Here is a 57,671-nt window from a genome sequence, read left to right as displayed (position 1 = left end):
CACATCAAATGTTACTTGCTGTTCTTGAGAACGGTTACATTGCTAAGCGACGAGGAGATATAGCAAACAGCGAGGATGACTTCAATTCCGCGCTAACAAGAGGTGTAGGTATAGATTTAAATGGACATCTAAGAGAAAATAAAGAACTTTTCAAACAGACTTTTATTGAGCTTAGGTTAGCTGCACTTCTTCACGATATTGGGCATGGCCCATTATCACATTTATTCGATGCATTTGCACCGAATGTGGATGAATTTTTACGAATAATCTCTTCTGATGAAAATGTAGGCGGAGATGATATCTTTATTTCAAGTATTAAACAACTATTAAGAGATTATGAGCTTAAGCAGATTAAAAAGGAGAAAACAGATGTTAGAATTGAACATGAGCACGTATCTTGCTATTTTATATATAAGATTTTGCATAAAATTGGGTGCTCACAAGAATCCATTTATAATATTCTAACCATCCTGAAACCAGAATTAGCTTTAGGAAAGTTAATGGTTCCAATATTTAACCAAGAGTATGATATTCTTCAATTACTTAATGATATAGTTGCTAGTGCACCGATTGATTGCGATAGGATGGACTACCTTAAGCGCGATAGCTATTTCGCAGGAGTTCCATATGGTAACTACTCTGAAGCTAGAGTTCTTAAATCAATGTTAGCGTATGCTATTAATGATAAAAAGATAAGATTAGGGTTAAAGCAGAGTGGATTACATGCTGTTGAAAATTTCCTTCAAGCTAGATACGAGATGTATGTCCAAGTATATGGTCATAAGACCAATGAAGCTTGTAGGGCAATGTTAAATTACGTTACTGAAGAAAAAGGATTGAATTTTACAAGTTGGTCAGAGAAGCAATTGACGGCAAAGGATTTTGAAGAGTTATATGTTTCCTTAAGTGATGAACAGTTTATTAATCATCTCCTTAAAAAACTTGGAAAGGAGAGAAAAAAAACACTTGAAGATATAAGAAAAAGAAATCTGTGGAAAAGAGTTTATGAAGTAGAGGAGTTTATCGATGAAAAAGATAAGGTTACCACGTTAAGTGCTAAATTTTCCGAAGGCTTCGAACAAATCATAAAAGAATTTGGTGAATCTCAGTTAATGAAATTCAGTGACGAACGGTTTCCTTTAAAAGATATGGGTCAAGGAGCACAACTTTTAGAGAAATCAAGTTTAGGTTATTATGTTGTATCACCTCAAAAAATAAGGACTAGCTCACAGATAATTCAGTCTTTGAATAATGGGTTGCGTATCTTAAGGGTGTATAGTTTGAACCAGGAACGTATAAGTGAATTTAAAAAATTTGCTTCTGAACATATCCTGCCCCAGCTTACCCAAATCTCTAACAAACAGAATATGGAAAATGAATAATACTATGTTAACATGAATTTGAACGATGAACTCACTATTGAGGGTTCATCGTTTTAAAATGTTAAAGGAGCTGACATATTATGAATTCTACTGAGAAAGAACTTAAACTCCTACTTGAAAATGATTCCTACATGAAGATTCTAAAATGCTCAGATAATAATGTACCTGTTAATCAGGTTAATTACTATTTTGATACGTACGACTTTACTCTTGATAAAAGTGGGTATAACACTTAGAGTTCGAAAAGAAGATAGTAATTGGTTGCTTTGCCTAAAAATGAAACTCAAAGATAAGAATCAGTTCCTATCTTCGATAGAGATTGAGAAGCAAATTACTGCATATGAATTTGAGTGCTTTAAATCGAACCCTTCCAAGCTAGTTGAAAAAATTTCTTATGACAAAGTAGATCTTGGGGACATTGTTGATTCTTCTAAACTAACTTTGCTCGGATATATCGAGAATGAACGTCAAAAAATTAATTTAGTAGATAATTTTTTGTTTGAGCTAGATCATTCATTATTCCCAGGTGGACACGAATTCTTCGAACTTGAAGTTGAAGGAGTCAGAAATGATGGAGAGTGTAATTATATTATGAATGCTCTTACAGAAATGGGCATTCAGTTTAATTTAAATAAAAAAAGTAAGTATAAAAGATTTGTAGAATGTATTAGTGTTGTCTAACTTTTTATTTTCTGTCTGCTTTCGTACTTATAGAACTTGGAAAACAGCAGTAAGTATAAATTCTTGGTCGTTGAAGCGCTCAGTAATGTAGGCAGTGGAAATAAAAAAGCTCTCACACCGGCCATATACTTATTGTTGGTACCCTTTAAATTCTGATTTATTGAGAATGTTATTGGTAATTCCATTATTTACCTAAATAGAATTTATGAACAAATAATAAATAATGAGCAGTAATTATTATGCAAAATGAAATTTTAATTATAAAAATATATGAAAGTGATATGACATTAAAACGAGGTGGGGATGCAAATGGGAGAAAAAACAGTAGTTTTAGTTTCTACAGGGCTTTTAAAAGCAAAGAAAGAAAATAACCCATTTAACCGAATGAATCGGTATCTCAATTATGGTTTGTTAGGGTTGGCGACAGTTCTTAAAAATAGAGGATATACTGTAAAAATGTTTCAAGGCGAATATAGAAAACCTCATGAATTAATAAAGATAATCAAAGATTCGGATATAGATTTAAATCAGTTAAAATACCCCATTTTATTATCTATTCCTAGTTACTACTCTTTACCATGGGCTAAGGAGTTCTGTGGGTTGGTTAAAAATGAATACGAGCTGAAAATAGTCGGTGGTGGAAGATGGGTTATAGGGGACTCGGATGAATGGATTAAAAGCAAAATACCAGAAGTCGATTTATGGATAACTGGGCTAGGAGATGAAGTAATTGAACAAGCCTTATATCCAGGAAAATGGAAATCAATAGAAGTAATGGTAGATAAGGTAGAGTGTTTTTACGAGTTGGACTATACACTACTTTATGATTTTAAAGAATACCAGCCATCTATCGAAGTTTCAAGGGGATGCGGGAGAGGATGTTCATTTTGCATGGAGAAAAATGTTCCTATCACGCAACTTAAAGAACCAACAAAATTAATAAGTGAAATAAAGCGTGCCATTGATATGTATCAATGCGATGACATTAACTTTTATTTTGAAGCATCACTGTTCCTCCCAGGTTTATCATGGGCAAGAAAATTTAAAGAGTTATACATAAAAGAAAATTTGGCAATTAAGTGGCGCTGTGAAAGCCGTGTGGATGCGTTAACTCCAGAGATAATTCATGAGTTAGCACAAGCGGGTTTGAAAGTAGTCGACCTTGGTTTGGAGTCTGCCAGCATTAGACAATTAAAAGCGATGAACAAAACTAAGAAGCCTGAATCGTATCTTGAAAAAGCCCAGTTATTAATAAAAGCATGTCATAAAGAAGGTATCAATGTAAAAGTAAATGTATTATTGTACGCAGGAGAAAATCTCGAGACTATCGCAGAAACTAAGAAGTGGCTGCTGTCGAATAAAGAATTTATTAAAGGGGTATCCGTTAATCCGGTTGTAGTTTATGGTCCTTATTGTAATTATGATTACTTTAATTCTTTAGGCGCAACCGTAATAGACACTTCCGACGCACTTGGGTATTCATACATGCACCTTAGTGATGAAATTGATTATGAACAATCGCTCCAATTAGGTAACGATCTTTCCCGTTCTGTTATGAGTGAGGATGATTACTTTACATTGAAGAAATTCTCTTACTTTCCGAGAAGCTATCAATATGAAGATTTTATTAGGGATATTAAAGAAGCAAATGAAGAATCATTGCCGTTTGTAACTGTGAAGGAAGCTAACCAAGGATGACTATCGGGGTTGCTATTTTTGGTGAGATAGGAGCAGGAAAAGATACATTTGCTGAGTGTCTAAAAAAATTTAGGCATGCTATGTCGGGATATAATGAGAGTTGCAAAGGTTAACCCGAAATGGGACGATAATGAAAGAACTTTAGGACAACAGGTAGCAGACAAACTACGCAGCATTGACCCAAATATCATGAATGATTATGTTTTTTCAAAAGTAGTTGAAGAAATGGACCTTGAATTTTCAAAGATGGATTCAAAATAAATACTTATATGTTTAAACGAATTGAGGACTTTTCCTATTATCGTGGGAGGAAGGACTCATGAGGATTTAAAGTATTGGAAAAACAAGGGGTTCACGATTCTGGGCATAACTGCGTATGATGAATTGAGGAAAGTGAGAGTCATCTCTAGGAATGGTGAAGTAAACCAAAGTAGTAACTATCAACACTCAACTGAGAAAGAAGCAAAAGAAATTGTTTCTAGTAAATGTGATTATTGTGTAACAAATAATGGGAGTATAGAAGATTTGTTGAATGAATCGGAATTCATATATTTAAAAATAATAAATTGATCAAAGAAACTCTATTCGGAGACCTGAATATGCTCAATATACTAAACCGTAGAGCAGAGAGAATGAACGAGCAGATATCGTAATTATAGTATGTATAAAAGCGCTAATTAAGTCATAAATCAAGAAGATGCCAAGAAGAAATCACAAGCAGGATCATGATCGCCAGTCAAAATATATAAGATAGGGTCAATTGATAGTGACCCTATCTTTGTTTCTATGAGGGGTTCACACAAGCTTTATTGTCTTGCTCCTACTTCAATTCATACTAATCTCTTCCACTCCCTTAGTTGTGATACAATAATAGATAACTAAATTGCAAAGGATGAAATACCCATGCCAGTTTACAATAAACTTGTTCGTGATCTTATTCCTCAGGTGATCCAATCGACGGGTAAGGAATGCCGCACACGAATTTTGGATGAGGAAGAATATATTAAAGAGCTGGTTAAAAAGCTTAAAGAAGAGTCAGAGGAGTACTTCGCAGCTCAAGGTCCAACAGAATCATTAGAAGAGCTTGCGGATATCCTTGAGATCATCCGGGCGTTGGCCGCCGTTCATGGGGCAACATGGGAACAACTCGATGCATTGAGACAGAAGAAGGCGGAATCACGTGGGGGTTTTCAGGAGCGGGTGTATCTAATCGATGTCGACGACAACGCTTAATGTCAAACTTATTACAGAAAATTTAGCTGACGAGTTAATCAACGGGATGCAGAATGCATCTGGTATTTATATTATGACTTCTTTTATCATGCAGTCGGGAGTGCGCTTGTTGGCACCCCATCTGAAAGGCGCGATAGAGCGAGGAGCTGAAGTTAAGGTTCTTGCCGGTGATTATCTTTTTGTCACGCAGCCGGAAGGCCTGCAGGCTTTGCTCGATATTGATGCGCGGCTGGAAGCGCGGTTATGGCGAAGTATGGGAACGTCCTTCCATCCTAAAGCCTATCTGTTTGACTATGAAAATGGTGAAGGGCTGCTTATTGTTGGTTCCTCCAACTTCTCCATGTCTGCTATGAGAATGGGAGTGGAATGGAACTTAGCGATGAATGCAAAAGCCGAGCCGTATACCTTTCAAGTCGCTTTGGACAAATTTATGCAGAATTTTTACCACGACTCTACTTTATCGTTGAATGAGCATACCATTGCTATCTATGAAGAGGAGTATCGTACTTGTCATCGTAAAAATCCAGAGCTAATTCGCATGATTACAGAGATGGAAGAGGATGAATACCGCACCGAAAGTGCAGGGGAATCTGAAGAAGAATCGGTATCTGTTATCGAGCAAACGCCTATCCATCCTAGATTTGCTCAAATTGAAGCACTGGATGCATTAGAGAAGACGTTAGAAGAAGAATATGATAAAGCCATGGTTGTCATGGCTACGGGGCTTGGGAAGACCTATCTTGCCGGCTTTTTTGCGCAGCGTTTTAAACGTGTGCTATTTGTAGCACATCGTGAAGAAATTCTCACACAAGCGAAGCGATCTTTTCAGCGCATCATGTCGGATAGAACCTTTGGTATCTATAACGGGGCTAAGAAAGAGGGAGATGCAGACTGTGTCTTTGCTTCAATATACACACTTGGGATGAAGAAGCACCGTGAATCCTTCTTGCAGGACCAGTTTGATCTTATCGTGGTAGACGAATTCCATCATGCTGCCGCGGTATCGTATCAAGCGGTGATCCAATATTTTAAACCGAAGTTTTTACTTGGCATCACGGCAACACCAGATCGGATGGACGGCAAGGATGTCTATGCTCTTTGTGAAGGTAATGTCGCTTACCAGATTCATTTTATTGAGGCCATCCGACGTGGCTGGTTGTCCCCATTCCAATATTTTGGTGTTTATGACGATACTGATTATTCATCTATTAGATGGCTTGGAACGCACTACGATGATGAACAGTTGACTGCTGCACAGTTAAAACAAGCACTGGCTGACAAGATCTTCGATGCTTGGGCTAAGCATAAACAAACAAGAACCATCGGATTTTGCTCATCCATTCGGCAGGCGGATTTCTTGGCAGGCTATTTTCAAGAAAGGGGAACATCGGCAGTCAGTCTTCACTCTGGGACAGTGGGAATTACAAGAGAAGAGGCGATTAAAGGTCTAGACAGAGGAACCTTGGAAGTCATATTTACAGTCGATTTATTTAATGAGGGTGTAGATATTCCAAGTGTAGATACTTTGCTATTTGTTCGGCCAACGGAATCATTAACGGTGTTCACGCAGCAGGTTGGGCGAGGATTGCGATTGTCAGAGCTGAAGTCTCATTGTACGATTATCGACTTAATTGGAAATTACCGCAATGCAGACGTAAAGCTTCGATTATTCGCAAATGATGAGGAAGCTAGGGGAATGGCAAAGAATTCAGTCGTTCCATTTGTACCGGACGGATGCGAACTTCATCTGGAGACGGAAGTTATTAATCTGCTCCAAGAATTAAGCCGTAAGAAGCTACCGCATCGCGAACGATTGCACCGATCTTTCCTTGATCTAAAGAATGAGCTCGGACGGATTCCTACCTATCTAGAACTTCACCTTTATGGCACATCCAACAGCTGGGAATATCGGGGTGAATTCGGGTCTTACGTTGGCTTTCTTCACTGGGCCGAATGCTTAACCAAGGAAGAAGAGGAAGTATATTATAAGTACGAGGCTTGGGTTCGTGATGTTGAAAAGACAGTCATGACAAAGAGTTATAAGATGATTGTTCTCCTTTATATGTTAGAACGTGGTACGGAACATTGGGTGGAGTCTGTTACATCTAAAGAGATAGCACCGTTCTTCCACAGTTACCTTATGGGTAAGGAATACCGAAGACGAATCGATTTCTCTGATAAGGACTCGACACGGCTGTGGGAATATAATGAGGCCGGAGTCAGCCAGCTTATTGAACGTATGCCAATGACGAAGTGGGGTTCAGCAAAAGGGAGTATGACTCGTTTTGAGGATGGGGTGTTTAGTCTGAGGTTTACCCCCGCCCCTGAGCATTGTTCTATCCTGTACCGCTGGATTAAAGAAATTTGCCTTTATAGGCTGCATTATCATTTTGAACGTAAAGAGAAAAGGCAGAAACCCCTTCAGTAATGAGGGGGTCTTCATGCATAAAACCGTTTATTTAGGTGACTCCAAGGCAGATGAGGTGCTATATGAAGCAGGGACTGTATGAGCAAATTATCAACAATCTTACAAGGAGACAATTGTCAGATTTGGATCCTTCTCTATATGACATTGGTATTGAACAGCTCGACCCAGAGGAAGCGCGAAAACAACTATCCAATTATTTAGCTGCAGTGACGCGAAGAGCTTTGAAAATGATACGTGAACAAAATAGTGATGATGAAGATGCGCTTTTATTGCAGGTGCGGACTTGTAATGATATTATTTCCACTTTGCGCAACACACTAGGGGACGAGGAATTAAGGGAATGGCAGCTTGATGAACGAGGTGAGGTATTAACCTACGTGTATTCCAAGCTGAACAACATTCGTAGTATTAAGGATTCCAAGGTAAATAGGCCTACAACTCCATTGTCCCAAAGCACATTATTTACGGGGGCTCATTCGGAGCCCAATATGATGAGTGAACTAAAAACGGAAATCGTAACTTCAGATCAGGTTGATTTATTGGTTTCTTTTATCAAATGGAGCGGACTGCGTTGCCTTATGGAGCAGTTAGAGGAGTTTACATCAAATGGGGGCCGTTTACGGGTCATCACAACGACCTATATGGAAGCAACTGATTATAAGGCCGTCATAGAATTAAGCAAGCTGCCTAACACGGAAATCAAAATCTCTTATGACACAGATCGAACAAGGCTACATGCAAAGGCATATCTATTCAAAAGAGACACAGGTTTTACTACATCTTATGTGGGTTCATCAAACCTATCAAATCCTGCTCTCACGAGCGGCTTGGAGTGGAATGTAAAGGTTACGGAGAAGGATTCCTACGATGTCCTTAAGAAGATAGAGGCGACATTCGAGAGCTACTGGAACGACCGTGAATTTAAGACCTTTTCTAGCTTAGACCAGGAGCATCAAATGCTTCTCAAGCAAGCACTCGGCAAAAAGAAGGAACAGGAAGGGAATCTACTAACCTTCCAATTTAATATTACCCCTTATGATTACCAAAAAGAGATTCTTGAAAAGCTTGAGGCTCAGCGAGTCATTTACGGAAGAATGAGGAATCTGTTGGTCGCTGCTACTGGTGTGGGGAAAACGGTTATTTCCGCTTTTGACTATAAGCGATTTGCCAGTCGTAATCAGAGAGCAAGACTACTCTTCGTTGCTCATCGCGAGGAAATCCTAAAGCAAAGTCTGGACACATTTCGGTTTATTCTGAAAGATCTTAATTTCGGAGAGCTCCATGTTGGAAGTAATCAAGCCGATTCTATTGATCATCTGTTTATCAGTATTCAAAGCTTTAACACACTGAAGCTCGCTGAAAAAACAACGGCAGATTTTTACGATTATATCATCGTCGATGAATTTCACCATGCCGCGGCGCCTTCTTATCAGAAGCTTTTGTCATTTTATCAACCTCAAATTTTATTAGGATTGACGGCTACCCCTGAGCGGATGGATGGAAAAGATGTGTTGCATTACTTTCATGACACCATTGCGGCTGAAATTCGGCTAACGGATGCTATTGATCGTAAACTGCTTTGTCCTTTTCATTATTTCGGTGTGACGGATAGCGTGGATTTAACTCAGGTCAGGTGGTCTAGACGCGGATACGATCTGAATGAGCTTGAGAACTTATACACCCATAATAAAATTAGAGCTAATCAAATTCTTAATAGCTTAAAGAAATATGTAACAGATTTAAATGATGTCAAAGCACTTGGATTTTGCGTGAGTGTAGAGCATGCGCTCTATATGGCTAAGGTTTTCAATGAGTCGGGGATTGCCGCTATTGCGTTGCACGGAGAGTCTAGTGATGAGGAGCGTAATTCTGCTAAAGGGAGATTAGTTTCGGGTGACGTCAAGGTGATCTTCGTTGTTGATTTGTACAATGAAGGGGTAGACATACCGGAGATCAACACGATCTTATTCTTGCGTCCTACAGAGAGCTTGACCGTTTTTTTACAGCAGCTTGGTCGTGGGCTTCGCTTGGCAGATGGAAAAGAATGCTTAACGGTTCTTGATTTTATTGGACAGGCTCATAAAGAATATAGCTTCCAAGAGAAGTTTAGAGCTATATTAGGCAAAACAAAGCATTCCGTTCAGCATTACGTCGAGCATGGGTTTTCGAGCCTACCACGTGGAAGCTTCATTCAGCTTGAGAAACAGGCTAAAGAATACATCCTTAGAAATCTGAAGCAAACAACAATTAATCGGAAGAGCCTGGTTAATAAGCTAAAATATTTTGAAGAAGATACTGGATTAAGCTTAACACTAGAAAATTTCATTCGGTACCATGGCATGAGTCTTTATGAATTCTACGGTGGGCGTAATGGAAATCGAACATTCCGCGGGTTGATGGCTGAAGCGGGTTTAATCGAGCCATTTGAATTTGAGAATAGGGAGTACCTGACAAAACGTATTCCGGCTTTATTAAACATGAACTCCCGGAGACTTTTAAGCTTTTTAATCCAGTATCTTGAGCAAGGAAAGCCCGTACAAACAGAAGAAGAACGTCTGATGCTGAATATGTTTTACTATACCTTCTACCGGTCAGAGCCCCAAAAGCAAGGGTATCAGGACATTCACCATGCTGTTCAATCTATTATTTCCTGCAACAAGTTTAAAGAAGAGATCATTGAAATACTAAAATATAATTATGCTCATATTAACTTTGTCGATAAAAGGAATGAGTTCCCATACGCATGTCCCCTTGATTTACACTGTACATATTCAACGGACCAAGTCTTGGCGGCCTTCGGCTTTTGGAATGAAGAAAAGGCTCCAGCTTTTCGTGAAGGCGTAAAGTATTTCGAGGATAAGGGGACGGATATTTTCTTTATTACACTTAATAAGTCCGACAAAGATTTTTCTCCGTCAACTTTGTATGAAGATTACGCCATTAATGAACGTCTCTTTCATTGGCAAACGCAGAGTCGGATTTCGGAAGAAACGAACACTGCCAAACGCTACATCCAACATAAGCAGATGGGAAATAGAATTGTATTATTTGTCCGTGAATATAAAGAGGAGAATAACTTCACTTCGCCTTTTGTCTTCTTAGGAGAAGCCGAGTATGTAAGGCACGAAGGGAATAAACCCATGAGTTTCGTTTGGAGATTGAAGGAAGAGATGCCTCCGGAATTAGTGCCAGTGGCAAATAAAGCAATTGGATAGGGGATATGAAGGCGATGATTGAGGTGGCTGCGGATTATAATTGAAAACGAACATAGCCAGATTCTAATAGCTAGACGTAAGAAAGGTAAAGGAGCTGCGTAAGGTCGAGGTCGGTAGAGTCAAGAAGAGCAAAAAGGGTACTGCGGATACATAGCTCGGATATAAAATAAATATTGAAGCGATTATTCATAAATTTTTCATCGAACTTATAAACAGCAATAGGAAATCCCTGTGAAGATATTGATAAACGAAGATTTCGGAACATTTCTATGAGAAATATATTAATGAAATTTATGAGAAATCAACAAAAGGTAAATGATTTCTGGAGTTTATATTTACTGAGGTGTCTCAAACATTAATTTGGGACACCTTTTTTCAAGGTGTTACTATTTAAACTATATTATGACAAAAATTCACTGACATTCTTCATTAAAATTGTGAATCTAGAATAAGAACATATATTTGCTGACAGATTATGACACTAAAATAATGTAACTTAAATATTACTACAGTAATAAGGAATGGTGATTTAATGGACCATGTGGAAACAGTTAAGCGTCCAGATATGCTCTTTCACTTGATTACAGGAATTGAGAAATGGCAAAGTGACTATGGATTAATTCCAGACGAGCTGTACATGGGAATGCTTATGTTTATCCATTTGTCTGCTGAGGGAAACTTAGATCCCCCAGTAGATCTTCATCATCTGTTACGTATATTGCACAAACCCTCACGTGAATGGGGAATCCCAGGCCTCGAGAATGACTACCCAGAAAATGCCCCTTTACTAGAAGAAGCTATCGGTTTAGTCGCCGATGCGGACGAATTTATGAATCGCTTTATTTCTCCACAGGATGCAGAGCAGCAGAATATGTACGAGATCTTGAAGTATTGCAGAGAGGATGGCAGGCAGCTGCAAGCTGAATATACTGCTATTCGTACATTTCTATCTGACACACAGCACGCCGTAATTGCTGCTCGGGAATTAAATAATTTCGTTGAAAATTTTCAGGATTCTGAACTAATTAAGTTAATCAGATGTTGTTATCAAGAGGTCACGCAGGAGCTACCTAACTTCCGGAAATGTCCACATTGCGGCTGGACAATGGAACACAAACAAGATCGCTGGCGTTGTAATAAGGAAAATATTTGCCGACATTTTGCTGATATGGAGATGTTCGAATCTTTTGACTTTGGTAAACAACGGGTTTTTCGTCTGATTCCTGGAATTCAACGTTTTGTTTTGCTACCAGGAATCTCAGAGCTCCGTATAGCTCATCGTTTGCGGAAGAAGGGATACACGGTTGAAATGTATCCGCGTGTGGATACTGTTGATCTCTCTGTTAGTAAAGAAGACAAAGAATTTTTCTTAGATGTGAAGGATTTTAAAGATCCGCGCATACTGGCCAACTTTTTCAACGGACAAGCTACCTCATATCTTGAAAAGTATAAGGAGCAGTGCGTCATAGTTATTCCCCAATATCGGAATGTATTGTTCCGTGAGTATAAAAAAAGAGCACAAATGTATTTAAACGAGAAAGCTCGAGACTATATTCGAATAGTGATGGAGAACGAAGTAGATCAAGTATTGCAGGAGGTGTTCATGTGAGGCAGACGTATTGGGAGCTATCTGAGGACATTGTTCAAGAGTTTAACTCGTTACAGCTTAGTAAACATGACATCACTTTACTCATTAGCATGGAGCTCTTAATCACAGGATGCCTGTTGATTAATCCAAAATTAAAAGTAAACCAGGCATGGTCGCTTTTAGTAGGGTATAACGATCCATTTATCCCAGATCTAACACAGATGCACATTATTATCCGAATGCGTATTTTGCTGCAGGAGTATCGTCACAAAAAGGTTTTGAACCGAAGGATAAGCCAATATTCTGAGTTACACCGTGATTATCGAATATATGAGATCACAGAAGAAGGAACAGCTAAACAAATCTCTCCAAAGTTCAGGACGGATCGTTTGAAGATTTATCATCGAATTTTACAGCAGCATATCCCTAGAAAGCAGAACACAAAAACTTTTGCGAGTGCTGGTCATTTTAGCTACGCACGTAGAATTCGTGGTGGTGACCCCATTATTTCTAGAGGAATTATACCTGAAGTATTAATGGAGGATAGTCCCCCACCTTTCCCAACTCATAGATTAAAAACAACTCGTTCACTCCCATTACCTTACGATGGATCTAAAATTGGTGAGGAGATGGACAGTTGTTGGAACGAAGGGATGATGTGGAAGAATCGAGCGAATACAGTCATATTAGAATCTGTGAAAGGTGAGAAAGCAGAACTTGTATACAAAGGAAACATTCATATTGGCGGAGGATTAGGCGCAGGAAAATCTACATTCATGATGTTGGAAACTTTCCGTTTAGTTAAGAAAACAGATGCAAAGGTTGGATTTATCGAAGGTAGCGTAGCTCAGGTGCTCGAACGGGTTAATGAGTTACGGCGTCTAGGTATACATGCAGTCCCAGTTATCGGTAGGATGAATAGAAATAAGCATCTACAAGACTATCTTGTTGCCAATAAGAATTACATTCAGAACATTAGTGAGTGGCAAGATGATCGGCATGAATCATTAAGTCATGTATCTGAGGTGTGTCTAATAAAAGCTTTAGCTGAGGATTATGAGCGTAATAAACCGTATCCGTGTTTGCAGTTAAAACAAGATAGTGCGGTTATTTGCCCGCTTGCCCATAAGTGTGGGGTATATCGCAATTATTCGGATTTACAACATGCTGAAGTGTGGGTGACTACAGCTTCCAGTGTGTTGAAGACACGTATTCCAGAAATGATTGATCCGTATTCGAGGACCATTTTTGAAGCGATGTATGATTTGCTCGATGTTATTTTTGTAGACGAGGCGGATCAGGTGCAAAAGCAGTTCGATGAAGCTTTTTTAACAGAGTACAATGTGTTTGGTTCGACTAAGGATATTTTTGAAAAGTTAAGGTTCGATTCGTACCAGCTTACCAGCGGCGAATATGGACAATATGCTGGAGACCCTGCCATCCTTGAGTGGAACGACCGATTGCGTATGCTGGAACATATGGTATGGCGCATATATGCGAAGCTGAATGATTCCGCAATATTAAGAAATAACATACGTAGTAATCTCGTTCGGGTAACGGGGCTTACTGGGACACTGAGTGAAAAATTGTCCAGTTCTCAGAAGGAACAAAAACAGATTTTTAATTGGTTGATGGAATATGCTAATGATCCGTATAAGGATAAGCGGTTATCGGGTATAGCCAATGAGCTTATAGACACAGAAAGCACAGAGCGGAAACTGGAGTGGATTAAAAAAATTATTTCTAAAGTTAAGGGACAAGTAAAACAAGGGGTGAACAATCAGCTTCTATTTGCTCAGTTAGAGTTCTTCATATATCTGTGTCGGGTGGAAGAGAATATCAAGTATATTTTAACGGCCTTCCCTATGATACAAGTCAAATTAGGTTTATCGATTGATTTTTCACCACTCTTTACTATGCAGAAAGATTACGCAGCTTTTATGAAGGAAGCTATGCCAGGGATCACGCTGGGTTATAAGTATGATCTGCCTGATGGTGAAAAGTCAGGCAAGTTCAAGCTAATTGAATATACAGCGATTGGAAGGTTACTTTTGAAAGAATGGCATCAATTGTATCAAGCGAGTGATGATAAATGTGGGCCAGCGGTTGTCTTTTTATCGGGGACAAGCCATGCACCTAATTCAGCTCATTATGATCTGGAGACTTCTTCAGAATGGTTGCTGAGAGCAGGAAGACAACATTCCCGCATCCAGCTTTATTATAAGCCGATTCTTAATATGACAAGTGGGGAGTTTTATGAAGTTTCGGGTGTGGGCGCATATGAACAAAAGAGTGCGAATTTATCGGGCATCGTCAGACAATTAATATCAGATGTGAATTATGAACTTAGATATTGGAAGCAGCTAGGCAAACCACGTCGAGTGTTGTTGGTTGTCAATTCTTATGAAGATGTTGAAACGATACGACAAGTATTCTCAGATAACCCGGCTTGGAAAGATCGATATAAAGCGCTTGGTAGAGATTCAAAATTGAATGAAGATGAACTTTCGAGAAGTCTGATTGAATCTTTTTACCAACAGTCGGCAGAGGTGCTTATTGTTCCTTTGTTGTCGGTAGGAAGGGGATACAATATCCTTGATGAGGAAGGTGGGGCTTTGTTTGGTAGTGTGCATTTTTTGGTGAGACCTTATCCGAAGCCTAATGATTTGCATTATTTGGTTCAGATCTTGCATGCGCACCTTCCTCAATACATGAAGAAGATTCAAAAGAGAGGTTTATACTACGACAGTGCTATTAATAAATTGCGCCAGATGAGTAGCGGCAAGCTAGAGAACATGTACCAGAACCCTGATTATTGGTCTTTGCTTTCAGATGCTGAGCGAGAAATGATGGGCTGGTACACCTTCGTACCTGTTTGGCAAATGATTGGTCGCTTATTGCGGGGGGGCAGAGATGCTCGAGTCTTTTTCTGTGACGCTAAGTTTAATGCTAAGCCGAGAAATAAGCCTGAGGGTCTCTCTATGCTTGAAGTATGGAAGAATATCATGTATAAGAACAGAAATGATGTCTTATTTCAAAGTTTGTACGGACCGTTTATGGATGCTATTCAAAAAATGGATATGTGGGAGGGCGGGATTGAGGATGACTAAGATGATGCAGCTGTTTGAATTGGAAGTCAAAAAGGAAGTCTTTTGTGATGAGGTTGTTCATTTGATGTATATGCCTGAATGCTGGCGCAACTATTTGAAGGGTTCTAGTTATTCGGAGCCGAGCTCGTCAATGAAAGATGCTGATAGAAATGATTTTAAACTCGCTTTTCAAGTTAATCCCTTAGGTAAAAAACTGCAAAGTATTTTTCCAGAGATTATAAATGTGGCATTAAATTATAAATTCCTGGAGTCTGACTTGCCATGGATAGTAGCAACTGAGAAAATATCAGAATCTCTTATTAAAAGATTATCTTTAGATTGGTTAGCTTCAATTATGAAATGTACTATCGCTGAGTTACCTGAAGACCTGAAGAGAGTTGAATTACGTTGGACTACAGCCCGTTTTGGAGAAATACCTGTAGATCCATCAGAAAAGATTATTAATAAGTATCAATGGATACCGGCGCTTGCCGCTATTAAATTCTGTGCTGAACCTCGAACAGTAGATTTGGGAAAGGGGATCACGAAGGAGTTTAAGTTTTACCATACTATTTTTAATGGTAAACATGAGTGTGTCACCGAGCCATATATTAAATCTAATAAGCACGATCCATTTTCTTATGTCCTTAGACTTAGTCTGCAAAATCGAGGTGGAGACTCAGAGAGAATGTTGCTGTCTGTGTCTGTAGGCAGAAGGCGATATGTAAAGGACCCTAAAATATTGAAGAATAAGAAGACTAAGGAGCTTTCTTGTTATTTAAAAGTTAATCACTCTTGTTCGACACTGGTCTCTATTCGAAACCCAGAGTTCGATCAGCATGTAAAATCTTTTGCACAGCTTCAGTTTGAACGATATGTCGATAAGAATAAGGGGACTTTCACACGTTGGAAGACTGCACTAGATAATCTATACTGGGACGTATTGTACGGGGAATGTTTTGAAGCTGATATGTTATTGACCGAGCCTACTGCTTATTTGGAAGGAAAAGGAGAAATTACGGCATGGGTTGTTAATCATAACTCATTTAACAATTCAGGTAACTTGGTCAAAGCTGGACTAGGTTTATCTGAAAAACGAGGATTGTTTCTTGCTATTGCAGAAGTATTATCTGCTTATGATATGAAACCGCTTCAGCCTATTATGGGAATGTCTCGAATAAATATGAACAATCAGCGCTTACCAGTAATTTCACGAGTGGAACAAAACATTACTATTGAAGTATACAGCAGTGAAGAGATGTTTACAGCAATGAAGCAAGTCTATACGTCACCTCTAAAATTTATAGATGCAGTACCCAAAGATAAACCAGGTGTTTGGATTTTTAAAGATCAAATTTCAGATCATGTTTACCTGCTTAATAGCGACAAAAAAGTTACGATCGAATTTCTTCATCGGGATCCGTCTGAGGTTGTAAAAGAGCTAGAGGTAGGAAGCTACACAGTTGATATTGCCTACAACAAGCTAGTAGAAGAAATAAAAAAGAGATTGGGCCCATATACAAAACATAATTCCAAAAAGACACTCGCGCTAATTGAAATTAACGGCAAAGATGATTGGCGTGAGGGGGCTGATCCTAAAGCAGCAATTAGAGATGCAATGAAGCAGTCCGGACGATTATCGCAATTTATCGAGCCACTGACCAGCAGTAGGGATTCCCGAGATAGCGCTGTTAAAGACGATGAGGACACTATAAGCCAAGCGGACAAGGGACGTATGGTTAACGCACTCCTGGACTTATTGAACGATGCTGGTTTTCTAAGCCATAATGTTAGTAAACTTAACGAAAATAAAACAATTCTGTCTTTCCACGTGCTCAAAGCAGATAGGGATTACTTACCTGTCGTATCTAAAATGGATGGAATAGAGGTTGCAATCAAAATGCTGGGGGTGGATACTTGGATACCGCTAGCAGAGGCACCTTTCCATCTGGATCGTGCAAAGATGCTTAAAAAGCCCAAAGAAAATAAAAATAATAGCAGTGCCGTTTTTAAAAGGTTTGTCACACAAGTGATTGAAAATGAATTGGATCGTGATGATAGGCCGATTGTAGTCATGATGAATGCGAAGTTAAGAAATGGATGGATGGGTGTTCTTAAAAATCCTAATATACAATATGACACTGTTCCCTATCTAAATGAACGTTTGGCGAATGAATCTCGAATCAAGTTTATTCGGATTAATACGACGACGACTCAAGATGTACCTCAATATCGTATTTTTGATCCAGAAAATGAAGATACACCTAAAAAGGCAAGTGGAATATTTAAAGATCCGTTGGGGATCTATTATGGAGTAGGCGGAAGACCGAATGCTTGGCAAGGTTCCCTTGTAACGGATATAAAGTTTACTAGTCCGTCCAAACTTTTACTTCAACAACGAGCAGTTGAATGTATTCCAATAGGGCCGCTGGACGAGAGTGAACGTGATGAACTGGTTTATTTGGTCGATCAACTACGAAGAGTGGGATTGACTTTTGACACCCATACCATTGATCCTTACCCAATTAAGATATTGCATATTTTGTCCAAGTATCTTACAGGGAATGAAGAATATTTTGACGATGGGTTTGATGACGAGGTAGAAGTCGAAGAGGAAGCTGGTGAACACCTCGTTAGTATAAATTATGCATATTAATAAAATGCTCCTCAGATTTGAGAGGGCATTTTATTTTTTTGTAAGATTTAAATGTCGAATAATGCAGATATATCCATAATTTAGTGCTATTATAGAACCAATTGGAAAGCGCTATAGGTCTTGAGGACTGAGTAACCAAAGTTATAGGAGGCAGTGGAAGTGGAGAGCAGAATATCATGTGAATGGTTGTACAGCGAAACCATTAACTATGCCATGCAGCAGAATCAAGTTCCTGTTATCAAGAGTATTGTTTTGACGAATACAACTGATAAAGATATGAATGGCATCACGTTGAAGTTCGAATCTGAGCCCCAATTTGCTTACGAATGGAATAAAAAGTTAGATGTTCTTCCAGCAGGGCAATCAATTGATATTGGTACGGTTGATCTGCAAATGTCGACTTCATTCCTGGGAGAGTTGTCGGAACGCTTAATAGGTTCATTAACGTTGACTGTATGGGAAAATGACACGGAGTTACTACAGCAGCGCGGCTCTATTTCTGTGCTTGCTTATGATGAATGGAGTGGGCTGGCTATATTGCCTGAAATGACAGCTGCTTTTGTCACTCCTAATCATCGCCATGTGACTGAGGTTATACGAGAAGCAGGTGCAATTTTGGAGCAATGGTCCGGTTCTCCTTCTTTTACAGCTTATCAAAGTAAAGACCCGAATCGGGTACGCGTACAAGCTGCTGCAATTTACTCAGCGCTGCACAATCGGGAGATATCTTACTGCGTTGCTCCTCCTAGCTTTGAGCAAATTGGACAGCGCGTCCGTCTTCCAGAGTCCATTTTCACACATAGATTAGGCAATTGCCTGGATCTATCCATGCTATATGCTGCTTGCTTGGAAGCCGCGGGGCTGCATCCTCTGATTATATTTACGGAAGGACACGCATTTGCTGGAGTGTGGCTTGTAGAAGAGACATTTTCGGAAACGGTTCAAGACGATATTTCGGTGTTAACCAAGAGACTCGCTGCAGGAATTAATGAGATCTGTGTTGTGGAATCTACGGCTTTTGTAAAGGGAGATTCGATAACATTTGATCAAGCAGCGATGTTAGCTGAGGAATATCTACGGGATTCCGATCTGTTCGATTGCTTGATAGACATTCGCAGAGCTCGTGCAGCAGCGATCCGGCCGTTACCACTTCGCAGCAAGACAACAAATGGATGGGTGATTGAGGAAATTCATGAAACTAAGGAGAATCGGAATGCTGCTCCGGAACCACTTGAAGTACTTGAGAGGCCACTAGAGGTTGAATCGTTAAAGCCTGCAACAAGACAGCAGCAATGGGAACGAAAACTGCTTGATTTGACGCTGCGAAATTCGCTCCTTAACTTTCGATTAACCAAATCTAGCATTCCGGTCATTTCTGCGCAGTTAGGTGATCTGGAAGATGCACTAGCTGATGGTGATGAATTTCAACTGTTGGCAAGACCTAGTGACTGGGAGGATAATGGTCGAAATCCTGATCTATATCAAAGTGTTAATGTAAACCATCCTCTCGTTAAACTATTACAGGAAGAATTTGTTCGGAGAAGGCTAAGAGCTGATCTGAATGCTCAAGATTTAGAGAAAAGAATGGTGCATATCTATCGCTCAGCCCGGACGGCATTGGAAGAGAACGGTGCTAACACTCTCTTTCTTGCTTTGGGTCTTTTGAAATGGTATGAATCACCAGTGAGTGAGCTGCCACGATATGCACCGATTGTGCTAATTCCAGTGGACATTTTACGTAAATCTTCTCGTCAGGGATATGTCATTCGGGCAAGAGATGAAGAACCGCAGATCAATATTACGCTGTTCGAGATGTTGAGACAAGATTTCGGTATCGGAATTGACGGTCTGGACCCACTTCCGAGGGATGAGAAAGGCATTGCCTTAAAACAAATTTTTAATGTCATTAGACATGCATTGATACAAGTTTCTCGATGGGATATCGAGGAAACTGCTTATCTGGGGCTTTTCTCTTTTGGGCAGTTTGTGATGTGGAATGACATACGCACGAGAGCGGATAAATTGGCAGAGAATCAGGTGGTAGCAAGTCTTATGCAGGGACAACTTCTACTCCAGGAATCTGTTGAATCTTCAACCAAGTCACTTGATGAAGAGCATCCGGCTCATTGTCTAATTCCGATCAGTGCAGATTCATCACAACTGTCGGCCATCCATGCTGCGATTAAAGGGCAAAGCTTTGTACTGCATGGCCCTCCAGGAACAGGCAAGTCCCAAACGATTACGAATATGATTGCTAGTGCTCTGGCTAATGGGAAGAAAGTATTGTTCGTGGCAGAGAAGATGGCCGCACTATCCGTTGTACAGCGAAGATTAGAACAGATCGGTTTAGGCCCCTTTTGCCTGGAATTGCACTCGAACAAAAGCACCAAACGAGCGGTTCTTGATCAATTAAATCATGCGATTGAAGTGCAGCGAGTTCAGACCAACGAGTCGTGGGAAAGACAAGCAGATCGACTGCATCAGTTAAGATCGGCGTTAAATGATTATGTAGAGGCGCTGCATCGCAAGCATACTTTTGGTTTCAATTTATTTGAGGTGATATCGGATTACGAAGCTGCTGGACAAGCACCAGATGTTGTTCATTTCGACGATGCGGCGATTGAAGGACTGGACCCAGATGCTGTGATCAAATGGAATGATACTGTCGCTGAATTAATCGCTGCTGGGGCTAACTGTGGGAATCTGGTTTCCCACCCTTGGATGGACTCCAAGCTTTTATCCTATACACAAGACTTAAAGGCAAAAGCAGAAGTATTGTTAAAGAGTTACATTTCAGAACTGGAGAGACGTAAGACAGCGATGGATAAAGCGGTGAAGCAGTTCAAGCTCGGAGCTGTTCCGCTTACACTAGACAAAGTGACTATACTTGTACAGTTATGTGAGCTGGCTAACTGTGTTCCGGATATAAAGCCCGCTCTCATGCAAGCGGCTAATATTGCGGAATCGATTGAAAAGTTAAAGGCTACAGCACTTCAGGGCAAATGTCGAGATCAGGCTAGAGCTAAGGTTACTGAGTTTTTCACTGCGGAGGCCCTTCGTCTAGATGCTCAAATGACGTTGTCTGCTTGGGACAGCCTGGAGTTAAAATGGTTCCTTCCAAAATGGACTGGGCAGAACCGTATCTTTAATCTGTTGAAGAAAATGGCTGTTCCCGATCAAGTGATCGCGAAAGAAGAGGTTCGAACTCATTTAATGAATATCATTTCACTGCAGGAAGAGGAACAGAAACTGATTCAGGCAAAGGAAGAAGCCGCTCCTTTCGTTGGTTCCACACTGATCTGGGGTGACGAGGGCGATTGGGACGAAATAATAAATGCTTGTGAATGGCTGAATACATTGCACACGGTGTTAACGGCTTGGTTTACTAGTACTTCGGATGCTCATCATGCTAGAACACAGATTGCGGAATTTTTAGTTGATCTTCGCAAGAATGCTGGTTTGCGCACAGATTTACAAGCTTTACTCGCCAGTCATGATCAAGTTCAGCATCAAGAGAAGGAACTGCGGGATCTACTGCAGTTCGACTTTGAGCGCATCGCATACCAGTCTCAAGGTGCGGATTGGCATGTCTATCTGCTGAAAAAAGCAAATGGGTGGGTATCTCACCTGGATCTAATGAGAGATTGGAGCACGTGGCAGAGAGTACGACTGCAAGCGGAAGAGCAAGGGCTTCTTCCACTCATCATTCCATATGAAGAAGGAAGTCTATCGAATGATCAGTTGAAGGACGCTTTTAAGCGCGGACTCTATAAAAAAATGGCGAATTATATCATAGCACGTGATGAACGATTGATGTCATTCTCCGGTAGTGTGTTTGAAGAGACACTTCTTCGTTTCAAGGAAGCTGACGAAGAATATATGAGATTAACTCAACAAGAAATCGTGGCCAGACTTTCAGCGAGAGTACCTCAAATGACCCAGGAGGCATCGCAAAGCTCAGAGGCTGGAATTCTCCAACGAGCGATCCGTAGTGGAGGAAGAAATATGTCGATTCGGAAACTGTTTGAACAGCTTCCGAATTTGCTTCCACGGTTAGTGCCTTGTATGCTGATGAGTCCGATTTCAGTTGCACAGTATCTAGATCCAGAACGATCCCCATTCGACATTGTTATTTTTGACGAAGCTTCTCAGGTTCCTACTGCGCAAGCGGTCGGGGCACTAGCTAGAGGAAGTCAGTCAATTATCGTGGGAGATCCAAAGCAGTTGCCTCCAACAAGCTTTTTCTCTAAAAACCGTCAGGAAACGGAGGAAGAAGAGCCAGCTTTACAGGATATGGAGAGTATACTGGATGATTGCTTGGCACTTGGAATGCCAGGGCGGCATCTTACCTGGCATTATCGTAGTCGGCATGAAAGTCTCATAGCTTTCAGTAACGCTCATTACTACGAAAATAAGTTGATGACTTTCCCTTCGCCTGATGAACCTGTTTCAAGTGTAAGATGGTGTCCTGTAGAGGGCTTTTATGATCGGGGACGAACAAAACAGAACAGAGCTGAAGGAGAGGCAGTCGTTGCTGAGATCATCCGTCGTATTAAAGATCCAGTCTTGCGTCAGCAGAGTATGGGCGTTGTCACGTTTAGCTCTATTCAACAAACCTTGATTGAAGATCTGCTAGAAGAAGTGCTGAAACAAGAACCGGAAGTGGAAATGCTTATAATGAATTTACCGGAACCTCTATTCATCAAAAATTTGGAGAATGTACAAGGGGACGAACGGGACGTCATTTTGTTCTCAGTGGGGTATGGACCTGATGCAACTGGCAAGGTAAGTCTTAATTTTGGTCCATTAAACCGTCAGGGAGGCTGGAGAAGGTTAAATGTAGCTGTATCAAGAGCTAGATATGAAATGTTAGTGTTCTCGACACTTCACGCCCATCATCTGAATGCGAGCAGAATCAGCAGCGAGGGTGTACTTGGGTTAAAAGCATTCCTTGAATATGCAGAAAAAGGAAAAAGGATCTTGCCTGCAGGCGATGTGTCATCTCAGGTGTTATTAGCTTCACACATTCATCGAAGTTTGGCAGCTGAACTAAATATTCGTGGGTACCATGCTGATCTAAATGTCGGCTCATCAGGTTACCGTATTGATGTAGGTGTATTGGACCCTGAATCTGATCAGTATGTATTAGGGATTCTCCTCGACGGACTGATGTATCAACAAGCTGAGTCGGCCCGTGATCGGAATATCTTGCGGGAAGAAGTCCTTAAGCAGCTGGGCTGGAATCTAATGAGAGTGTGGAGTCCAGATTGGTGGGATAATAGAGAGGGAGTAATGAACCGCATTGTGGAGGCTATTGAACGAGGAAGAGAGGTCAAAAAGCTAAGGGATCAATCCCAAGCTGAAGTTGCGGTGGCTCGAGAACAAACGACAATTAAACGTACACAGATTTCGACGGTAAGGTCAGAGCACCATGTTCAACCAATTCAGGTTGAAACATCGAATGAGAGACAGACTTATCATATTTGTGTGCTGGATTCTGTTCCTTTAGGTGCCGATTTCTTTCACTCTTCAGAATCTACGGGGTTAATTGTAGGGCAGATCCGAAAGGTCATTCAAGAAGAAGGGCCAATCAGCCGCAGTTTACTCGCGAAGCGTATTTTACAGGCATGGGGTATTACTCGACTTGGGGCTCGCTTGGACCAGCGGTTTACGGAATTACTAATGAAGATACAACCTGAGCATACGGAAGCGGAAGGTATGCAATTTTTCTGGCCAGAAGGTGTGAAACCATCCGAGTACAGCATTTACAGGATCCCTGCTGATGAAACTCAAAGGCGAATGGGTGAGGATTTGCCGCCAGAAGAAGTTGGGGTTGTAGTGAAATCTATTCTGTCTTCGCAGATAAGTCTTCCCTATGATGAGTTAATGAAACAAGTTGCTAAAACGTTAGGATATTCAAGATTAGGTAGTGCACTTGAAAAAGCGACTAGATTAGGGGTGCTTAAAGCTATTGAATTAGGCTATGTTTATGAAGATGAGAACCAGCGTGTGGTTATCCTATAAGACATTACTAAGGTATGGAGTAACAATTCGATCCACAGCCCAGAGACTACTACCTTTGGGCTGTTTTTCTATCCTTGCATAGGATAATTACAATCACCCAAAAAGGAGACTAATGACATGTCAATTCCGTCTGCTTCTAAACCTATTCTATGGTGGTGTGCCGTGGTGACTGTCATTCTCCTCTTTTGTTTTTTCATGTATCGGACAGGGGCCGCTATGTATCACAATCATCAACTCCGAAAAGAGTTCTCAGCTGCCACCAATGCTAGTCCTTATCAGCAGGCTGTTCCGATGGAGCAGATGGACTTCGCAGCCTATATGTCCTATTTCCCCGATATCTTTACGTTACCTGATTATCCATTGACGAGTCGTATAGAGACTCCTGTCTCGTTAAAATATTACGCTGAAATTCCAAGAAGCGGGGAAGCGGCTGCGCTGGAGATCGCCAAGGGAACGACCATCATCGCTATCCCAGAACAGACAACAGGCTCTCCTTTCTACGAGGTGGGATACGGCTATACCAGCTATCCTAGCTATGAGCAGGGCTGGCGTTACGTTCGCCCGTTTAGGCTGGCAGAGGATTCTGATCTGGAAAGCAATCAGAACTATTATTATGTAGATATAAATAGCTTGGAGGCTGTGCTGGACAAAGTTATAAAGGTCAATCCGCCTGTTCGTGCTGAGATACGACAGCAAGGGTGGAGCTTAAGCAAAGGAAAGCGCTTCATCGCGAGATCAGTTGATCATGCGTTATATCGGCATGGAGCCTACCTTTCGCCCGACCTATATTATAGAGTCATGGATCGCTGGAATGCCATATTGCTTGGTGCAATCGGGATGATGCTGGCGGCTATCCTGCTAAGCAGAGGGGCTTGGCTGCCTAGCAATCGGTAATAGACGTATATAGCGATGAGGGACAGCAAGTACATGTTTACTGAACAGGATCAGGATGAATGTTATGTTTATTTCCCTGTCAAGAAGATCAATAAAAAGCATGAAAGGTAGCGGCGAGCGCCTCTCTGGCTTAACAGGGGAGCGGTCGCTTTGCGTTTTCTAGAATCTTCCGAATAAATTCATAAAGAAGCACAAGAGCAGACATAGTAAGGGGAAAGGAAACTTGGAATGGCAATTTTTTTCAGAAATTAGCAATAAATGTTTTATTGCTTCATAATTCAAATATTTTTCACTAAACTATATATTTTTTAATGAAATTCTAGTATGATTTTTAGTGGATTCCGAATGATATTGTTTTCTGAAACATTTTCGTTCGGTTTTACAACACTTTATACTGATGCACAGAATACATTTACAACAAATGAAGTGTGATGTATGGAATGGAGACAAGATGAAGAAAAACATTTATTTTAACCATGATGGCGGCGTTGACGATCTGATTTCTTTGTTTTTGTTGCTGCAAATGGACAATGTGGAGTTGACCGGTGTATCCGTCATTCCAGCAGATTGCTACTTGGAGCCGGCTGTGTTCGCAAGCCGCAAGATCATGGATCGCTTTGGCAAAGGCGGGCTCAATGTAGCCGAGTCTAATTCTCGCGGGAAGAATCCATTCCCGAAGGACTGGCGCATGCATGCGTTCTACGTGGATGCCCTGCCGCTTCTTAATGAGTCCGGCAAAGTCGTTACACCCGTGGCAGACAAGCCTGCTCACCTTCATATTATTGACACGCTGCGCGCGACAGAAGGCAAGACGACGCTTCTGTTCACAGGTCCGCTGACTGACCTTGCTCGCGCTTTAGATATCGATCCTGCGATCGAAGAGAAAGTCGAACGCCTCGTCTGGATGGGCGGTACATTCCGCGAAGCGGGCAATGTGCACGAGCCTGAGCATGACGGCACGGCAGAATGGAACGTATTCTGGGACCCTGATGCGGCTGCTCGCGTCTGGGAGAGCGGAATCGAGATTGATCTGGTTGCACTCGAGAGCACGAACCAAGTACCGCTTACGCTCGATGTTCGTGAACGCTGGGCGAAGGAGCGCAAGCATATCGGCGTTGATTTTCTGGGTCAATGCTATGCAATGGTGCCGCCTCTCGTTCATTTTTCGACCAACTCGACCTACTATTTGTGGGATGTATTGACGACGGCCTTTGTTGGCAAGAGTGATCTTGTGAAGGTACAAACGGTCAACAGCATTGTCATTACAGAGGGGGCAAGCCAAGGCCGTACGGTGGAGACAGAGGAAGGACGTCCTGTTCATGTCGTATATGATGTGGATCGTGATGCCTTCTTTGATTACATGACCGAATTGGCGAAAAAAGCATCAGAGAAGAGGGAATCATAATGTCAGAGAAAAAACGAGTCATTATTGATACCGATACCGCTGGCGACGATACGATTGCGATTTTGACTGCCCTTCACTATTTCCAAGTGGAAGGCATTATGATTACGGGCGGCAATGTCCAGTTCGATCAGCAGGTGGAGAATGCACTCTATACCGTTCAAGCCGCAGGACATAGCGGCAAGGTTCCGGTGTACAAGGGCTATGAGGGACCGCTGATGGGACTGGGCCAGAAGGAACATTGCACTGTAGAGGATGTGCATGGCAAGGATGGCATGGGCGATTCCTTTTTCGAAAAAGCGACTCAGTCTCCGGAAAGCGGTCATGCGATCGACTTCCTAATCGAGATGGTTCATCAGAATCCTGGCGAGATTCATCTGTTAGCGATAGCACCCTTAACCAATATCGCGATGGCGATTAAGAAGGACCCGACGATTGCTCCGAAGATCCCGCACCTATATATTATGGGCGGCACGAACAATGCCTTGGGCAATATCACGCCGAGTGCGGAGTACAACTTCTACGTGGACCCGGAAGCGGCGAAGATCGTGCTTCATTCCGGCATTCCGATCACGATGGTCGGCTGGGAAATGTGCACGCAATATTCCATCATGGACGATCAAGACCATGAAGAGATCGAGGCGCTCGGAACGAAGGGCGCACAGTTCTTCAAGGACGTGAACAAGGTCGTCATGCGCTTCAACAAGACGGTTCATCGCTTGAACGGCACCACGCATCCGGATACGCTGCTTGCTGCTGTAGCGGCAGATGAGCGCATCATGACGAAGTCGAATCTGTATCATGTGGACGTGGAGACGGTTGGTGAGCTGACAAGAGGCTACAGCCTAGTGGACATCAATCATCGCTTGGAGCGTACACGCAATGTTCGCGTCTGTGAAGCGATCGATCGTGATGCCTTTAAAAAGATGCTGTTCGACGTATTGAAAGCTATTAACTAACGAAGCATTAGCCGTGTTCGGATAGAGTGCAGAAGGCTGAGCTTCGATCCGGCCCTTTCGCTGCTTACAAACTTGGTCATTGACATGATGAAGAAAGGATCTGTTTATGCAATATATTTGGGGGATTCTAGGGATTTTAGGTATTTTGCTGATCGCATTTGTGTGCTCGAGCAATCGGAAGGCTATTAATCCGAGAACGGTCATTGGCGCGTTTGCGATTCAATTTATTTTTGCATTAATCGTATTGAAGTGGGATTTCGGCAAGAAGCTGCTGAATTACGTAGCGACTGGAGTTCAAAGTGTGATTGACTCCACGAATGCAGGCGTTCAGTTCTTGTTCGGCGGCATTCTCGGTGCGGAGAATGCAGGCTTCACGTTCGCTTTGCAGGTGCTGCCGATCATTATCTTCTTCTGTTCCTTGATTGCAGTGCTGTACTATCTTGGCATTATGCAGTGGGCGACTAAGATCATCGGCGGATTCCTGTCCAAGGTGCTCAAGACGAGCGAGACGGAATCAATGTCTGCGGCTGCGAATATTTTCTTAGGCCCAACTGAAGCGCCGCTTGTCGTTAAGCCTTACATTGAGAAGATGACGCGTTCAGAGCTGTTCGCGGTTATGGTAGGCGGACTGGCGTGCGTCTCGGGCTCTGTGCTTGGCGGATATGCGATGCTCGGTGTACCGATTGAATATTTGCTGGCGGCTGCCTTCATGGGTGCTCCTGCTGGCTTGCTCATGGCGAAGATCATGATGCCTGAAACGAATCATCAGCTTCAGGTGGAGCGTATCACCATGGTCAAGGATACGGAGTCCAAAAATGTTATCGATGCCGCAGCACGCGGTGCATCGGACGGCCTTAAGATCGCGGCTGGCGTAGGTGCGATGCTGCTCGCGTTTATCTCGCTTATTTTCCTCGTGAACATGATTATCGGCTGGATTGGCGGCTGGTTTGGCTTGGAGGCATTGACGCTGGAGCAGATTCTAGGCTACCTGTTCGCACCGATTGCCTTCTTGATCGGGGTTCCATGGAATGAAGCGCTGCAGGCAGGTTCCTTTATCGGTCAAAAATTCGTGCTCAACGAGTTCGTAGCTTATACATCGTTTGCCCCTGAGATTGCAAGCTTGTCTCCAAAAAGCGTAGTCGTCATCAGCTTCGCGCTGTGCGGCTTTGCCAATCTGGCAGCTATTGCGCTTCTTATCGGGGGCTTGGGTGGCATTGCCCCTTCCCGCAGACAGGATCTCGCGGAGCTGGGCTTCCGCGCTGTCATTGCTGCAACACTGGCGAACCTTCTGAGCGCGGCAATTGCGGGCATGCTTGTATAAACAAAATAGGAGGGGGGAGACACTGCTCTTCATTTACTCATCACCCTCTTATAATAGATAAAAAGCGAGAGCGGAGGAGCTGCACGGTGGTCTTCCGCTCTCGCTTATTTGTATAGGCATCGACAGCGAACGGCGTTTGGAATGAAAAAGCTAATGGTTCTTATTGCCGAAGTACTCCTGATACTGGCTTGGTGTGATCTGGGCATACTTCTTGAAGATGCTGATGAAATATTTGTAATCGCTAAAGCCAATGTCCTGTGCGATGGTGTAGACCTTGTTGTCGCCTGTTTTCAACAGTTCGATCGACATTTGGATGCGATAGCGATTCAAAAACTCGTTGAACGTATAGCTCGTCTCTGCCTTGAATTTCTGATTCAAGTAATACGCACTCAAGTCAAGCTGCTCCACGAGATCGTGGATGCTGATCTTTTTCGGATAGTTCTCCTGCACAAAGGCAATCATTTGTGAGACATACCGCGATGTCTTCGTTTCTTTCTCCATGAATTTGCTGCTCAGGATCTCTTCTGTTTCCTGCGGATGGTTGGAAATGACCTCGTATTTCCGCTGCAGATCAACCTTCGTCTTGGCGGATTCCAAAGCAGCGATCAGTTGATCATCCTCAAGCGGCTTCACTAAAAATTCGGTCACGCCCAATTGCAGCGCCTGCTTGGCAAGATGGAATTCATTATAGCCAGAGATGATAATGCTGCTGAACGTATGCTTCTGCAAGCTCTCGCGAATCATGGAGATGCCATCCATAATCGGCATATTGATGTCCGTGATGACGATATCCGGCTTCAGCGCGCATATTTTCTCATAGCCGTCCTGTCCATTCAGCGCTTCTTCCATGACGATGCAGTCGTATTGCAGCCAATCAATGCTGAAGCGGATGCCTCTGCGAATCATCTCTTCATCCTCGACCAATAGAACTTTAAACATCAGGCTCACTCCATTTCATAAGGAATTGTCAGTGTTATACAGGTGCCCTTTCCTGGTGTGCTTTCGATATGAATGCCGGCTGTTTCCCCGTAGAGGAGCAATAAACGTCGATGAACATTATATAGTCCGATGTGTGGCGTCGTGTTATTTTGACTTTGCAGGGTATGGTTTAACTGTTGCAGCGTCTCCTCATCCATACCAGGTCCGTTGTCACGCACCTCCAGCAGCAGATTTCCGTCAGAAGGATGGATTTGGATATCGATCAGCACATGGCTTTGATGCTGATAGCCATATTTGATAGCGTTTTCTATGATGGGCTGCAGGACAAGCTTAGGAACATATACATGATTGGTCTCCTCCGCTATCGTTAAGCGATATTCAAGCCGCTCATTAAACCGAATCTGCTGCAGCTTCAAATAATCTTTGACATAATTCATATCGTCCTTCAATTGAACGCTCCGATCGTTGCCGATGCTGTAGCGCAGCAGTCTCGAGAGCAGCATAACGATGTCCTGCGCTTGATTGGCGTCAATCTTAATGGCATAACGCAGCGTTTCCAGTACATTGAAGATGAAATGCGGGTGAAATTGCGATTGCAGCTGCTTGACTTCGATGATGGTTCGAAGCTCGGACAGCTCTTTGTTTTTGTTCATTAATTCCTTCAAGCGATCTAGCATTACATTGTACTCATCGCCAAGAATCTCGAATTCATCATTGGTCTGGATGTCGACATATCCGTTGAAATTACCTTCGCGCAGCTGGGCTAAGGCTAGAATTAATTTATCGATCGATTCGGAATTGCGGGCAGACATCTTGTTGGACAGAAAATGAATGATGATCCACAGCAGCAGGCTGACTGCAAGAATGAAGACAGATACCGTGTAATAGGTGTATTTCTCAGACTTGTAGGAATTAAGCGTAATTACTTGTATAGGCGTGTCCGGTATGCGTTTGGAGTACATGTAGTACGTACCGCCGTTCAATAAAGCCTGTCCTTGAGCATTAAGCTCGGGGCTGAATTTGTTCAGCGAGCCCTTGGTGACATTGCTGGTGGTGGCAATAATCGAATGATGCTCATCGGTAATCATCGCAATCTCATTGTTTTGTTTGAAAATGAGCTTCTGCATATCAGATTCATATAGCTGATAGACGATATAGCCAAGTGTCTGCTTGTCCTTGATGATGGCTTTACCGAACGTATAGCTTGTATCGCGATCATGCGAGTAGCGGAAGCTGTTCATCTCGGTTAATGTATCGCCTGCTTTTTGACTAATCCGGTTAATGAGATTGCCGAAGGCAAAGCTGGCATATAGCGCATCCGGCGAATCGGAGCTGGCACGAAAAATGCCGTTCGTATCCACGATGTGGAAGATGCTCTTCACCTTCTGACGATTATTGAATTCATAGAATTCGGCGTATACTTTATCGCTGCCAAGATGCGTGGTCATATAGTTGATCACGGCAGGCGAGTTGGCCATGCGATTCATTTCCTCATCGTACTGTCGATACACCTCAGCCATGGACTTGTTGATGGAATCCGCAGCTTCTATCGTCTTTTGCGTCAAATTCATTCGGCCATTAATAATGGTGAAAATGAAAAACAATACGATTACAATGGAAAATGGAATGACAGCATAGAGTTGAAATAAACGACGAGTAGTCTCTTTGAAGTTGCGAATTTGTTTTTGTTCCATAGGTCCCCCCTACGCCTTGTAAGCCCTTTCAATGTTTATTATAAGGTTTTGCTTTCGAGAGCAGGGCATCCAAATGCAACCAAGCCGGCCCTCCTGGAGAAGGTGCCGACTTGATAGGGATTGAGTAATCAGAACGCTTGCCGAACGGGAAGCAGGCGTGCTTCATGATAGAATGCAAGCTTCGAGCCTTGCTGCTCCTTTATCTCTTCGAGATCTACAAGCGACCTCTTATAGGGAGACTTCTTTTTGTCCTGAAAGCTTCAGGAAGACGAGCAGTGAGATAACTGTAATGACCGTAAGAATCGTGGAGAGTGCAGCAGCAACGCCATAGTTTCCACGAATGACCTCGGTATAAATGGCTACCGTCACAGTTTTCGTCTTGCCAGTATATAAGATGATGGAGGTGCTTAATTCCGTGATGATCGTTATCCAGCTTAGAATGGCACCAGATACGACACCTGCTAGCATCATCGGAAGTGTGATCTTGAAGAACGTCTTCATCTGGGAAGCGCCTAAGCTGATCGCGGCTTCTTCAATCCCTCCGTTAATCTGATGCAGAATGGCTGCACTGGAACGGATCGTATATGGCAGGCGCCGGATAACGAACGAGATGATCATAATAATGGCTGTTCCGCTTAGAATGAGCGGCTTATTATTGAACGTAATCAACAATGCGATACCTAGGATCGAGCCGGGAACAATGTAAGGGAACATCGTGAAAATATCAAGCGTATTCGTTAGGGCATTCTTTCTGCGAACGGTTACGTACGCGATCAGAATCGCAAGCAAGATAATGATGACGAGTGACACAATAGCCAGGATGAACGTGTTCGTAATGACGCTGCCGATACTATTGAAGGCGCTTTGATAGCTTTGCAGCGAGAAGCCTTCAACGAAGATACGACCGTTTGATTTCTTGAATGACGTGTAGATTACGTATAGCTGCGGCAGCAGCGCAATGAATGTATACAGATAAATGATGGCGTGTGCCGCGATGTTAGCTGCGCCTTTTTTCTTCTTAGCCTCAATCGGGTGCAAGGCGCTCATGGTGAAGGACTTGCGATTGGCGATAAACTTTTGCAGAAGGAAGACGGTCGTTGCAAACAGCACGACGATCACGCTGATTGCGGCAGCAAAGCCATCGTCTCCGCCGACCTCACTAATAAATTCGTTGAAGATCAGCACAGGAACGGTCTTGTACCCTTCGCCAATGAGCATCGGCGTTCCGAAGTCAGCGAGAGCGCGCATAAATACGAGCAGGCCCCCCGCAAGCAGGGTTGGCGTAATGAGCGGGAGCAGCACCTTGCGCATTTTGCTGAGACCCTTATAGCCCATGCTTTCCGCCGCTTCCATAAGCGATTGATCCACATTTTTAAGCGCGCCGGATACATACATGAAGATAAGCGGCACCATTTGCAGGGTTAAGACGACAAGAATGCCGGTAAAGCCATATATATCAGGCATTTGGAAGCCAAATGTGTTGCTGACAAATTGAGTAATGACACCATTTCTTCCTAGAAGCAAGATCCAGGAGTAAGCTCCGATGAATGGGGCTGACATGGATGAAATCAAAATCATAATCCGAATCGTCGCATTTCCTTTAATCTTCACGGTGGCCATTATATAGGCTAGCGGCGTTGCGATGATCGTCGCTAGGGCGGTCACGCAGACCGTTACTTTCATACTGTTGAAAAGTGCGTTGGTGTAATACGGTTTGCTGAAAAACTTCGTGAAATAGGCGAAAGAAAATTCTCCTGTTGTGCCGTTGTATACGCTCTTGAACAGCATTGTGAATAAAGGAAAAGCTAGAAACAAAATATAGAAAGCGAAAATGAGGAACGAAATGTTGGTCCAGACGTCAAATCTTTTGCGTGTCCCCATCATAGCTGAACGCCCCTTGTATAGTTCAATTCGCCTGCTGCATCATATACGTTGATTTTGTCCTTTTTCACCTTCAGATGAACGGTTTGGCCGGGTTCAAGAATGTGCGTTGTCTTCGACTCCTGCGTAATCTCGACGCGCTGACCGGATTCCAAATCGACGAAGTAATGTGTGTTCTGTCCTAAAAATACGCTGTGTACAATCGTAGCCTTCATACCTGTATGGTCCTCGGTCATTACGAATTCTTCTGGTCGAACCGAGATGTTGACGGCCAGCTCACGCGACTTGGTTGTGGACGGAAGCTGAATGTTGGAAAGCGCCTCGGAATAGCCTGAACCGAAATGAACGCTGTACTCGTCTCCTTGACGCGTAAGGGTTCCTTCAATGATGTTTGTGCGGCCAATAAAGGTGGCGACGAACACGTTGGCAGGCCTTTGATAGATCTCCTGCGGCGTACCCAGATGCTGAATGACACCTGACTTCATGACTGCAATGCGGTCAGAGACGGCCATGGCCTCTTCCTGATCATGCGTGACGTAGACAGTCGTAATACCGACTTCGCGCTGAATATCCTTAATGGCATTCCGCATGTCAACTCTAAGCTTCGCGTCCAGATTGGATAGCGGCTCGTCCATTAGCAGCACATCTGGACGGATGACGATGGCTCTTGCAAGGGCGACTCGCTGCTGCTGTCCGCCGGATAGGTTCTTTGGCATGCGATCCTTGTATTGTTCGATTTGCACGACCTGTAAGATCTCATCTACCTTGGAGCTGATTTCTGCTTTGGACAGCTTTCGATTCTCTAGTCCAAACGCAATATTTCCTTTCACGGTCAGGTGAGGGAAGATGGCATAGTTCTGGAACACCATCCCGATATTCCGCTTGCCCGGCTCCACCTGGTTAATCACGCGCTCGTTGAATTTGATTGTTCCGCCCTCGATGCTGTTGAAGCCAGCGATCATACGCAGCAGCGTCGTTTTTCCACACCCGGAGGGTCCTAGGAGGGTGAAAAATTCGCCCGGCTTGATCTCTAGAGACAGCTCCGGTATGACGGTGGTCTCGCCATACTTTTTAACCAAGTCTTTTATGTTTATTGTTACGCTCATTGTTGTCACCTAGCCTTTTCGTCGCTTTTGATCAAGATGCGCTGCAGCGCCAAGCTGGCTGTGGAAACCCTATTCTCAGGCCTCTGCCAGCTTCGAGGTGCTGCAGATCAGCATTTTAATTATTTGATGTTGGTAAAGATCGAGATGTAGTGCTCAATGATTTCGGATTTGTGCTCGCTTACGTAGTCGGTATCTTCATCGATCATGTTGATCTTGCTGTATGGTGTCATGTGGTCGCCAAGCTTCGTATCCTTGCGCAGCGGGCGATTCGTCAACTGCGTGCCGAACGCATCCTGCGCTTCCTGGGACAGAATGAAGTCGATAAATTTCTTCGCATTGTCCATGCGCGGCGCGTCCTTCACGATTGCGGATGCTGCATCCAGAAATACTGCGCCTTCCTTTGGATATACGATTTCTACAGGGGCACCATTTTTTACATAAGTGCTGGCAGGATCTTCATACGTCAAGCCCACGATATACTCGCCGTCCGCCACGCTCTTGTGCACCGCACCGGAGCCGCTAGCAATCTTGCCATCGAGGTTCTCGATCAGCTTGCCTACATACTCCCAGCCTTTCGCATTTTCATAGTCGCCGCCCATCGCCTTCAGCATATTGGTGAGCTGAGCGAAGGCGGAGCTGGAGCTTGCAGGATCGGCTGAAGCGATCTTTCCCTTAAGCTCTGGATTGAGCAGATCCTCATAGCCTTCGATCTTGATGTCTCCGATCAGGTTCTTGTTCACAAGCAGTACGCTGCCATCTGAGATATAAGGCGTTGCGAAACCAGTCGTGTTGCGGTGTCCTTCAATGAGATTCGCGTCTTCCGGCGAGACATAAGGCTCGAACAAAGCGGCATTCTCACGGTAACCTGCCATGGAACCACCGAACATCACGTCAGCATATGGATTTTGCTTTTCTGACTGCAATCGCTTAATAATCTCGCCAGTACCCGCTGTGACAAGCTCAACGGTAATTCCAGTTTTCTTTTCGAACATAGGAATAATGGTCTTAATGATCTCTTCGCTGTTAGGACTGTAGACGACCAATTTATTGGATGCCCCCGATCCTGACTCATTGCTGCCGCATCCGCTCAAAAGGCCTGTGACGAGTATACAAGCGATCAGAAAGATGGAGATCTTTTTCATTTGGATATTCCCCCTTGGATATGATTCGTGGTGTTGCATGCTTATTGTAGCAATCATGATACCGCTTACAAAATCCCACGATTCGCAAACATCGTCTAATATTCGCAAGTGATTTTTCAGAACGCCTGGAGATGAACTCGTACTGAACCCGATGATTGTACGAGCAAAAGTTAGATCGCTTGATGATGAAAGGCATTGTGCCGATAAGGTTAGTCAGCATGAATGAGCTTGAGATGAGTCACGCTCTAAGGTATGGTCGTAATACTTTCGCCATGTTCATTGCCAAGAAAATAAGTCATGATATAAGCAGCGATTGTAGAATAGGAGTTGAATCATTAATGGCTTATCGAACTATAAACGGTGTGCGCGTATGGGGAACACCTGATGAGGGGGCCTTGGCTCAAGCGAAAACATGCGCAGAAACCGGAAACGTCGTTCAAGCCCTGCTGATGGCTGACCATCATAAAGGCTACAGCCAGCCGATCGGCGGCGTTGTGGCTTATGAAGGACAGATCTCGCCTTCAGGCGTGGGCTATGATATTGCATGCGGCAATAAGGCTGTACGAACGCCTTTGCTTGCAGAGGAGATCAAGCCTCGATTGTCCAAGATCATGGATAAGATCGCTCGCAAGATTTCTTTTGGAATAGGGCGCGTCAATAAGGAACGCGTGGATCACACGCTCTTTGATGACCCGGATTGGGCAGTATACCATGCAATAGGCAAGCAGGAGCACGACAAGCTGAAGGCCTTAGCCCGTGATCAGCTGGGAACGGTCGGCAGCGGCAACCATTTTGTAGACTTGTTTGAGGAAAAGGAAACGGGTCGACTATGGATTGCGAATCACTTCGGAAGCAGAGGCTTTGGCCATAAGACAGCGAGTGGATTTTTGAATCTTGCTGCCGGCAGGGAGTTTCTTGCCAATGCGCCAGGTGAGCATATGGATCAGGCGCCTGTGCTGCTTGATCTAAGCAGCGAGGTAGGGGATATGTATTACCGAGCGATGCAGCTGGCAGGGCGTTACGCCTATGCAGGCCGTGATTATGTGATTGAGCAGGTTTTGTCGATTCTAGGGACGGAAGCGGATCTTGAGGTGCATAACCACCATAACTATGCGTGGAAAGAGCAGCACGATGGAAAGGAAGTCGTTGTCGTTCGAAAAGGAGCAACGCCATCTGCTCCTGGACAGGTCGGCTTTATCGGCGGCAGCATGGGGGATATCTCCGTTATCGTAAGAGGCAAGGACAGTGCAGAGAACAAAGAGGCATACTACAGCACGGTTCATGGTGCTGGCCGGATCATGAGTCGAACCCAAGCTGCAGGCAAGATGAACTGGAAGACCAAGACTCGAAGAGGCGGTCAAATTAGCACCGAGCAAATGATGGAGGCTGTACGCTCCTTTGGCGTTGAACTGCGCGGAGCGGGAACCGATGAGAGTCCATTCGTGTATCGAAAGCTCCAGGAAGTGTTGGATGCGCATGCAAACACGATTGAGGTCATGCATGTGCTGAAGCCAATAGGCGTATGCATGGCTGGTGCGGATGAGTTTGATCCTTATAAGGATTGATGAACGCTTGTGACTTTCATGATGTTGATAAAAAAACAAAAGGCATCCCCTTTCACCTGAAAGTGAAGTGGGATGCTTTTTATAGCAGCAGATGAGATTGAAATAAACATAAAGAGCGGGGACAGCATGCTACGAGCCAGCTGCACGATTACTGCCTTTGTCATCGCGAATACCGATATCCCGGAGCAGGACGGTTCCTTTCTCCGTCTTATCGAAGACGAATCGGATCTTGCTCAGCTCGCTGGGATCAAAGCTTGGATTGATCTTTTTCAGTTCACTCAAGGGGATCGTGAAGTTCTGGAAGACAGGCTCCTTCGTCGGTACGGTGAATCCAAACGGCCATTTCATAATATTGCCCTCAAGCATAGGCAGCAGTCTCGATTGGCTGCTTAGCGGCACGGATGCCCGATTGCCCTTCTTGTCTTCTGCTTGTATCGTCAGATCAATAAGATCGTCCAAGTCTAACGCACTCGTGTCCTTCTTATCGTCCCGGTCAGCCATCGCGAATACGATGGCGCTATCATCGGTAATGCTCAGTTCATGCTCCTCCGGCAAGAAAACGGAGTAAGCAGGAGTACCTGAGGCATCTTCGCGATTCCAACCAAGGTGAACTGCGCTGTACTGGTCAGTCGCATATTTCATCTTGACCTTTTCTTCCGTCCATTCCTTCAACCCTTCCCCGATCAGACGTCCGTCCTTCAGGGTGGTCGTGGCTAGATCGATGTCTTCATCGAAGCTGCTGATCAGCTTCGTGGCGGAGTCCCAATAGTTGCTGATGTACATCGTATCAGGCAGCCACTCTCGGGCATGGCCAAGGTCTTGGAATACGCTTCGGTATTCCTGCTGCTCCTTCAGCGTCGCGTCCAAGAAAGAAGAGATGAGCACCTTGGCCGTCTGCAATTGCTCCTCTTGGGGCAGAAGCTGAGCCGTATTATATAGCTTGCTGCCGATGCCCACACTGTCCGATCTGCCCCATTCCGTATTGAACTGCCCATGATTGGCTCCATAGATATAGACGGATGCTTTGAAGTCAGCGCTCTTGCCAGAGAATCCGATTCGGCTGTACTGGCTTGCGCCATTGAACGAGCTCACATCCATATCGTGCGCGCCATGAATTGACAAGTAGCTGATATCGTTCAATGCGGTTGGCTGGCCAGCAGGCTTGTATTGGCCGTCCGTGCCGGCAATAGAAATAATAGATCGAATGCCAAAGTCATAATCAAAGGTCATATTGCCGTTCTCAGGTGAGGCAGACAGCTTATTGTACGCCGCCGCTACCGTCACCGCTTCACCGCCGCGAGAGTGTCCGATCAGTGATATTCGATCCATATCCGCTTTGGCGTAGAATGGATTGCCCTTCGTACCATTCCACTCCTCCCATACCTTAAGATGCTCCAGCATGAGCCAGCCGCGTGCAGAATTTTCATTTTCCAGCACACTCAGCACAAGCAGGTCGTCATACGGTGAAGTATTCAGAAAGTTCTCGTCAATGGATACGAAAATATAGCCTTTGCTGGCGAGCAGCTCGCCTAGATAGGCATAGCCTGGGTCGGAATAATCGGTTGCAAGGTGATTGCCGTGAACAGCGACAACCAATGGGAAGGGGCCATCGCCATCGGGATACCAGACCAGCCCGTTCAGCGCCATGGCGTCAGGACCGAACCCGAACGTTTTCGTACGAAGAGCGGACCAGTTCTTTACGAAGGATGATCCGTCCACCTGCTTCGTGATCAGCGAATCCTTGGCATTGAATGCCTTGCGGTAGCTATTCGCACTTCCATAGGTCAACGTCTTGACTCGGTAGGCGCCTTGTTCGGCTGGATTAGACAGTGTAACTGGATAACGGTCGGCTGGCTTCATGACCTGCAGCCGGTAGGGCTTCGACAGATTGTTATTGCCGCTTTCAAGCAGCCAGTAGCTGCCCAAGAGAATATAGACCAATGAGATACCCGCTGTTATGAAGGAGAGAACGTTAGAAATTGCTTTCGACTCGCGATATCCGCCGCTCTTCCAGCGGTACACGAACATCCCAAGCAGGGAGAAGGCGACAATGATCGATAGCGATGCTAGAAACATTAAGGGTATCGGACCAATAAAGCTGATAAACAGCAGGCAAATGGCGGTGAGTGCAAGCCAAACGTAGCGGATGGGCATCTTCTTCGCCCAGTGGAGAAGCATAGCTATGACCCCAGTCAACAGGACAATCGCAAGCAGGAATACGAGGGTTCCGACGATGTATGGGATCGCGCCCCGCGCCCCGATCAAGGTGTAGCTTTGTACGAGATAGAGGCATAGGGCGATAGCCCCTAGCGCAAGCGATGCCCCCTTCCAGCCTGAGGTAAGTGGAGCCGGACGCTTCAAGGAACGGACGATGTGTTCTAGCCATAACCTAATCCTTTTCTTTTCTTGCAGTGCTGGATCTGCCATGTAATCCCCTCTTTCTATTTGACCAAATGTGACAGTGCTATAGGACTCAGTATATCGCGGCATTCTTTCCTGCTTCTTACACGATTCTTAAATTAACCTTACATGGCAGGATATTCGGCTTCAAGCACGAACAGTACGCGCGAAGGGGGAGAGGTCACCAAATTCGTATTGGAGCTGCCGAGAAAAGCGACATCATGATCGATGCTTTCAACCGATGCTTTCAAAGAATGACGCACATGAGAAACCGCCTTCGAGGCTATTCATAGATATGAGTGATCACGGATAGTAGAGAAAGATGTAATCGCAAATAGAATTGTGGTTCTGTGGTTCTGTCTATAGCGATACAGCTAGATTCTATTCTAGACAAAAAGAGGGACGTGATGTCCCTCTTTATTTTTACATATGAACTTATAATTTTAGCGGGACATCTTATGAGCTTAAAATTCCACACCGCGAACCTTGGAGAAGATCATCGTGCTTCTTAAGGTGCCATCGTGCGCCACTTTATCGCTGCGAAGGATGCCTTCTAAAGTAAATCCACAACGTTCCGCGACTCCTGCACTTCGTACATTGCGTTCATCGCAGCGAATCTCAATTCGATTCGCTTGCAGCTCGCGAACGGCGAAGCTGGCAATGGCATGTACCGCTTCCGTCACAAAGCCCTGCTGTGCAAAGGAGGTGCGCACCCAGTAGCCGATCTCGAACTTCCGTGACGGCCAATCGATGCGGTGAAGACCGCTGCTGCCTATGATTCGGCCGGATTCTTTGTGCTCAAGAAGGAGGCGGAGATCCTTGCGCTCTAGAAATTCCAGGCGGGATCGCCGAATGCCTGCTTCAGAGTCCTCGATTGATGGAATGGTTTGTGCCCACGGCATCCAAGGTCGCAATTGTTCAATGCTTTCTCTCACAGCCTCGTTCAGGGCTGCTCCATCGCCCCATTGCGGTGCACGAATGACTAAGCGCTCGCTTTCAAACTGCTCAGGGAATTCGAGCAAAATAGGGTCAACTGCATGTACGGTCATACGCTCAGCTCCCAAAAATATTTCCGTCTACCATACCATAAAGCCAATTCGCCTTTCAAGGATTGGTTCGTTTTATTTTTAGGAAGATTCCTTGATGGCTTCGATACGCAATCGACTGGTGTCCAGCATCCATTGGCCATCTTTGTAAAGAATCGGCTTCAGCTTTGCTTCTATGGATTGAATAATAGACTCTTTATCTTCCGCGGTAACATCATAGAAAAAGTATTTTTCAAAGCTGTTGAGCCAATTTCGAATGCCTAACTCCGCTTTGATTGGAGAAGGCTTATCGAAGTGCTTTGCCGATGTCACGCGGAAGCCTACTCGCTCTAGGAGGCTTGCGTATTCTCCAATCGTGGGCAAGTGCCACGGGCTCCGGTCGGCCCATTCATGGCCACGTGCTTCCAGCTCTTCTCGAATGGCCGTCGTTAATGCAGCGACGTTGCCGCTGCCGGCAAATTCGGCCACGAATCGCCCGCTGTCTCGAAGCGCTAGCCAGATGGAGCGGGCAACGGCCTCGGCATCCTGGATCCAGTGCAAAGCAGCATGAGAGAATACGGCATCGAAGGGGGCAGCTGTCCGGTAATGGCAGGCATTTTCCACCGAGAAATGCAGCTCAGGGTATTTCTGTTTGGCCTGATTCACCATTTTTTCGGATAGGTCTATTCCTGTAGGAATGGCGCCAGCAGCTGCAATCATCGCGGTAAGATCACCTGCACCACAGCCCACGTCCAGGATATGTTCGTCAGGCTTAGGATTAAGCAGGGCCAGAACTTCCGCTCCCTGCTTGAGGATCATCCTGTTCATCTTGAGCATATTGTCAGAGGAATCAGGGGTTTTATGGTTAGAATGGGTATGGCTCACGTTAATACCATCTCCTTTGTTGTAAGTTCTTATTGCAGTTGCCAATCGTCGCAGAAGGGGCAGTTGAATAGGGTTTTTCCATAAAAATCACGGAGTCCCTTGATCTCTGGGAGAAATTTAGTATGCTTAATCCGATCACGCGTAATGAAGCCATGAGAGGCGCGGGTTGCACCATTCCTAGGCTGACTGTTGTCGAATAGCGCGACAGTTTTTCTTGCTCTGCCGAGCACCAGTGCTGCATTTAATCCTGCCGGCCCGCCGCCAACGATGGCGCAATCGCATTTCATTTGATTAACCCTCCGTTTCATAAATAGATATTGTAGATATATAATGTCTATAATTAATCCGAACGAATGGTAATGCCCAATCGTATCAAGGGGCATTACCGTTTATTTCATAAGATCAATCAATTTCGTGTTCTTCAAATGCTGCTCCATGGCATCTTCCGCGGATAGCATCACCTGCTGGATCACACATCGAGGGTCCTCGCTGCCGCAGCATTCAAACAGCGAAGTTGTGCCTTCCACCGCGTGAATAATGTCCAAAAAGGAGATATCCTCTTTATTACCCTTAACCCGGTAGCCGCCGTTGGCGCCCGAAGCCGACTCGATCAGCCCGGCTTTTACGAGCTTCGTCAGTATCTTCGACAGGTAGGTAGGGGATACGCCCTGCTTGTCGGCAAGCTGCTGTACGCCTACTGGTCGCTCCGGTGCAATGGCAATCAGATAAAGCATGGTGTGGAGGGCGTAGTTGGTTGCTTTTGAATACTTCATCGTAGTTCCTCCAATTACGGACTTCGTGTATCCATGATAGCGACAATATCGATCGGCTGTCAAGTTGGATTTCGTAAAGAACCGAGAAGTGCATGTCAGACGAACCCTTGAAGCTAAATGCTGTATTCATTTCAAAATGCTCAGATGAAGAATAATTGCATTGGGAGGCATGTATTTTCTCATATAAAGAAAACGCCTGAGCTCTAATGAGCCCAAGCGCTTGTTCATCTTTGAAAGGTATCGAATGATTTAATTATTGACCTTTTACAAATTCAGCTGATTTAATACCTGCTTGATGGCCGAAGATGATGATATCCGCAACGGAGTTGCCGCCGATACGGTTTTGACCATGCAGTCCGCCAGTAACTTCACCTGCTGCGAACAAGCCAGGAATCGCTTTGCCGTCTTTGTTCAATACTTCTGTGTTCGTGTTGATTTTCACGCCGCCCATCGTGTAGTGGATCCCTGGAGCGATCTTGATGGCGTAGAATGGTCCTGCGGACAGTTCATTATCCATTCCTGTCGTTCTGCCGAACTCGGCATCTTTTTTGTCTTTAACGCCTTTGTTATACGCATCCAATGTAGCTTGGAGCTGATCCGCCGGTACATTGATTTCTTTAGCAAGCGCTTCAACCGAATCGCCTTGAACCACAAAGCCCATTTCTTCATACTGTTGAATCGCTTTAGCGCGGGATTTCACGCCGGAATCAAATACGAGATAAGCTGCTTTTTCAGGAAGCTTATTGATTGCAGCCGTTACATTGTCACGAGTGTCCAATTCATTGGCAAATCGTTTGCCTTCATTGTTAACTAGGATTGCTCCTTCACCGCGAACGGCTTCACCGATCAGATAGGATTTCTCTTGTTGTACAGTAGGGTGAACTTGGATTTGATCCATATCTACCGTTACACCGCCGAGTTTCTCAATCATCGTAATGCCGTCGCCTGTGCTGCCTTCTTGGTTCGTTGTAACAAGGCCTTCGAGATCAGGGCGTACTTTAGTGATCATGTCCATGTTAGCACCGTAACCGCCAGTTGTGACAATGACTGCATCCGCGGAGATGGTTTTTTCATCTTTATCGTTCAAGAGGACTTTAACGCCATTTGCTTTGCCGTCCTTCTCAGTAATTTCGGTTACATTTGCGTTTACGAACAAAGGAATTTCTTTATCAAGAACGTTTTTCACCAAGCCGTTAACGAGGTATTGACCGACTGCTGAGCCGTCTTCAGGACGGTGAGTACGCTTTTCGCTCATTCCGCCTGTGATGGTAAGATTGTTCAAGCGAATGCCGATGGAATCCAGCCATTCGATCGAGTTTGCCGAATGGTCTACAAAGAAGCGAAGCAGCTCTTTATCGTTTGTGTTGTGGCCGCCTTTCAATGTTTCTTCATAGAAAGCATCGTTGCTGTCCGTAATGCCTTCCTCCTTCTGGAACTTCGTCTCCGAAGCATTCATACCGGAAGAGGACTTCATCGTGTTCCCGCCAGCCATCGGCATTTTTTCAAGGATAACTGGATTCATCCCTTTTTCTTTGGCTTCGAGCGCAGCAGTCATCCCAGCACCGCCCGCGCCAATGATGATAATATCATATTTATCTTTTAACTGATCGATAGGTGTATATTCGACTTTAGAAGCTCCTGAAACAGCCTCCGTTTCCTTCGATTCCGTCTGATTCGTATTGCCTTGGCTTTCGTTCTGGCTTTTGTTACCGCCGCCGCAGCCTGCGATGACGAGCATCATCGAGAGAACGAGGATAAGCATTGCTGATGCTTTCTTTTTCATGATAAGACCTCCACTTTTTCTGAATCTTTCCAACATTTTCATAGCTGTGAACATAAAAAGCCACGACAAAGAGGAGAACGTGTGGGACAGATTTAGAGGTTGGAGAGCGCAAGATTTGTCTTGATGTTCTACAACTCTAATCTTTCGCAGGTATTTCCCCGTGCTGCATCGTTGTCTTTTTTTGTTCGTCTCAATTTTAATATATTATCGGACTATTGATTGTGACAAAATTCACAATTGTGAAAATTTTCTTACTTTATCTGAAAATACTTTCATATCAAACGGATTTAATTGGTAATCAAAAGGGGATAGCCTGATTATAAGGTATGGTCGTCGCGACAAAAGAATAACCTTATAAAGGGATTGCTCATTCTGGCTGTCCCTTTCATTTTGAATTTGAATGAGATCAATCATGCATAATGTGTATCACATGTGTAGTATTTACCTTTTTCGACAGAAAATCCTGTATTTATATGCAGCCATCCATATCTAACCTTTCCATATGATTATTCAAATCTGGATAAACAATCAATTAATTTTTTTACTATTAAATTAGCGATCTTACCATTGGACTTGATGGGGTAAGGTTTTTTGTGTTGCTATGACAAAGATTATATATAAAAATAGCAATTTTTTCTCTATTTCTATTGAATTATTATGCAACAAGATGTATAGTACTTTTTAATTAACGTTAATTAAGTACGGAGTGTGAAAATATTCATGACTAGACATAAGTTGAAGGAAGTGGCAATGAGGCTGTTCGGGGAGAAGGGATACGAGGGCACGGCTCTCTCCGAGATTGCAAAGGAAGTTGGCGTGAAGACCCCAGCAATCTATGCCTTTTACGAGAATAAAGAGGATTTGTTCATGACGGTCTTTCGTGAGGCGATGGAGTCCTACAATACCTTTATTCAGGAGCTGTCGGAGGAACAGAAGGAGCTGTCTGCGAAGGAAAGCCTTTATCGGCTTCTTTCGAGGCAGTATGAATTCTATCAGCAGAGTCGGGAAGCGAGCCTGCTCGTCCTGCGGTACGTGATCTTTCCTCCTATCTTTTTAAAGGAAACGATCGAGGAAGCCTTTCTTGATTCGGACAAGCTGCTGACGAATGCGATTGAACAATTGATCGTTCAAGGAATGGAAGACGGGATAATACGCGATCAATCTGTGCAGCTCCTAGTCGATGCTTTTCTCAACTTGATGGACGGATTAAGCATGCAATATTTCTATTACACCTCCAAGGAAGTGTATGAGCGCAAGCTGAATCATGCATTTGAGATGTATTGGAACGCAGCCCGCTCATAACGACGAACAGGAAGATTCAACAACAGGGGGATGGGGAGAATGACAGAAGCAAGTCAGGTGAACAACGAAAGTGCAAGTGGGCAGGATTTTGAAAGAGAACCCGTTCCTCAGCATATGCGTAAAAAGTGGCTGTCCATGTCGCTTGTCTGGATCGCAATTGGAATCGATCTGTCGGCGATGTTCTTGGGCGCACAGCTTGGCAACGGGATGAATCTCTCGGATTCGCTTACGGCAACCATTATCGGCTCCATTATACTTGGACTGATTGGTGCGCTGTGTGCGTTTGTAGGGGCCAAGACAGGACTCTCTACGTCTATGATCAGCCGTTTCTTATTCGGTAATGTAGGGGCGCGTGTCGTAGCAGTCGTTCTAGGGATCTTCTCGCTTGGCTGGTTCGGGGTGCAGGTTGGATTTTTTGCCTCGAATATGCAGACGGCCTTTCATAAATTGTGGGGAATGGACTTATCGCTAGGCGTGCTGTCTTTCATTGGCGGGCTGCTGATGATGTCGACAGCGATCTGGGGATATCGCTCGATTGAGCGCTTAAGTGTATGGTCGGTACCGTTGCTTGTTATCTTTATCGGCATTGCAATCTTTACCGCTTTTCATACAAAGGGTACGTCCGCGATCTGGGAACCAATCAGCGGCTCGCCGATTCCAATGGGAACGGCAATCTCGCTCGTTATCGGTATCTTTATTGTCGGTACAGTATTGTCACCGGATATTGCGCGCTGGGCACGTACACCTATGCATGCCGTAACGGCAGCTTTTATCGGCTTCTTCGTCGGCAACAGCTTTATGACGATCATTGCAATCTTCTTGTCGCGTGTGATGGATACAGATGATTTGACGAACATTTTCATTACTCTAGGACTTGGTCTTCCTGCGATTATCGTGCTGACGCTCGCGCAGTGGACAACGAATACAAGCAATTTGTATTCCGCATCGCTAGGGTTCTCGGTCGTGTTCCAACGCGTTCCGAAAAAGCTGATTACTGTAGTCGCAGGTATTATTGCTACACTGCTCGCAGTGTTTGGTATTTACGATAAATTTTTGTCTTTCCTTAACATCATTACGATGTTCGTCTCTCCAATCGGAGGGATTTATACAGCGGAATATCTGCTCGTGGATCGCAAAAAATTCACCTTCGAGGGACTGGATCGCAATAAGAACTGGATCGTTCGCTCCCTCTTGGTATGGGTCGCGGCCACGTTCTTCGCTTATATGACCACTCCAGCGCCTGATGGATTTGGATGGCTCCGACTCACAAGCGTTTCTGCGCTAGACGCGTTTATTTTCGCCTTTATCGCACAGTGGATTGTCGGTAAAATCATGACGAAGAAAGGATAACATCATGACAAACTTCAAGCTAACAGAATTAAATGAACAAGCGGTTCGATATATTGCAGTGGGGGCAGCCGTTCTTGGCACAGGCGGTGGCGGTGACCCGCATATCGGTAAATTAATGGCGATGGAAGCTATTCGCAAATACGGTCCAGTCCGTGTGGTAAGCACGGAGGAATTAGAGGATGACGCCCTTGTCGTTCCCCTTTCGATGATCGGCGCGCCAACGGTGATGAATGAGAAGATTCCGTCGGTTGAGCAGATGACAAAGCCTTTGGAGCTTATCGAAAAAGAGCTCGGACGTAAAGTCAGCGCGATTATGCCAATCGAGGTAGGAGGCGGCAATTCGCTCGTTCCGGTAATAGCAGCTGCAGAACGCGGCATTCCGATGCTGGATGCGGATGCGATGGGACGGGCATTCCCGGAATCCCAAATGGTGACCTTCTATCTGGACGGCATCGACTGCAGTCCGATTACGATGGCCGATGAACGCGGCAACGGTGTTCTGATGCATGCGATTGATGGTGTGTGGGAGGAGCGCATGGCTCGCGCGATTACGATCCAGATGGGCGGCTCGGCCTCGATCTGCGATTATCCGGTAACAGGCGCGCAGGTTAAAAAGAGTGCGATCCCGCGCACGCTGACGCTCGCTTATGAGATCGGCAAGATTCTATATGAATCGAAGGAAATGAAGCAGAACCCCATTGAAGCGCTCTTGAAGCACCTGAACGGATATGCATTGTTCCATGGCAAAGCGGTGGACATTCGTCGCCGTACTGAGGGTGGATTTACGCGCGGCGAAGCGGTATTTGAAGGAACGGATGAGCAAAAGGGACGTACGATGCGCTTGTTCTTCCAAAATGAATTCCTGCTTGCGACAGAGGATGGCGAATCCCTCGCGGTAACGCCAGACTTGATCTCGCTGCTGGACCAAGACACCGGCATGCCGATTACAACGGAGAACTTGAAGTATGGTGCTCGGGTAACGGCAGTTGGGTTCCCTTGCGATCCGAAATGGCGTACGCCTAAAGGGCTTGAGACTGTTGGCCCGCAATACTTTGGCTACGATGTGCCTTACGTTCCAATCGAGAAGCTGACAGCAGAGAAAGGGGGAGCACAGTAATGTCTCTTACGAACACGAATACCATCAACAACGAGGAAATCTACCGCATCGGGATTGATGTCGGCGGGACAAATACGGACGCTGCTCTGCTCGATTCGAAGCTGAATACGATTCATACCGTAAAGGTGCATACAACGCGTGACGTTAATGAAGGGATCATAGAGTCGATCCGCCGACTGCTTGAAGAAAGTGGAGTAAATCCTGCGCAGGTTCGCTACGCGATGTTGGGGACGACACACTGTACGAACGCGATCGTGGAGCGCAAGCATCTTGGCAAGGTTGGCTTGATTCGCATCGGCGCGCCTGCGACGACTTCGGTTCCGCCGCTTGCGGATTGGGATGATACACTGAAGGCTGCCATCGGGATGCATGCTTATGTGGTTCACGGAGGATTCGAATATGATGGCCGTACGATTGTGGACCTGAATGAAGCAGAGATCGTGAGCTGCTTGGAGAAAATGAAGGGTGAGGTAGGAGCCGTCGCGATCTGCGGTGTATTTTCACCCGTAAACACCTCACAGGAAAAGTGTATTGAACAGCTTGCCAAGCAGGTGCTCGGCGCGGATATGCCGATCACGCTCTCGCATGAGATCGGAAGCATTGGCCTGCTGGAGCGCGAGAATGCGGCTCTTCTGAACGGCGCGCTTCTCAATGTCATTGCTGGCGTGGTAAAAGGCTTCGAGGAAGCCCTGCATGGGTTTGGCATCGATGCAGGCGTCTATATCTGTCAAAATGACGGAACGCTGATGCGTAGTGAATATGCGCTTCGCTATCCTATTTTGACCATTGCCTGCGGACCGACGAACTCGATTCGCGGTGCCGCGCACCTGTCGGGCTTGAACAACGCCCTCGTGGTTGACATTGGCGGCACGACGACGGACATCGGCGTCCTCTCGCAGGGCTTCCCGCGCCAGTCTTCCGCCGCAGTCGAGATCGGCGGCGTACGCACGAACTTCCGCATGCCGGACATTCTGTCCATCGGCATCGGCGGCGGCACGATTGTGCGCGCGGATGCTGCGCAGGACCGCGTCACCGTCGGTCCGGACAGCGTCGGCTATGAGCTCTTGAAGCGCGGCCGCATCTTTGGCGGCGACACGCTCACTGCAACGGACGTAGCGGTGAAGCTTGGCCGCTACAAGTGGGATGGGGTGAAGACAGAGGAGCTGGATGAGGCGATCTGTCAGAGAGCAGATGCGATCATGACGCAGGATATCGAGGATGCGATTGATCGCATGAAGACAAGCGCCGATCCAGTGGACGTCATTCTCGTTGGAGGCGGCAGCATTCTTGTCGCGGACAAGCTGGAAGGCGTGGCGCAGATCGTAAGGCCAGCGCATTATGACGCGGCCAATGCGATCGGGGCGGCCCTTGGCGAAGTCAGCGGCGAGACGGAGCGCATCTATTCGCTGGATGAGATGACGTATGATCAGGCGATGGAGGATGCGCGAAGCAACGCGATTGAGCAAGCCGTTCTGGCTGGCGCCGTTCTCGAGACAGTTCAGATCGTGCTGACGGAGGATATACCGATTGCTTATCTGCCAGGCAATGCATTGCTGGTGAAAGTGAAGGCGGCAGGACGACTGTAGAAGGAATGCTGGTCTGCATATAGGAATACTAAGTCTGCGCGGAAGGGGGCTCTCTTCGTGCAGACTTTTTTGCTTTTACCAAATCTAAAATATTTATAATTGATCATTGCTCTCCTGTATGCAAAGGAAAATCAAAAAGAAAAAACTAGCCGGCTCCTTTGAATATCCAGGCTCTCGGCTAGTCTTGTTAAAGATAGGGATATCGAGCAAACCTAAAAGGATTAGTCGAATTTAATTAAAAAGATGGGATACGACCCTTCGCCCAAATATAATCCCCATAACAGTAAGGAAAAACGATCAATCATTCGCAGGATGACCTCCATTCTTTATTCTACTTTCCTAGTAGATGAGAAAGGATGAAGAAATGAAACGGCGAATCTATTAAGTGATACACACAAACTTGTCCATCATCTAATTGGACCAGTGATCGTCAGTCTTAGGATTTAACTTTAGTACGGCAGATACTCCCGCATGATCGGAAGGCCAGAGTCCTGTAGAGGTTCGGTCCTTCTGGTCTTCTCCTACAACATCTGCCTTCAATGCTGACCACCCATTTTTAAACAGGATAAAGTCAATTCTTGCGTTTAGCTCCGATATATTATTCAGCAGGTCAGCATCCTGACAGCAAGTAAATCCGGGGCCAATCCCTGCCTCCAGCCATGCATCTTGGAAACCTGCTGCGATAAACAGTCCATAGGTTGGTGTGCCTGTTCCATCGGCATTAGAATTCAAGTCCCCAAGCACAACGAGGGGATATTGAATGTTGGCCGGTCCATTTAGAATTTCCATAGCTTGCGCAGCTTGTACGGTTGGAGACAAGGGCTCTAAATGGGTGTTGATTACTCGAAAGATGCGTCCGTGCCAATACACATCAATGGATGACCAGCCGCGGACGATTTCAAAAGGTTGTCCGCCAATTGTAACCACAAGATTAGTGTTGAAATTCTCTTCCACCTTTTGAATGATTTGCAGGCAGCTATTTTTTCGAATCAAGAGTACATCTCGATCCAGCAAACGAACGATATTCCCATGACTGTCCGGGAACTCTGCCGTAAAGTTTCTATTCTGAGCGGCTATTTCATAGCATATACCTCGTTTACTTAACTCCTTCAGCAGCAGCTGAACGAAATCAAACGTAATGGTTCGAAAGCTGGGGATAACGATTTGGACGATCTCAGCTTCCTGTAATCCGATGAAGTCAGGCTTCTTCGAGGCGATTTCTCGTGCGAGTGACTTTACTCGGGATCGAATATTCGTAGCTAGGAATTGGCGCAGCACTTCACTGACACGCTGTGGAATTTGCTCAGGCGTTGCTGTGAATAAAGGAGCAGTATCTGCCCCTAAATACATATTCCAGGTCAAAAAGGTAAGACGGCCTCCCATTTCTCATCCCTCCATTTCGTTTTTCTACTATATATAGTAGATGTGAAAGTGAAGCAAAAAGAGGCGGCTAAAACAGGATGTGATACACACAAAACTTGTCCACCTCTTCTCCGTCTATAATCGGAATGCTGGCGCAAACTTTAGACAAAGGATGAAAACGGGATAATTGGGTTAGGAATAAAGATATCAAGTGATAAAGGAGATGCTTTAGGATGAAGGAGAGCAACAGCGCGTACGAGTCGATTGATGGGTATATCACGACATTTTCACCTAAGGTACAAGAGATCCTTCTAACGCTTAGAAAAGTCATTAAAGAGGAAGCGCCAGAAGCGAAAGAAAAGATCAGCTATCAGATGCCGACCTTTGAGCTCCATGGGAACCTTGTCCATTTTGCTGCTTTTAAGAAGCACATTGGCTTCTATCCTACGCCTAGCGGCATTGAGGCCTTTCAAGAAGAGCTTAAGGGATATAAACAGTCCAAAGGGGCAGTCCAATTTCCAATTGATCAGCCATTGCCCTATGATGCGATCCGTAAGATAGTCCAATATCGAGTGGCAAGCAATATGGAGAAAGCAGCAGCAAAATCGAAAAAGAAGAAGGAAGAGTAGGATGTATCCTTATGAGAGGACTGAGACGGCAGTCTTCTCTTTTTTTTTACTTTGTTTGGATGAACATAGAGTAAAATTATTCAAATATCTTCCTAGTTTTTGATTGAATGGAATGGGCTGCTCCCCTTATAATGAGAAGGAATTCGAATCAATTGTAAATATACTGGAGGGAAAGTAAATGTTGGTAGGAAAAGGCGCTGTACGTGAAATGGCAAATGATATTGATAGAGTTATTCGAGAAATTGACCAAATAACGCAGTCCAAAATTGACCGTGTATCGGATAAGATTGACTCTGAGTTGAACTCTTGCGGCCGTGAATTAACGAATGCTGCGACGACTTTGAATCAAATCAAACCCCTTATCGATAGACTTGTGGCACAAGTTGGACAAAACGCTCCTGATCATGTACAAGTTCTGGTAACCTCCATCGCGCAAGAGGTGATGTCCAAAGTTACGGCTGCAAGCAGCAATATCGACGAAGTTCAAAAGAACATCAAGGACGTAGACAAATTAACGAACGAGATCGACGAATTGACAGACGAGATTGACGATCTGACAGACAAGATTGATGAAATCACAGATAAGTATCAAAAATAAGGATCAGAATTAAGGAGGCTTGTCTTCATGAGTGATTACACACCGCCTGTTGGATCATCGAACTACATGTCCGGGTGGGGAAACAGCCAAGCGAAGGAAACGGCATTGAAGATTGACTTCATCGCGGACAAAGCAAAGTTTGGGATTGAAATGCTCAGCTCAGGCTTGATTGGCATTGATGCTTTGGAAAAGGAGCTCATTGAGCTTGCGGAAGCGCCGAACCCTCCTACACAAGTCCAGATTCGATCTATCGCACATCGTTTGGATGCCCATCAGAAGCAGATTCAACAAGCTTTGGATCGTGTAAAGGATATGATGAGCGATATCGATAAAGCGACAGATGCTTTTCAAAAGCCTCGAACCAATTGGTAAGTGATTTTTCAGTTTGTGCTGAAGTTATTACATTTGTATGACGTGCAAATAGCCGTAAACCCTTGAAGATGCTGGGGGTTCCCGGCTATTTTTAATATTACTTCATATGAAGCAAGCCTATTGACAATCGAATTAGCCCTAGTACACGGGCCCTGACATGTAGCATCCGGGATAAGGATGGATTTCCTGGATCATAGCGAATGGATATTGCTTGGATGCGAATTGATTATGATACAAATACTCCTGTATGACAACAACGCCTCCATTTAAACTGCATAGAATTCCACTAACGCCCTGACCGTTGACTAAAGAGACACCTACAGGCTGTCCGAGCAACCGGCGTGCTTTTTGAACCCAAGGCGGCATAACCATCACCTCCTGCGGTATTGTATGCAAGTGCTGTGCGGGTGGTTGCAGTTGTGATTGGAGAAGGAAGAATGGGTTGCTGAATCATGATCCAACAGCTAAGAGGCTTTCCTATGCATTCATATGCTTGTATCGACATACTTTACAACACCACTCTTTTCCAACATACTTAGAATAGAAGGAAGCTAGACGGTACAGGATAACAAGGTACATGCTCTAGCATTCATCCAGACAAGCTAAAAAGGGAAGTGATCCGATGTTAAGTGAGAAGCTGCTCGCAAAGTTGAACGATCAAATGAATTATGAATTTTATTCGGCACAGGTGTACCTCGCTATGGCGGCTTACTGTTCGTCGGAAAGCTTTGATGGATTTGCCAACTTCTTCATCATGCAGTCCGAAGAAGAAAAGTATCATGGGATGAAGATTTTCCATTTCATTAATGCTTTGGGCAAACGCGCGATCGTGACAGGCATGGAGAATCCACAAAATGAATACCATTCGCTGCTGGATGCGTTCGAGCATTCCTTTGAGCATGAGAAGACGGTAACAAAGCGTATCTACGAATTGTCGGATATCGCTTGGGACGAGCGGGAGCACGCGACAATCAACTTCCTGAAATGGTTCATTGACGAGCAGGTTGAGGAAGAAGCAACCTTCGACAGCATTATTCAGAAGCTGCGCCGCATTGATAATGACAGCAATGCCTTCTATATGCTTGATTCCGAGCTTGGGAAGCGCACCTTTACACCGCCTTCTAACGAGGCGTAATCCAATACCAACATCAAGAAGCTGCTTTCTCATTGGAAGCAGCTTCTTTTTTATCAAGATCAGGCTTGGCTGGCTAAGGGTTCAGAAAATGAAATACGGGTATAGATGGGGGGCGGAGCAAGATCCGCGCTCGCAAGCCGATGATGATCGGATCACTCATTACCATCCGAAGTTCGATATCGAGCCTTAATGAAACGGTCGTCTTTTGCTTTTAAATAGAAGGTAAATAATGAATTCCCATTAAAATGATATGTAATATATTTCATTAAGGTCATTCTGGTCGTGTTGGCGAGCATAAAGTCGCATTCCTGATCATTTGTACCTAAAAAGATGGTAAAGGCAGCGACTCTGCTCGAAAACCACGCCATATGCCTGAATAAGGCAATGCATATCACTTTCATCTCCTCTGAAGAATGGTATAATAATGCATCATTATGCAATGCCAAGGGAGAGCCTTTGGCACAATACACAAAGAAGAGATGATACGGTGAGTACAATTGTTCCCAGTATAAAGAGAAGAACGACCTTCCTGCTGAATAAATATTTCACAGGAGAAACGCTTGATTATAAGCAAATTATCGCGATTATTATTCCGATATTTGTGGATCAAGCTTTTATTATTTTGATGAGCCTGCTGAATACGGCGATGATCAGCTCCTCGGGGGTAGCAGCGGTTAGTGCGGTCAGCATGGTGGACTCGCTCAACATCTTCTTGGTCAACGTGTTTGTTGCTGTGGCGACGGGAGGAACCGTCATCGTGGCACAGTATAAAGGCAGCGGCAATGCAGAAATGGTCTCGAAATCAGCCGCTCAAGCGATATCAGCCGTTGCGCTGCTGTCGATCGTGATCAGCGCGGTCGTCATCATTTTTCATAACCCAACACTGGATCTACTATTTGGCCGTGCGGAAGCGGATGTTCTGGATAACGCAAAAATCTTCTTGATCGGAAGCTGTCTATCGTATCCGTTTATTGCGATCTTTCAAGCCGTAACGGGGGCTTTGCGCGGTGTTGCAGAGACGAAGGCCTGCTTGGGTCTGTCGCTTATTATGAACTTAACCTACTTGTTCCTCAATATCCTGTTCATTACGGTACTCGATATGGGCGTCGTTGGGTTGATCATCTCCATGCTTACGGCTCGTGTGCTTGGGATGGTCATATCGCTTATCTATCTGTTGAAGTTTAATCAGACGCTAAAGTTCCGGATTCAGAATGCGCTGAAGCTGGATTTCTCTATTTTGAAAAAAATTATGATGATCGGCATTCCGTTTGCAGCGGAGCAAATGTTCTTTAACGGCGGGAAGCTGCTCACGCAGACGTTTATCGTACAACTGGGTACGCTTGCGATCACGGTCAATGCGATAAGCGGCTCGATATCGCTTGTGTTTCAGATCGGAGCGAATGCCTTGAGCATCGCGGTTGTTACGGTTGTAGGCCAATGCATCGGGCGGCGCAACATTGAAGACGCGAGGAAGTTTATCAAATCATTCTTATGGCTGTCTTCTATCATGTTTGTCTTTGCCGCTGCGATTCTCATGCCGTTGTTCCCATGGATTGTGAAGCTGTTCTCGCCGCCAGCTGAAATTGTTCCGACGATCTTTAAGCTTATGGTGCTGATCGCGATAACCCAGCCATTTCTGTGGTCTATCAGCTTTATTATGCCATCGGCCCTTCGCGCAGCGGGAGATTCGAACTTCACCTCCATCACTTCGCTGCTCTCCATGTGGCTCTTCCGTGTTATCTTAGGCTACGTGCTTGGGATTCCGCTCGGGTTTGGCATCATGGGAGTGTGGATCGCAATGGTGATCGAGTGGGGCATCCGCGGCTCCGTCTTCCTTTGGCGCTTCCGCGGGGAGAAATGGTATAGCCGGAAGCTGATTTGATGAAAAATATCTAAGTTTTCATGTTGCAAGATTTAGATTTACGTATGGGACGTTAAATCACATGTTTATAAGGACTGTTAGATCCATGACCGGGTCGAGCAGTCCTTACTTTTTACCGTTAATCGGCTCTCATTCATTCTCTAACTCTTCAGCATACCGCTCCAACGCTTTCTTCGAGGTCTCAAGCATGCGCTTTTTCAGATAGGTGCCATTCGAGATCTGAACGCGCTTGCCTAAGAAGCGGATCTTGGACAGCAGGTACTCCACTTCATCTCGGGGAACGTGAATGCTAACCTCATAGGAGTCCTGTTCCTCGTCATAGGAGACCTCCTTCTCAAAGCAGGAGAAGGCGTACAAGATACGGGAAAGCTCCCGATTATATTGACGGACAACCTTAACTTGAACAGTCGTTTTGCGTGAAGCTTGATGGGTGGCGAGGCTGTGCCGAATGCGCTCCAACTCCTTGATAGGTAGGAGCTGCGCGGATACTGCCGTGATGCTGCTAAGCTTGGTGCTCATCTTGCATCTGCGCTTTACATGGAACCATAGCAGGTACCATTCCCGCTTAACCATGGAGTATTCAAGCTTATAGGGAAAGCCTTCATGCTCTTCATTGACCCGTCCATTTCTTGTTGAATAGCTAATCAGAATCCCTTTTTCCTCGATGATGCATCGGTGCAAGGGGCGAAGGAGAGGGTGAAAGACCTGCTTCTCCCTGCTCTTGGCCCTTTCCATGACATATTCATGGGTATCCAAGCTGGGCGCATCCTGTAGAATACGCTGCAGTTTCTCTAGGGTCTCCTCGGAAAAAGCTTCCTTTGCCGCAGGCTGGCCAAGCATGGTCTTCAGCCAAGCTCGCTCCTGCGAGGTGATCGTGAGTGTACCGGATTCCTCTAGCCGGGAGAGAATTTGATAGTTAAAGATCTTCTCAAATAGATTCATAATACGCCTGAATCTCCTTCCACTCCTCAATCATTTCACGTCTTAGATGCCTTGGGGCCAATACCTCGCAGCTTGAGCCAAAGCTTCTAAGCCATGGCTTAATCTCCGTGATGCCGTTGACTGTAATTTCATAAATGAAGGATTGCTCATCTTCCTCCACAATTTCTCCCCATTGTCCTTGAAGCAGGACACGCTGCTTGATGAAGTCAGGCTCTGGCGGCTCGGGGCTGAAGAATCGGACCCGAACCTTTACAGGCTGGCCAGTATCGATCAGCCAGCTTGTTTGAAGCTTCTCCTCGAGTGCGGCAGTTTTAAGCTGAAAGTCTGCTTCAGGAATCGATTCTGCTTCCTCTAGGTGCGTCATGCCCTCCATCCGAAACTTGCGGATTCCCTCTCGATCGCTGCTCAGCATATACCATCTGCCATATTGATGATCATACACAATTTTTAGCGGCAAGGCCTTATGCCACTTGCCCTCATCCTCTCGCTCGAAGCGAGGATTCGTGGACTGCGCCGAATAGGTCTTCTCGGCTTTTGGCGTAAAGTAGCGGAAGCGGACACGACGTCGATGGCGTATTGCTTCCAAGAGCGTATACAGATGGGCTTCATCTAGAATGCGCGAATGATAATGGTACTTGTATAAAAAGGCTTCTATGCTGCTTGCTTCATCAAATAGGCGCATCAGGTGCTTTTTTAAGCTGTCTCGAAGCAAATATCCCTGCACAGAAGGGACTTGTGTATTGGACATGACATCCACGAAGTCATACAAATCAATAAGCTCGTCGTCAGATAACGAGCGAAGCAGCTCATTTTGCAATTGATACTGATAGGGCCTGCTTGCGTTCTTTTTATGAATCACACCAACCGATTCCAGATATTTAAGATCCGATCGTATCGTCTTCTCGTCTGGAAGGGGCATGTCTTCTTGCATCTTACTGCTGCAGGCATCGATCAGCTCCATTGCCGTCATCTCCTGGCCATTTAACGCTTCAAGAATAAGGGTGATCCGCATGGATTCTGATTCCTTTAACGACTTGGTGCGGAATAAAAACAACAGGATCGGGTCTGTTGTCTCGTAATAGTTGTATCGAACGGCGAGCGGGAGATCTTGTGGATCCTTCGTACTCGTGGATGGCGAGGCAGAAGCTGCAGCAATCTCCTTCAATCTCCGCGTCGTCTTGTCAAAGGTATGGACGGAGATGCCAAGCCGCTCTGCAAATTGGATTCGGTTATAGGCTCCGCTGGTCAGCATGAGCATGCGAAGAAATTGGATTTCTTTATCAAAGCTTTCCTTTGCCACGTTCAACCACCCTCCAGCTACGTTGTTCTTTCTATTGTATCAGCATAGAAGGGGAGTAGGGAGCACAATTAGCCTTATTCAACCAATCTGTATCTTTGTATGTTAATTTCGAAAATTTGATGGAAGAGTCGTCTTTATTCATTCTCGTAATACTTTCGCCATGTTCGAAGCATGCGTTCTGAGGCAATATGGTTACAGCACCTTAACTTGGAAGAAACCAAAGCGATAAAGGAGGAGAAGCCCGTGACTGACATGAGGCAGCGCATCGTAAGGGAATTATCACGCATTGAGCAGGAGGAGCAGATTCGAATTCTATATGCCTGTGAATCCGGC

Annotated in this window: 40 protein-coding genes and 1 pseudogene (1 of these 41 cut by a window edge); 25 read left to right on the top strand and 16 right to left on the bottom strand. The window is 44.8% G+C overall.

The genetic code is table 11. The annotated features are described in order from the left end of the window. From I2H74_RS17200 to I2H74_RS17130, 14 genes are all read left to right on the top strand, one after another. Positions 1–1,382: the 3' portion of an HD domain-containing protein gene (locus I2H74_RS17200; RefSeq protein ID WP_195575456.1), read on the top strand. It extends 208 nt beyond the left edge of the window; 1,382 of the gene's 1,590 nt are visible here — the last part of the coding sequence; the start codon falls outside the window, past its left edge; it ends in the stop codon at positions 1,380–1,382. Between the two features lie 189 nt (positions 1,383–1,571). Beyond that, positions 1,572–2,063 carry a hypothetical protein gene (locus I2H74_RS17195; protein ID WP_229106770.1) on the top strand — a complete coding sequence of 164 codons (492 nt, stop codon included), beginning with the start codon at positions 1,572–1,574 and terminating at the stop codon, positions 2,061–2,063. A gap of 309 nt (positions 2,064–2,372) precedes the next feature. Then, entirely contained in the window at positions 2,373–3,761 is a 1,389-nt protein-coding gene (locus I2H74_RS17190; protein WP_195575454.1) for a B12-binding domain-containing radical SAM protein, read from the top strand. A gap of 903 nt (positions 3,762–4,664) precedes the next feature. Continuing rightward, a complete protein-coding gene (locus I2H74_RS17180; RefSeq protein ID WP_195575452.1) occupies positions 4,665–4,994 on the top strand; it encodes a nucleoside triphosphate pyrophosphohydrolase in 330 nt (109 codons plus the stop codon). Continuing rightward, complete coding sequence (locus tag I2H74_RS17175) at positions 4,975–7,422, top strand: DEAD/DEAH box helicase family protein (protein ID WP_195575451.1); 2,448 nt, start codon at positions 4,975–4,977, stop codon at positions 7,420–7,422. The genes I2H74_RS17180 and I2H74_RS17175 overlap by 20 nt, the downstream gene beginning before the upstream one ends. Before the next feature lie 62 nt (positions 7,423–7,484). After that, on the top strand, positions 7,485–10,637 hold the full coding sequence (locus I2H74_RS17170; protein ID WP_195575450.1) for a DEAD/DEAH box helicase: 3,153 nt from the start codon (positions 7,485–7,487) through the stop codon (positions 10,635–10,637). A 532-nt stretch (positions 10,638–11,169) separates the two neighbouring features. Next, a complete protein-coding gene (locus I2H74_RS17165; protein ID WP_195575449.1) occupies positions 11,170–12,246 on the top strand; it encodes a hypothetical protein in 1,077 nt (358 codons plus the stop codon). Then, positions 12,243–15,335 (top strand): hypothetical protein, encoded by a 3,093-nt coding sequence (locus I2H74_RS17160; protein WP_195575448.1) that lies wholly within the window; start codon positions 12,243–12,245, stop codon positions 15,333–15,335. Before I2H74_RS17165 ends, I2H74_RS17160 begins: the two co-directional genes overlap by 4 nt. After that, a complete protein-coding gene (locus I2H74_RS17155; protein ID WP_195575447.1) occupies positions 15,328–17,970 on the top strand; it encodes a pPIWI_RE module domain-containing protein in 2,643 nt (880 codons plus the stop codon). The genes I2H74_RS17160 and I2H74_RS17155 overlap by 8 nt, the downstream gene beginning before the upstream one ends. A gap of 159 nt (positions 17,971–18,129) precedes the next feature. After that, on the top strand, positions 18,130–23,994 hold the full coding sequence (locus I2H74_RS17150) for a DUF3320 domain-containing protein (RefSeq protein ID WP_195575446.1): 5,865 nt from the start codon (positions 18,130–18,132) through the stop codon (positions 23,992–23,994). Between the two features lie 117 nt (positions 23,995–24,111). Next, positions 24,112–24,888, top strand: coding sequence for a hypothetical protein (locus I2H74_RS17145; RefSeq protein ID WP_195575445.1), 777 nt, complete (start codon positions 24,112–24,114; stop codon positions 24,886–24,888). Positions 24,889–25,339: 451 nt separating this feature from the next. After that, a complete protein-coding gene (locus tag I2H74_RS17140) occupies positions 25,340–26,293 on the top strand; it encodes a nucleoside hydrolase (RefSeq protein ID WP_195575444.1) in 954 nt (317 codons plus the stop codon). Next, entirely contained in the window at positions 26,293–27,249 is a 957-nt protein-coding gene (locus tag I2H74_RS17135; protein WP_195575443.1) for a nucleoside hydrolase, read from the top strand. Before I2H74_RS17140 ends, I2H74_RS17135 begins: the two co-directional genes overlap by 1 nt. Before the next feature lie 106 nt (positions 27,250–27,355). Next, positions 27,356–28,570: a NupC/NupG family nucleoside CNT transporter gene (locus I2H74_RS17130; protein ID WP_195575442.1), complete on the top strand. Its 1,215-nt coding sequence runs from the start codon at positions 27,356–27,358 to the stop codon at positions 28,568–28,570. 150 nt (positions 28,571–28,720) lie between these two features. Here the strand turns inward: I2H74_RS17130 and I2H74_RS17125 are convergent, their stop codons facing one another. The 5 genes from I2H74_RS17125 to I2H74_RS17105 form a co-directional block, all read right to left on the bottom strand. Then, positions 28,721–29,509 carry a response regulator transcription factor gene (locus I2H74_RS17125; protein WP_195575441.1) on the bottom strand — a complete coding sequence of 263 codons (789 nt, stop codon included), beginning with the start codon at positions 29,507–29,509 and terminating at the stop codon, positions 28,721–28,723. Between the two features lie 5 nt (positions 29,510–29,514). Then, the gene (locus I2H74_RS17120; protein ID WP_195575440.1) at positions 29,515–31,203 is read right to left on the bottom strand and encodes a sensor histidine kinase; all 1,689 of its coding nucleotides are present in this window, start codon (positions 31,201–31,203) and stop codon (positions 29,515–29,517) included. Positions 31,204–31,431: 228 nt separating this feature from the next. Then, complete coding sequence (locus I2H74_RS17115) at positions 31,432–33,087, bottom strand: ABC transporter permease (RefSeq protein ID WP_195575439.1); 1,656 nt, start codon at positions 33,085–33,087, stop codon at positions 31,432–31,434. After that, positions 33,084–34,190 (bottom strand): ABC transporter ATP-binding protein, encoded by a 1,107-nt coding sequence (locus tag I2H74_RS17110; RefSeq protein WP_195575438.1) that lies wholly within the window; start codon positions 34,188–34,190, stop codon positions 33,084–33,086. The genes I2H74_RS17115 and I2H74_RS17110 overlap by 4 nt, the downstream gene beginning before the upstream one ends. A gap of 119 nt (positions 34,191–34,309) precedes the next feature. Beyond that, positions 34,310–35,332: an ABC transporter substrate-binding protein gene (locus I2H74_RS17105; protein WP_195575437.1), complete on the bottom strand. Its 1,023-nt coding sequence runs from the start codon at positions 35,330–35,332 to the stop codon at positions 34,310–34,312. 338 nt (positions 35,333–35,670) lie between these two features. Between I2H74_RS17105 and I2H74_RS17100 the strand changes: the two genes are divergently transcribed. Continuing rightward, entirely contained in the window at positions 35,671–36,897 is a 1,227-nt protein-coding gene (locus I2H74_RS17100; protein ID WP_195575436.1) for an RtcB family protein, read from the top strand. Positions 36,898–37,026: 129 nt separating this feature from the next. Here the strand turns inward: I2H74_RS17100 and I2H74_RS17095 are convergent, their stop codons facing one another. The 7 genes and pseudogenes from I2H74_RS17095 to I2H74_RS17065 all read right to left on the bottom strand — a co-directional run bounded on the left by I2H74_RS17095 (position 37,027) and on the right by I2H74_RS17065 (position 43,763). Then, positions 37,027–39,324 (bottom strand): MFS transporter, encoded by a 2,298-nt coding sequence (locus I2H74_RS17095; protein ID WP_195575435.1) that lies wholly within the window; start codon positions 39,322–39,324, stop codon positions 37,027–37,029. Between the two features lie 98 nt (positions 39,325–39,422). Further along, the gene (locus tag I2H74_RS17090) at positions 39,423–39,560 is read right to left on the bottom strand and encodes a hypothetical protein (RefSeq protein ID WP_195575434.1); all 138 of its coding nucleotides are present in this window, start codon (positions 39,558–39,560) and stop codon (positions 39,423–39,425) included. A 201-nt stretch (positions 39,561–39,761) separates the two neighbouring features. Further along, positions 39,762–40,346 (bottom strand): GNAT family N-acetyltransferase, encoded by a 585-nt coding sequence (locus I2H74_RS17085; RefSeq protein ID WP_195575433.1) that lies wholly within the window; start codon positions 40,344–40,346, stop codon positions 39,762–39,764. Positions 40,347–40,424: 78 nt separating this feature from the next. After that, positions 40,425–41,150 (bottom strand): class I SAM-dependent methyltransferase, encoded by a 726-nt coding sequence (locus I2H74_RS17080; RefSeq protein ID WP_420707455.1) that lies wholly within the window; start codon positions 41,148–41,150, stop codon positions 40,425–40,427. Positions 41,151–41,239: 89 nt separating this feature from the next. Beyond that, positions 41,240–41,494, bottom strand: a pseudogene (locus I2H74_RS17075) (FAD-dependent oxidoreductase); the annotation flags it as partial. A 102-nt stretch (positions 41,495–41,596) separates the two neighbouring features. Beyond that, positions 41,597–41,980 (bottom strand): Rrf2 family transcriptional regulator, encoded by a 384-nt coding sequence (locus I2H74_RS17070; RefSeq protein WP_195575431.1) that lies wholly within the window; start codon positions 41,978–41,980, stop codon positions 41,597–41,599. A gap of 253 nt (positions 41,981–42,233) precedes the next feature. Further along, positions 42,234–43,763: a flavocytochrome c gene (locus I2H74_RS17065; RefSeq protein WP_195575430.1), complete on the bottom strand. Its 1,530-nt coding sequence runs from the start codon at positions 43,761–43,763 to the stop codon at positions 42,234–42,236. Between the two features lie 720 nt (positions 43,764–44,483). Here I2H74_RS17065 and I2H74_RS17060 point away from each other — a divergent pair. From I2H74_RS17060 to I2H74_RS17045, 4 genes are read left to right on the top strand one after another with little or no spacing between them, the layout of a single operon-like run. Further along, on the top strand, positions 44,484–45,065 hold the full coding sequence (locus tag I2H74_RS17060; protein ID WP_195575429.1) for a TetR/AcrR family transcriptional regulator: 582 nt from the start codon (positions 44,484–44,486) through the stop codon (positions 45,063–45,065). 39 nt (positions 45,066–45,104) lie between these two features. Beyond that, positions 45,105–46,415, top strand: a complete 1,311-nt coding sequence (locus I2H74_RS17055; RefSeq protein WP_229106768.1) for a cytosine permease — start codon at positions 45,105–45,107, stop codon at positions 46,413–46,415. A 4-nt stretch (positions 46,416–46,419) separates the two neighbouring features. After that, entirely contained in the window at positions 46,420–47,532 is a 1,113-nt protein-coding gene (locus I2H74_RS17050) for a DUF917 domain-containing protein (protein WP_195575428.1), read from the top strand. Then, positions 47,532–49,118, top strand: a complete 1,587-nt coding sequence (locus I2H74_RS17045) for an ROK family protein (protein ID WP_195575427.1) — start codon at positions 47,532–47,534, stop codon at positions 49,116–49,118. The genes I2H74_RS17050 and I2H74_RS17045 overlap by 1 nt, the downstream gene beginning before the upstream one ends. A gap of 411 nt (positions 49,119–49,529) precedes the next feature. On the opposite strand, the gene I2H74_RS17040 is transcribed toward I2H74_RS17045, so the two are convergent. After that, complete coding sequence (locus I2H74_RS17040; protein WP_195575426.1) at positions 49,530–50,501, bottom strand: endonuclease/exonuclease/phosphatase family protein; 972 nt, start codon at positions 50,499–50,501, stop codon at positions 49,530–49,532. A 212-nt stretch (positions 50,502–50,713) separates the two neighbouring features. Here I2H74_RS17040 and I2H74_RS17035 point away from each other — a divergent pair, with 212 nt between their 5' ends. The 3 genes from I2H74_RS17035 (at position 50,714) to I2H74_RS17025 (ending at position 52,079) form a co-directional block, all read left to right on the top strand. Next, a complete protein-coding gene (locus I2H74_RS17035) occupies positions 50,714–51,109 on the top strand; it encodes an iron chaperone (RefSeq protein WP_195575425.1) in 396 nt (131 codons plus the stop codon). Positions 51,110–51,287: 178 nt separating this feature from the next. After that, complete coding sequence (locus I2H74_RS17030) at positions 51,288–51,707, top strand: hypothetical protein (protein ID WP_195575424.1); 420 nt, start codon at positions 51,288–51,290, stop codon at positions 51,705–51,707. A 27-nt stretch (positions 51,708–51,734) separates the two neighbouring features. Further along, entirely contained in the window at positions 51,735–52,079 is a 345-nt protein-coding gene (locus I2H74_RS17025; protein ID WP_195575423.1) for a hypothetical protein, read from the top strand. Positions 52,080–52,217: 138 nt separating this feature from the next. Here I2H74_RS17025 and I2H74_RS17020 read toward each other — a convergent pair whose 3' ends face one another. Next, positions 52,218–52,445 carry a hypothetical protein gene (locus I2H74_RS17020; RefSeq protein ID WP_195575422.1) on the bottom strand — a complete coding sequence of 76 codons (228 nt, stop codon included), beginning with the start codon at positions 52,443–52,445 and terminating at the stop codon, positions 52,218–52,220. 256 nt (positions 52,446–52,701) lie between these two features. On the opposite strand from I2H74_RS17020, the gene I2H74_RS17015 reads away from it, so the two are divergent. Next, complete coding sequence (locus I2H74_RS17015) at positions 52,702–53,214, top strand: ferritin (protein ID WP_195575421.1); 513 nt, start codon at positions 52,702–52,704, stop codon at positions 53,212–53,214. 487 nt (positions 53,215–53,701) lie between these two features. Next, positions 53,702–55,096, top strand: coding sequence for an MATE family efflux transporter (locus I2H74_RS17010; protein ID WP_195575420.1), 1,395 nt, complete (start codon positions 53,702–53,704; stop codon positions 55,094–55,096). Between the two features lie 129 nt (positions 55,097–55,225). On the opposite strand, the gene I2H74_RS17005 is transcribed toward I2H74_RS17010, so the two are convergent. Then, positions 55,226–56,038, bottom strand: coding sequence for a WYL domain-containing protein (locus I2H74_RS17005; protein ID WP_195575419.1), 813 nt, complete (start codon positions 56,036–56,038; stop codon positions 55,226–55,228). Then, positions 56,025–57,338 (bottom strand): helix-turn-helix transcriptional regulator, encoded by a 1,314-nt coding sequence (locus I2H74_RS17000; RefSeq protein ID WP_195575418.1) that lies wholly within the window; start codon positions 57,336–57,338, stop codon positions 56,025–56,027. Before I2H74_RS17000 ends, I2H74_RS17005 begins: the two co-directional genes overlap by 14 nt. Positions 57,339–57,590: 252 nt before the next feature. Between I2H74_RS17000 and I2H74_RS24755 the strand changes: the two genes are divergently transcribed. Further along, positions 57,591–57,671: DNA polymerase beta superfamily protein (locus tag I2H74_RS24755; protein ID WP_229106787.1), on the top strand; the 81-nt coding region annotated here is incomplete at its 3' end.

Source organism: Paenibacillus sp. 1001270B_150601_E10, from assembly GCF_015558675.1.
In the GTDB taxonomy this organism is placed as follows: domain Bacteria; phylum Bacillota; class Bacilli; order Paenibacillales; family Paenibacillaceae; genus Paenibacillus_B.
Note: the sequence above shows the minus strand (reverse complement) of the source record. Positions and strands in the feature narration are given on the sequence as shown.

Excerpts from the sequence above, each read along its gene's own strand:
- I2H74_RS17190 (WP_195575454.1), top strand. The coding sequence starts at position 2,373 with ATGGGAGAAAAAACAGTAGTTTTAGTTTCTACAGGGCTTTTAAAAGCA.
- I2H74_RS17180 (WP_195575452.1), top strand. The coding sequence starts at position 4,665 with ATGCCAGTTTACAATAAACTTGTTCGTGATCTTATTCCTCAGGTGATC.
- I2H74_RS17175 (WP_195575451.1), top strand. The coding sequence starts at position 4,975 with ATGTCGACGACAACGCTTAATGTCAAACTTATTACAGAAAATTTAGCT.
- I2H74_RS17170 (WP_195575450.1), top strand. The coding sequence starts at position 7,485 with ATGAAGCAGGGACTGTATGAGCAAATTATCAACAATCTTACAAGGAGA.
- I2H74_RS17165 (WP_195575449.1), top strand. The coding sequence starts at position 11,170 with ATGGACCATGTGGAAACAGTTAAGCGTCCAGATATGCTCTTTCACTTG.
- I2H74_RS17155 (WP_195575447.1), top strand. The coding sequence starts at position 15,328 with ATGACTAAGATGATGCAGCTGTTTGAATTGGAAGTCAAAAAGGAAGTC.
- I2H74_RS17145 (WP_195575445.1), top strand. The coding sequence starts at position 24,112 with ATGTCAATTCCGTCTGCTTCTAAACCTATTCTATGGTGGTGTGCCGTG.
- I2H74_RS17140 (WP_195575444.1), top strand. The coding sequence starts at position 25,340 with ATGAAGAAAAACATTTATTTTAACCATGATGGCGGCGTTGACGATCTG.
- I2H74_RS17135 (WP_195575443.1), top strand. The coding sequence starts at position 26,293 with ATGTCAGAGAAAAAACGAGTCATTATTGATACCGATACCGCTGGCGAC.
- I2H74_RS17130 (WP_195575442.1), top strand. The coding sequence starts at position 27,356 with ATGCAATATATTTGGGGGATTCTAGGGATTTTAGGTATTTTGCTGATC.
- I2H74_RS17125 (WP_195575441.1), bottom strand. The coding sequence starts at position 29,509 with ATGTTTAAAGTTCTATTGGTCGAGGATGAAGAGATGATTCGCAGAGGC.
- I2H74_RS17120 (WP_195575440.1), bottom strand. The coding sequence starts at position 31,203 with ATGGAACAAAAACAAATTCGCAACTTCAAAGAGACTACTCGTCGTTTA.
- I2H74_RS17115 (WP_195575439.1), bottom strand. The coding sequence starts at position 33,087 with ATGATGGGGACACGCAAAAGATTTGACGTCTGGACCAACATTTCGTTC.
- I2H74_RS17110 (WP_195575438.1), bottom strand. The coding sequence starts at position 34,190 with ATGAGCGTAACAATAAACATAAAAGACTTGGTTAAAAAGTATGGCGAG.
- I2H74_RS17105 (WP_195575437.1), bottom strand. The coding sequence starts at position 35,332 with ATGAAAAAGATCTCCATCTTTCTGATCGCTTGTATACTCGTCACAGGC.
- I2H74_RS17100 (WP_195575436.1), top strand. The coding sequence starts at position 35,671 with ATGGCTTATCGAACTATAAACGGTGTGCGCGTATGGGGAACACCTGAT.
- I2H74_RS17095 (WP_195575435.1), bottom strand. The coding sequence starts at position 39,324 with ATGGCAGATCCAGCACTGCAAGAAAAGAAAAGGATTAGGTTATGGCTA.
- I2H74_RS17085 (WP_195575433.1), bottom strand. The coding sequence starts at position 40,346 with ATGACCGTACATGCAGTTGACCCTATTTTGCTCGAATTCCCTGAGCAG.
- I2H74_RS17080 (WP_420707455.1), bottom strand. The coding sequence starts at position 41,150 with ATGAACAGGATGATCCTCAAGCAGGGAGCGGAAGTTCTGGCCCTGCTT.
- I2H74_RS17070 (WP_195575431.1), bottom strand. The coding sequence starts at position 41,980 with ATGAAGTATTCAAAAGCAACCAACTACGCCCTCCACACCATGCTTTAT.
- I2H74_RS17065 (WP_195575430.1), bottom strand. The coding sequence starts at position 43,763 with ATGAAAAAGAAAGCATCAGCAATGCTTATCCTCGTTCTCTCGATGATG.
- I2H74_RS17060 (WP_195575429.1), top strand. The coding sequence starts at position 44,484 with ATGACTAGACATAAGTTGAAGGAAGTGGCAATGAGGCTGTTCGGGGAG.
- I2H74_RS17055 (WP_229106768.1), top strand. The coding sequence starts at position 45,105 with ATGACAGAAGCAAGTCAGGTGAACAACGAAAGTGCAAGTGGGCAGGAT.
- I2H74_RS17050 (WP_195575428.1), top strand. The coding sequence starts at position 46,420 with ATGACAAACTTCAAGCTAACAGAATTAAATGAACAAGCGGTTCGATAT.
- I2H74_RS17045 (WP_195575427.1), top strand. The coding sequence starts at position 47,532 with ATGTCTCTTACGAACACGAATACCATCAACAACGAGGAAATCTACCGC.
- I2H74_RS17040 (WP_195575426.1), bottom strand. The coding sequence starts at position 50,501 with ATGGGAGGCCGTCTTACCTTTTTGACCTGGAATATGTATTTAGGGGCA.
- I2H74_RS17035 (WP_195575425.1), top strand. The coding sequence starts at position 50,714 with ATGAAGGAGAGCAACAGCGCGTACGAGTCGATTGATGGGTATATCACG.
- I2H74_RS17030 (WP_195575424.1), top strand. The coding sequence starts at position 51,288 with ATGTTGGTAGGAAAAGGCGCTGTACGTGAAATGGCAAATGATATTGAT.
- I2H74_RS17025 (WP_195575423.1), top strand. The coding sequence starts at position 51,735 with ATGAGTGATTACACACCGCCTGTTGGATCATCGAACTACATGTCCGGG.
- I2H74_RS17020 (WP_195575422.1), bottom strand. The coding sequence starts at position 52,445 with ATGCCGCCTTGGGTTCAAAAAGCACGCCGGTTGCTCGGACAGCCTGTA.
- I2H74_RS17015 (WP_195575421.1), top strand. The coding sequence starts at position 52,702 with ATGTTAAGTGAGAAGCTGCTCGCAAAGTTGAACGATCAAATGAATTAT.
- I2H74_RS17005 (WP_195575419.1), bottom strand. The coding sequence starts at position 56,038 with ATGAATCTATTTGAGAAGATCTTTAACTATCAAATTCTCTCCCGGCTA.